We start from the raw sequence: 57,671 nt of genomic DNA, 5'->3' as shown, positions 1-57,671 counted from the left end.
GCGCCGCCGCTCGCGCGCACCGCGCCGAGCCCGACCCTGCTGGCGCGGGTCGCCCGCGCGCTCGGCCTGGAGGCGGCGCGCATCGTCGCTGCGCAGCAGCTCGACAACGGTCCGGTCTGGCTCGGCCTGCTGCTGGAGGACGCCGAGGCCGTGCTCGCGCTGCAGCCCGACCACCGCGCGCTCAAGGCGCTGGGCATGAAGGTCGGCGTGGCCGGCCTGCACGCGGCGGCCGAGGCGCCCGCGCTGCTGCGGCGCTCCAACCGCGAGGCGCGCGCCTTCGCCGGCGGCGCCGGCGTCGCCCGGTCGGTCCCCGACGCCGCGACCGGCGCGTCGGCCGACCGGCCGGCGCTGGAGGTGCGCGCCTTCGCCGCGCCGGTGGGCGTCGACGAGGACCCGGTCACCGGCAGCCTCAACGCCAGCCTCGCGCAGTGGCTCGTCGCCGACGGCCACCTGCCCGATCGCTACGTGGCCGGCCAGGGCCAATGCCTGGGGCGCGACGGCCGCGTGCACGTCGCGCGCGACGCCGACGGGCAGGTCTGGATCGGCGGCGACGCGGTCACCTGCATCGAGGGCCGCGTCCACCTCTGAGCCGCGCCATCACCATGCACACCGCCACGCCCGTTCCCGCGTCCGCGCGCGTCGACCACCTCGTCGTCGCCGCCCGCACGCTCGACGAGGGCGTGCGGTGGTGCGAGGCCACGCTGGGCGTCGTGCCCGGACCGGGCGGCGCGCACCCGCTCATGGGCACGCACAACCGGCTGCTGTCGATCGCGACCGAGGCCTTTCCCCGGGCCTACCTGGAGATCATCGCCATCGATCCGACGAAACGGCCCGCGCGCGAGCCCGGCCAGCACCGCTGGTTCGACCTCGACGACGCGACGCTGCGCGCCGGCCTGGCGCGGCACGGGCCGCGGCTGATCCACTTCGTCGCCCGCGTCCCCGACGCCCGCGCCGCGCTCGACGCGCTGGCCGCCGGCGCCACGCACATCGATCGCGGGCCGCTGGTCGAGGCGTCGCGCGACACGGCGGCCGGCCGGCTGACCTGGCGGATCAGCGTGCGCGACGACGGCCAGCGACTGTTCTACGGCGCGCTGCCCACGGTGATCGAGTGGGGGCCGGTGCATCCGACCGACACGATGGCCGCGTCGGGCGTCGCGCTGCGGACGCTGCACGCCCGCCATCCGCGCCCCGCCGTGCTGCGCGAGGCGCTCGACGCGATCGGCCTGGCGGGCGTCGCCGTGCAGGCCGGCACGCCCGACCTCGTGGCCGTGCTGCACACGCCGCGCGGGCTCGTCACGCTCGAATCCCAGGGCCTCTAGCCAGCGGCGCCGGTCGCCACCGGCACGCGCGGGACCCGCCGTCCGAAACGCGAGGACGGCGACCGGGCCCGCGCCCGACGCCGTCTTCCTTCGCCGTCCCGACCGGCGTCCGCCCGCGACCGCCCGTGCCATGCGGCGCGGCGCCGGTCCCGGGCGGCCCGGTGGCCCGACTCGGCCTTACCAGCGTGCCTTCACGCCGATCGAGCCCTGTACGCCGCTCCTGACGCGGGTGTCGCCGCCGGCCGAGAACAGCCGGCCGACCTCGCCGTAGACGCTCCAGGTGCGGCCGAGCGCCAACGTGCTGCCGACGGCCGCCTCGGCCCAGGTGCCGCCGGTGCGGGTGGCGATGTCGGTCGACGCGGCCGGGCCGACGAAGCGCGCGATGTCGGTGCCGTGGGTGGCGCCGTAGACGTTGACGCGGCCATAGGGCTGCAGCAGGCCGGCGGACGTCGTCATCTCGCCCTTCACGCGCACGCCGGCACGGGCGATCCAGCCGTTGCCGGCGTCGTGCTGCACGGTGGCGCCGGAGATGGCGGTGTCGTCGAGGTCGATGCGCTGGTGGATCAGCTGCACCTGCGGCTCGATGCGCCAGCCGCGGCCGAGGGCGAAGGAACGGCCCGCCTCGATCGAGGCCAGCAGGCTGTCGCCGCGCACCGGCGCCGTCGCGTTGCCCAGCGGCTCGGCGTTGACGCGGTGGTTGCCGGCCTGCAGCACGGCGTCGGCATAGAAGCCCGAGGCGTTCATGTAGGTGCCGTAGAGGCCGAGGTAGCGCGAGCGCAGGTCGTTGCTGCCGACGCCGCCCCAGGTGCCGCCGGCGAAGCCGCTGGTGGCCACGCGGCCGTCGAGCTGGCCGACGTAGATACCGGCGCGCCAGTCCTTGCCCGCGAGCAGGTCGGTGCCGACCTGGAAGCCGTCGACGCGGCCCCGGCTCGACGGGTCGACGGTGCCCTGCTGGCGCACGTCGATGCGGGTGGAGACGACGCGGCCCCAGGCGTTGCGGCGCTTGCCGTCGGCATCGGTGGCCGTGCCGGTGGCGGCGGCCATGCCGGCGGGCTCGTCGCCGATGCGCTGGTGCAGGTTGCCCAGCATCGCGAGGTCGGCCTGGCGCAGCTGCTGCGGCAGCGCGGCGAACAGCGGCACCTCGGCGCGGTAATTGGGCACCGTGGCGCCCGCCGCGGCCGCGAGTTCGGGCCGGACGGTGGCCGACAGCGTGCTGTCCTGCGACGCGCCGGTGGTGGGCGCGGCGGGCGTGACCGGGGGCGTCGGCGTGGTGACGGGCGTCGTGGGCGTGGTCGCCGGCGTCGTGGGCGTGGTGACCGGGGTCGTCGTCGGCGTCGCGGGCGTCGTCGGCGCGGTGACCGGCGTCGTGGGCGTGGTCACCGGCGTCGTCGGCGTGGTGACGGGGGTCGTCGGCGTCGTCACGGGCGTCGTCGGCGTGGTGACGGGCGGCGTCACGACGGCCGGCGCGCTGGAGCGCAGGTACCAGCTCTCGCCCGCGCCGCTGGCGTCGGCCGCGTGCAGGGTGTAGGCGTAGGCACCGGCGTCGACGTGGCCGCCGGCCAGCGCGAAGGCGCTGCGGGTGGTCTGGGCGGTGGTGGTGGCGCCGTTGCGGGCGGCGACGATCTCGATGCCGTTGCCGGTGGTCAGCGCGCCCAGGCCGCCGAGGTTGGTGACCTGCACGGTGGTGCGGCCGCTGGCGCTGGCGCCGGCGCCGTCGAGCACCAGGCGGTCGCTGACGCTGGCGCTGGTGCCTAGGGCCGTGCCCAGGCGCAGCGTGCCGCCGTTGCCGACGTAGGCGCCGGTCACGGTCAGGTCGGTGCCCGGCGTGGCGCCCAGGACCGAGACGGTGCCGCTGTTGGACAGCGAGGCGACGCGCTGGCTCAGGCCGGCGAGGTCGAGCGTGGCACCCACGGCCACCGCGTGGGCCGAGGCCGCGCTCAGCGTGTAGGCGGCGCCGGCCTTGAGCGTGCCGGCGTCGATGGCGGTGGCGCCGGTGTGGGTGTTGGCGCCCGAGAGCACCAGCGTGCCGGTGCCGGTCTTGACGAGGGCGCCGCCCGTGCCGCCGGCCGCGCCGCCGTCCTGGATCGCGCCGGCGATGGCGTCGTCCCGGTTCAGGCCGCCCAGGGTCAGGGTGCTGCCGCCCAGGCGCACGTCGCCCGCGCCGTCGAGCGAGCCGATGGCCGTGGCGGTGGTGCGCGAGACGTCGACGACGCCGGCGTTGGCGACCTTCAGGTCGGCCAGCGTGGTCGTGCCGCCGCCCACGCGCAGGCCGGCGCCCGTGGCGACGCGGACGTCGCCGGTGCCCAGCGCGCCGGTGGTCTGCATGTCGATCAGGCCGGCGCGCAGGTCGGTGCCGCCGGAGAAGCCGTTGGCCGCCGTCAGTTCGAGCGTGCCGGCGCCGGTCTTGACCAGGCCCTGGCTGCCGCCGCGCTCGCCGATGGCGCCGGACTGGCGCACGCTGCCGGCGTCGACGTTGAGCGTCGCGGTGCCGGTCAGCGTGATGGCGTTGGCGATCCGCGCGACGCGGGCGGCGTCGTAGTCGAGGGTGGTGCCGCCGGCCAGCGTCAGGCCGCCGGTGCCCAGCGCGCCGTCGTTCGCCACACGCAGCGTGCCGCCCTCGACCGTGGTGCCGCCCGCGTAACCGTTGGCGCCCGACAGCGTGAACACGCCCGGGCCGTACTTGACGATCCGGCCATCGGCCGCGACGCCCGGCACGCCGGCGTCGGAGATCGTGCCGGCGAAGTCGCCCACGCCGGTGCGCAGCGTGCTCGAACCCAGCACGATGGTGCCGTCGCCCAGCAGTGTGCCGACGGTCTCGGTCAGGTGGGGGCGCAGGAACACCATGCCCGGCAGATGCACCTGGGCGCCGGTGTCGGGGTGGATCAGGTCGAAGCCCTGGCTGCGGATGGTGACCGTCGAGGTGTCGGCGATCTGCTCGCTCTGCAGGAAGGCGACGCTGGAGGCGCCCTGCACCAGCAGGTCGCCGGCGATGGAGGTAGCGCCGCCGGTGCGCGCGAGGCCCAGCACGGTGCTGCCCTGCACGGTCGTCAGGCCGGTGTAGGTGTTGGACTTGCCGCCGACGAAGTCGAGGTCGCCCCAGTACCGGGCCGAGGCCGGGGCCTCGATGGTCAGACCCCGGGTGCCCGAGACCACGCCGCCCAGCTCCAGCAGGTAGGTCACCGACGAGGCCGGCGAGACGAAGCGGATGGTCGGCGTGCCCGCGCTGTCGAGCTTCACGTCGCCGTCCAGGCGCAGGCTGCGCTGGGCCGCCGCCGGGGTGCTGTCCAGGTCCAGCGGCGCGACGGTGAAGTCGCCCTTGACGACGACGTCGTTGGCCAGCGTCGCGCCACCGCGCAGGGTGCCGCCGTTGATCGTCAGCGTTCCGGTGCCCAGCGAGCCGGCGTGCGTCACGGCCAGGGTGCCCTCGTCGAGCACGGTGCCGCCGGTGTAGGTGTTGGCGCTCGTCGCGGCGGGGACGTCGCGGCCCAGGACCAGCGTGCCGGCGCCGGTCTTCACGATGCCGCCGCTGCCCGAGATGAGGCCGGTCTGGTTGGCTTCGGCGCCTGGCGTGGCGACGCGCAGGGTCCAGGTGGACGGGGCGGTCGTGACGATGGCGTCGGCGCGCATCTCACCGTTCGTGTACGGGATGTCGTGCGCGCCAGCGCTCGCCGCGACGGCCAGCGCGCCGGCGAGCACCAGCGCCGAACGCATGCCATGACCGTGACCGCATGCACGGTCGATCTCCGAAATCGCCACCCAAGCGCCGAGGGCCTGATTCCACACGCTACGATAAGACTTGTTCATTACATGCGCTCCTGAAGCTGTTGGGAAGTCACTCGGTTTGGCGCCGAACAACCAAACCTAAGGTGTTAATCTGAAAGTATTCATTGTTTCAGATTGAACACATTTGATTTACTTTGGTAACAACTTCAGGAGGCGAGCGTGATGTAAGCCACGACGGTGCGTGGGCCCGACCCGTCACTGCGGCGACCGACGCGCAACGACGGGGTCTTCAGAATCCCCGGCATGGGAACCCTCTATCTCGTGCGTCACGGACAGGCCAGCCTCGGCGCGGCCGATTACGACCAGCTAAGCGCGCTCGGCCATCGCCAGGCCGTGCGCCTGGGCGAGCATTGGAGGGAGCGGGGGATGCGCTTCGACGCCGTGATCACCGGCACCCTGCGGCGCCACGGCCAGACCTGGGACGGCATCGCCGAGGGGCTGGGGCTGTCGACGCGCGAGGCGACGCCCTGGCCGGGCCTGAACGAATACGACAGCGACGCCGTGATCGCCGCCCTGGAGGCCGGTCCGCTCCAGAAGCCCGACACGCCCGAGCTCTACCGGCGCCACTTCCGCCTGCTGCGCGACGGCCTGGGTCGTTGGATGGAGGGACGCATCGCTCCGGCGGGCATGCCCAGCCACGTGGACTTCCTCGCCGGCGTGACGGGCGCGCTCGACCACGTGCGCGAGCACCACCACGGCTCACGCGTGCTGGTGGTCTCCAGCGGCGGGCCGATCGGCATGGCGGTGGCCCACGTGCTGGGCGCCGGGGCGGCGGCCGCCATCGAACTCAACATGCGCATCCGCAACACCGCCGTGACGGAGTTCGTGGTCACGCCGCGCCGCCATGCGCTGCTGACCTTCAACACGCTGCCGCACCTCGACGCGGCCGCGTACGAGGACTGGGTGACCTACGCCTGAACGGGCGCGATGCGCGATGCGCGGAGCGGGACCCGGTTCAGCCGCGACCCTTGACCATGCCCCACAGCACCAGCAGGACGATCGCGCCGACCACCGAGGCGACGAAGCCCGCGCCCTGGGCCGCCGTGTACCAGCCCATCGCCTGGCCGACGTAGGTCGCGCCGACCGAGCCGAGCACGCCGATCACGGTGGTGACGATGAAGCCGGCGGCGTCGTTGCCCGGCTTGAGCGCGCGCGCGACGAGGCCGACGACGAAGCCGATCAGGATGGTCCAGACGATGTGCATGGTGGAAGGCTCCGGATGAGGGGTGGGTTGCCTGAAGAAGGAAAGTGGGACGGCCGGCTCGCGCCTCACAGCACCGCGGCCTGCTCGGGCAGGGCCTTGGCCACCGCGTCGGCCAGCGTGGAGATGTCGAAGGGCTTGACCAGGATCGACTGGGTGCCCAGCACCCGGCCGACCTGCGCCATGTCGGCATAGCCGGTGGCCAGGATCACCGGGATGTCGCCGACGAGTTCACGCGCCCGGGCGATGACCTCGGCGCCGTTGAGACCGGGCATGGCGTAGTCGACGACCAGCAGGTCGTGCTGCCCGGCGCCCAGCGCCTTCAGCCCGCTGGCGCCGTCGGCCGCCTCGGTGACGACGTAGCCCAGCAGGGACAGGCTCTCGACGATCGCGCGCCGCACCTCGGCGTCGTCCTCGATCACCAGCACCTTGCGGTGCCGGGCGTCGCTGGCGCCGGATTGCGGACGGCCGCCGTCGATCACGGCGTCGGCGCGCTCGTTCGAGGCCGGGAACAGCATCTCGACGGTGGTGCCGACGCGCTCCTCGCTGCGCAGGGCCGTCATGCCGCCGGACTGGTGCGCGAAGCCGTAGACCTGGCTCAGGCCCAGACCGGTACCGCTGCCCACCGGCTTGGTGGTGAAGAACGGATCGAACACCTTGCTCAGCAGGTGCGGCGCGATGCCCATGCCGGTGTCGGCGACCGACACCACGACGTGGTCGAGCGCCGGCCGCGCGCCGTCGCCGGCGGCCACCTGGCGCAGCTGCGTCGAGACGGTGAGCGTGCCCCCCGTGGGCATGGCGTCGCGCGCGTTGACCGCGAGGTTGAGCACCGCCATCTCCAGCTGGTTGGCATCGAGCAGGGCCCAGGCCGGCTCCTCGCACAGCCGCAGCTCGACGCGGATGGCCGGGCCGACGGACACCGCCACCAGCTCGCGCATGCCGTCGAGCAGCGCGTTGACGTCGGTCAGGCGCGGCAGCAGCGACTGGTTGCGCGCGAACGACAGCAGCTGGCCGGTGAGCTTGGCGCCGCGTCCGACCGCGCCCTTGGCGCGCGCCGCGATGCCCAGCACCTTCTCGTCGCGGGCGATGCGCGCGACCAGATCGAGGTTCATGTTGACGACGTGCAGCAGGTTGTTGAAGTCGTGCGCGATGCCGCCGGTGAGCCGGCCGATGGCCTCCATCTTCTGCACCTGGATCAGCGCCGCCTGCGCCCGCTCGCGCTCGGCGATCTCCGCCATCAGCCGATCGTTGGCGCCGGCGAGCTCGCGCGTGCGCGCGGCGATGCGCTCCTCGAGCTGGGCGTTGAGACGCTCGACCTCGGCGCGGGTGTCCTCCAGCTGGTGCAGGTTCATCCGCGTCGCGTACTGCCGCTTGCGGGCCCGCACGGCCGCGTCGACGGCGCGCGCGAGCGTCTCGGTGTGCACCGGCCGCTCCAGCACGAAGGCGTTGCCCAGCGTCTGCAGCAGGCGCAGCGCCTGGCGCGAGCGCGCGCCGGCCTCGCGCGAGGCCAGCACGATGAACGGGAAGTCCGACCAGCTCGGCTGCGCGGTGAGCCAGGTGCGCAGCGGCTCCTCGGGCAGCTTTAGCAGCGATTCCTCGGTGACGATGGCGGCGGCGGCGCCCTGGTCGAGCTGGGCGATCAGTTGCTCGGCCGAGGTGCAGATGACGGCCACGAGCTCGAGGCCGTGGAGCAGGCGCTGGATGACGTCGGCATCGCGCCCGCGCGGTGCGTGGATGAGGACCCGGCGCTCCACCTCAGGCTCCGGCGTCGTGCGGCGACGGATCGCCCAGCATCGCGATGCTGCCGCGGTAGGCCGGCACGCCGCTGAGGACCCCCTCGAAATCCGTCAGCGCCGGACCGACCTCGATGCCGCCCTGACCCAGGCGGAATTCGCGGATGGTCAGTTCGTGCCGGCTGACGCGGCTCTTGACCACGGAGACGGCCTTGAGCAACTGGCCGCGCGCCTCGAAGAAGCGGAACAGCACGATTGCGTCGGACAGGTAGCTCAGGTCGAGATCGCTGCGGATGTCGCCGATGACGCCGTGCTGGCCCAGGATCAGCAGGGTGGTGGCGCCCTGCTGGTTCAGGAAGCTCAGGAGCTCGTGCATCTGCAGCAGCAGGAACTTGGCGCCGGGCATGGCCTGGAGGTAGGCGTTGAGGCTGTCGATGACGACGGTGCGGGCGCCGCGCTCCTGCACGGCGTCGCGCACCATGTTGGAGAACTGGCCGGCCGACGTCTCGGCCGGGTCCAGCAGCAGCACCTCGAGCTGGCCGCTGGCGATGTACGCCTCGATGGGCAGGCCCAGCGCGGTGCAGCGCTGCATCAGGGTGCCCAGACCTTCGTCGAACAGGTAGTAGGACGCCTTCTCCCCGCGGTGCAGCGCCGCCACCACGGCCGACATGGCGGTGGTGGTCTTGCCCACGCCCGAAGGCCCCATGAACAGCGTGTTGCTGCCCCGCGCGAGTCCGCCGCCGAGCAGCAGGTCGAACGCCGACGTGCCCGTCGAGACCATGGAGGCGACGAATTCGCGGCGGTGCTCGGAGGCGACCAGCCGGGGGAACACCTGGATGCCGCCGGTGTCGAGCACGACGTCGTGCTCGCCGCCGCGATAGCGAACGCCGCGCATCTTGACGATGCGCAGGTGGCGGCGCACCGGGCCGTACTCGCCCGTCACCTGGTCGAGCCCCAGCACGCCGTGCGCGATGCTGTGGAGCTGCAGGTCGCCGCCCTGCGCGCTCTTGTCGTCGAGCAGCAACACCGTGCACTGGCGCGAGGCGAAGAAGTGCTTGAGCGCCAGGATCTGCCGGCGATAGCGCAGCGGGTCCTGGGCCAGCAGGCGCATCTCCGAGAGGCTGTCGAAGACCAGCCGCGTCGGCGAGAGCTTCTCCACCGCCGTCATGATGCCGCGCACGGTCTCGCCGAGCTCGACCTCCGAGGGGTAGAGGATCGATTGCTCCGCCGAGGCGCTCAGGCCCTCCTCGTTGACCAGCTCGAACAGGTCGATGCCGTCGAGCGACCAGCCGTGCGAACCGGCGACGATGCGCAGTTCGGCCGAGGTCTCCGACAGCGTGACGTACAGGCTGCGTTCACCCTGCGCCTGGCCTTCGAGCAGGAACTGCAGGCCCAGGGTCGTCTTGCCGGCGCCGGGCGTGCCTTCGACCAGGTAGAGGTGGCCGCGCGGAAAGCCGCCGCCGAGCACGTTGTCGAGTCCGTCGATGCCGGTGGCCGCCCGGGGTTGGGGTGGCGGGGTGACCTGGGAAGCGGCGGGATTGGGCATCGGGACGGATACTTTCGGATGGCGGAGGGAAACGGAATGATCCCGCGGTCACGCATTCTGCCGACGCGCCCGGCGATCGGCTGTCCTGCCGATTCCTACATACGGCAGGACAAAGGCGCGATATACCGCAGTAATGCTCGAAAAACTCCCTGACGTCATCGGCCACGCCCTCCACAACGTGCGCGCCGGGCTCGACGCGATCGTCTTCAACACGCTGGGGCTGCGCCAGGGAATGGCGTCCGTCGCCGTCACCAGCCTCGCCTTCGCCGACCATGCGCCGCTGCCGGCGCGCTACACCGCCGACGGCGCGGGCGTCTCGCCGCCGCTGCAGTGGAGCGGCCTGCCCGTGGGCACGGTGTCGGTGGTGCTGCTGGTCGAGGACGCCGACTCGCCCACGCCCAGCCCGCTGGTGCACGCCATCGTGGTGGGCCTGCCCGCGACCGACGGCGCCCTGGCCGAAGGGGCGCTGCCCAGCCCCGATCACGAGGAGACCGAACTGCGCGTCGGGCGCAACTCGTACCTGCAGGCCGGGTGGCTGCCGCCCGATCCGCCGCCGGGCCACGGCGTCCACCGCTACGCCTTCCAGGTCTACGCGCTCGACGTCGCGCCGCCGTTCACCGACACGCCCGGGCGCGACGAGGTGGTGGAGATGCTGCAGGCCCACGCCATCGCGAGCGGCCTGCTGATCGGCACCTGCGAACGCCCGGACGGCTCGATCAGGATCGGCGAAGAAACCCCGGCCGGGCCGCTCGCGGCGGCCTGATCCGTCGTCGCCTCGCCGGGCCCGGGATTCAGCCGGGTCGACCGGACGCCGATGCGCGCGGCGTCCCGATCATGTCCAGCGGCAGGCGCGAGACCTCGGCCAGCAGCAGGGCCAGCTGCGTCGCCGCGGCATCGACGACCGCGCGACCGAGATCGGGCCTCGCCGTCGCCGCGTCGCCGGCGGCACCGTCGGCGTTGTAGTCCTCCATCGCCCAGCCCAGCTTGGCGCTGCGACCGTCGCCCAGCAGCGGGTAGTGCGCGGCCCGGTCGCGCGAGGCCGACGGGAAATTCCGTGCCGCCGACATGTCCACCAGACCGGGCTGGAGCGCCAGCATCATCGAGGTCTCGATCCGGCCGGCGTGCACGCCGAAGCGATGCTCGTCGGCGCCGAACGCGGCGCCCGCCTCGCCCAGCGGCAGATTGAACCAGCTCGCGCCGTAAACGATCAGCCCGTGCGCGATGCGTAGCTCGCGCGCCACGACGTCCATGGCTCCGACGTGCCCGCCGTGCGCGTTGAACAGCACCAGCTTGCGCACGCCAGCGCGTGCCACGCCGGCGCCGATGTCCTTCCACAGCCGGATCAGCGTCTGCGAGGACAGCGTGAGCGTGCCGGGAAAGTTCGCGTGCTCCGGGCTCAGGCCGATCGCCTGCGTGGGCAGGAACAGCACCGGCAGGTCCGCCGGCAGCAGCGGCAGCGCGGCGGCGACGATGCCGTCGACCAGCATCGAATCCACCCCCAGCGGCAGGTGCGGCCCGTGCTGCTCGGTGGCACCCAGCGGCAGCACGGCGACGGTGGTCGCGGGGTCGAGCGCGGCGAAGTCGGGGCTGGCGAGCTGCGACCAGAAGCGGCGCGGCGAGGCGGGAGGCGCGGGAGCGGCGAGATCGGAAGCGGGAGCGGCGGTCATGCGCACGATGTTAGGCCGACCCCGCACCGACGTCGGTGCCCCGGCGTGGCGGATCCGCCGCCGCGAACCGCGCCGCCAGGAATTCGACCAGGGCGCGCACCCGCGCCGGCACGAAGCGGCCGCTGGGCAGCAATGCGTGCAGCGGATAGGGGTCCGTGTCCCAGTCGGGCAGCAGGCGCACCAGCGTGCCCGCCGCCTCGTCCTGGCGCACGTCGAGTTCGGACTTGAAGGTGATGCCGCGCCCGGCCAGCGCCCACTGACGCGCGAGCGACGCGTCGTCGGCGACGCGGTCGCCGTCGACCCGCACCGCCGTCCACTGGCCCTGCCTCAGGAAGCGCCAGGTGCGCTGGTGCCGGCCGTTGCGGTGGAACGTGAGGCAGTTGTGGCGCTGCAGGTCCTGCGGCGTGCGCGGAGCGCCGTGCGCGGCGAGGTAGGCGGGCGAGGCCCACAGCCGGGGCCGGCTCGTCGCCAGCGGCCGCGCCACCAGCCGTGAATCGGCCAGCGGCCCGTAGCGCACGGCGACGTCGACATCGTCGCGCAGCACGTCCAGCGGCCGGTCGCCCACCGACAGCGCGAGCCGCACGCCGGGATGGGCGTCGAGGAAGTCGTCGAACCACGGCAGCAGCGTGCCGCGCGTGAGGTCGGAGGGCGAGGCCACGCGCACCGTGCCGACCAGGGCTCCGCCCTCGGCCGCGACCTGCGACTCGCCCTCGGCGAGCAGGTCGAGCGCGCGGGTGGCGTAGTCCAGCAGGGTCTGGCCCTGCGGTGTCAGGCGCATGGCGCGCGTGGAGCGCTCGAACAGGCGGGCACCGAGCCGGGTCTCCAGCCGCTTGAGCGCCGCGCTCGCGGCGGCGGGCGTGAGGCCGAGCGCGCGGCCGGCGGCGCTCAGGGTGCCGCCGCGCGCCGTGAGCACCAGCACCCGCAGGTCCGCGAGATTGTCAATCTTCATTTGAAACTGATGCCTTTCGGGGCCAGCTTATCAAGCCGTGCCAGGGCGTCTAGAGTGACGGCATCCTCTTCGTCCGTTTCCTTCCTCCTTCAAGGATCACCCCATGAAAGCCATCGGCTACCACCAGTCCCTGCCCATCGACGACCCGATGTCGCTCCAGGACCTGACCCTGCCCGACCCCGTTCCCGGTCCGCGCGACCTGCTCGTGCGCGTGGCCGCCGTGTCGGTCAATCCGGTCGACACCAAGGTGCGCCGCAATGCCGCGCCGGAAGCCGGCCAGGCCAAGGTGCTGGGCTGGGACGCCGTCGGCACCGTGGAGGCCGTCGGCGCGCAGGTGACCGGCTTCCGGGTCGGCGACCGCGTCTACTACGCCGGCTCGATCGTGCGCCCCGGCGCAAACTCGGAGCTGCATTTGGTGGACGAACGCATCGCGGCGCGCGCCCCGGCGAGCCTCGACGACGCGCAGGCCGCCGCCCTGCCGCTGACCAGCATCACCGCCTGGGAGCTGCTGTTCGACCGCCTGGGCGTGCCGCAGGGCGGCGGCGCCGGCCGGACGCTGCTGGTCGTCGGCGGCGCGGGCGGCGTGGGCTCGATCCTGATTCAGCTCGCGCGCCAGCTGACGCAGTTGCGCGTGGTCGCCACCGCCTCGCGGTCGGAGACGCGCCAGTGGTGCCTGGATCTGGGCGCGCACGCCGTGATCGACCATTCGAAGCCACTGGCAGAGGAGCTGAAAACGGCGGACATCGGCGAGGTCGACCTGGTCGCCAGCCTGACGCAGACGCTGCAGCACTACGCGCAGATCATCGAGAGCCTGAAGCCGCAGGGCAGGATCGGCGTCATCGACGACATGCCCTTGCTCGACGTCATGCCGCTCAAGACCAAGTGTCTGTCGCTGCACTGGGAGATGATGTTCACGCGCTCGCGCTTCGAGACGCCCGACATGGCCGAGCAGGGCCAACTGCTGGCCGAGGTCGCTTCGCTGGTCGACACCGGCCGCGTCCGCACCACCGTCGGCGAGCACTTCGGGACCATCGACGCGGCCAACCTGCGGCGCGCCCACGCCTTCGTCGAAAGCGGCAAGGCGCGCGGCAAGGTGGTGCTGGCGGGCTTCTGACGGCCCGTCCGCCCGACCGGTCCCCGTCGACTTACTGCTTCGACACGCGCCAGACGGCGTTGCCGACGTCGTCGGCCACCAGCAGGGCGCCGGACTTGTCCAGCGTCACGCCCACCGGCCGGCCCTGGGCCTTGCCGTCGGCGCTGAGGAAGCCGGTCAGCACCTCGACCGGCTTGCCCGCCGGCTTGCCGCCGATGAAGGGCACGAACACCACGTTGTAGCCCGACATCGGCTTGCGGTTCCACGAACCGTGCTGTCCGATGAAGGCGCCGTTGGCGAACTCCGGCGGCATGCCGCGCGGATTGGAGAAGGTCAGGCCCAGCGCGGCGACGTGGGTGCCCAGCGCATAGTCGGGCGCGATGGCCTTGGCGACCATGTCCGGACGCTGCGGCTGCACGCGGGCGTCGACCGTGCCGCCGTAGTAGCTCCACGGCCAGCCGTAGAAGCCGCCGTCCTTGACCGAGGTCAGGTAGTCGGGCACCAGGTCGCTGCCGATCTCGTCGCGCTCGTTGGCCACGGTCCACAGCACGTTGCTGTCGGGCTCCCAGGCCATGCCGTTGGGGTTGCGCAGGCCGCTGGCGAACAGGCGCTTCTGGCCGCTCTTCGTATCCACCTCCCAGATCGCGGCGCGGCCTTCCTCGGCCTGCATGCCGTTCTCGCCGATGTTGCTGTTGGAGCCGACGGTGACGTAGAGCTTGGCGCCGTCGCGGCTGGCGATGACGTTCTTCGTCCAGTGGTGGTTGATGCCCGCGGGCAGGTCGGTCACCTTGACCGGCGCGGCGGTGCTGGTGGTCTGGCCGTCGGCGTAGGGCACCTTCACCAGCGCGTCGGCGTTGGCGATGAAGAGTTCGCCGTTCACCAGCGCGACGCCGAAGGGCGAATTCAGCCCCTGGATGAAGACGCTGCGCGTCTCGGCCACGCCGTCGTTGTTGGCGTCGCGCAGCAGGGTGATGCGGTTGGCGCTGGGCACCTCGGCGCCGGCCCGCTTCATGACGAGACCCTGCACCACGCCCTTGGCCTTGTCGAACAGGCCCTTCTCGGCCTGCGGCGCGCCCGGCTCCTTGGGCGGCTTGTTGCTCTCGACGACCAGCACGTCGCCGTTGGGCAGGGTGTAGACCCAGCGCGGGTGGTCGAGGCCACGGGCCAGCGCCACCACCTTGAAGCCGGAGGCCGCCGTCGGGCCGGCGGTGTCGGTCCAGCCGCTGGCCTCGGCGATCTTCAGCGTCGGGATCAAGGTCTTGTTGGGCGCGGGCAGTTGCGGGTTGGGGCCGACGCCGGCCTCGAAGGGCAGCTTGGCGGTCTCGCCGCAGGCGACCATCATCAGGGCGGCGAGCGGGATCAGGCAGAGGCGGGGGAGATTCATGACGGATGTCCTTTCAGGCAGGGCGGCCCGGGCAGGCGCGCGACAACGATTGGAGAAAAGCATGGTCGAGCCGGCGCCGGCGCCCTGTCGGCTGCCGGCGCATCGTGGCGTGGGCGATCCGGGAGGGGTGCGGGAAGGCGAGGGAGCGCCGCGGATGCGCGTCGGCGCGCACGGCCCTTACCATCGACCTCGCGGTCCGGCGGCGCGTTCAGGAGTCCCGGAACCCTCCGGCCGCCCAGATGCTCCGAATGCCGGCATGCCACGCTACCGCCTTCCCCACGCCCTCGCGGGCTTCCTGCTCCTGCTGACGCTCGCCCTGAGCGGCATCGCGTCGCCGGCCATGGCCCAGGCGTTGTCGACGACGCGCGCCGCGCCGGCCTCGTCGGTCGTCACGACGCCGCATGTGCGCGCCGAGCTGGTCGCCCTGGCGCCCGACGGCGTCTCGCCCGGAGCGCCGGTGCAGGTCGGCCTGCGCATCACGCACCAGCCCCACTGGCACACCTACTGGAAGAACGCCGGCGATTCCGGCCTCCCGACGGAGCTGGCCTGGACCCTGCCGCCGGGCCTCTCGGCGGGCGAGGTCGCCTGGCCGGTGCCGAGGAAGATCCCGATCGGCACGCTGGCCAACTACGGCTACGAGGGCACGGTGCTGCTGCCGGTGCCGCTGACCGTGGCGCCGGACTTCGCGCCGCCGGCCGCGCTGGCCGGCGCGCCGTCGGTCGACATCCGCCTGAAGGCGGCGTGGCTGGTGTGCCGCCAGGAATGCATTCCCGAGGAAGGCGAGTTCGTGCTGCGGCTGCCGGTGCGAGGTTCGACGGCGCTGGACGCGGGCGCCTTCGACGCCGCGCGGGCCGCGCAGCCGGTGGCGCTGGCCGCGCCGGGCCGCGTCGAGATCGACGGCGCCACGCTGCGCATCCGGCTCGACGGCCTGCCGCCGGAGGCGCGTGGCCGGTCGCTCGAACTCTTCCCCGAGACCGCCGACGTGATCCGCACCGCCGCGACGCCGCAGCAGTCGTGGGATGGCGAGCGCTGGAGCGCGACCGTGCCGCTGGCCGACCACCGCAGCGCCAGCCCCGCCGAGATGCCGGTCGTGGTGGCGCTGGCCGAGACCGACCGCCGCGACGGCGCGCCCATCGCCTGGCGCGCCGTCGCCCCGGTCGCAGGCGCCTGGCCGGCCACGGCGACGCCGGCCGCGGTCCCGCCCGCGCTGCAGGCGGCGCTCGCGGCCAACGCCGCCGCGCCATCGGCGCCGGCCCCCGCCCCCGTTCCCGCCGGCGGCTTCGTCGTCGCGCTGCTCGGCGCCCTGCTCGGCGGCCTGCTGCTCAACCTGATGCCCTGCGTGTTCCCGGTGCTGGCGATCAAGGTGCTGGGCTTCGCGCGCCATGGCGGCGACCGCGCCGGCCACCGCCGCGCCGGTCTGGCCTACACCGCCGGCGTGCTGCTCTCGTTCCTGGCGCTGGGCGCAGCCATGCTGGCCCTGCGCGCGGCCGGCGCGCAGCTCGGCTGGGGCTTCCAGCTGCAGTCGCCGGCGGTGGTGGCGGCGCTGGCGGCGCTGTTCACGCTGATCGGGCTGAACCTGGCGGGATTGTTCGAGGTGCGCGTGCCCGGCGTCGCCTCGCTCGGCGGCGTGCGCTCGGCGCATCCGCGCGTCGACGACTTCCTCTCGGGCGTGCTGGCGGTGGTGGTCGCCTCGCCCTGCACCGCGCCGTTCATGGGCGCTTCGCTCGGGCTGGCGATCGGCCTGCCGCCGGCGCAGGCGCTGATGCTGTTCGCGGCGCTGGGCCTCGGGCTCGCGCTGCCCTACCTGGTGGCGAGCTTCGTGCCCGCCGTCGCGCGGCGGCTGCCCCGGCCGGGCGCCTGGATGGACACCCTGCGCCGGCTGCTGTCGTTCCCGATGTTCGCCACCGTCGCCTGGCTGGTCTGGGTGCTGGGCCAGCAGAGCGGCATCGACGGCGCCGGCGCGCTGCTGGCGCTGCTGGTGTGCCTGGCCGCGGTGGCCTGGGCCTTCACGCTGCGCGGGCGCGCCCGCCTGGGACTGGCCGGCGCCCTGCTGGCCGTCACGGCGCTGACCGTGGCCACGATCGGCGGCAACGTGGTGCGTCCGGCCGAAGCGCCCGTGGGGACGACCGGCGTCGCCGGCGCGCGCTGGCAGCCCTGGTCGGCGCAGCGCGTGGCCGAGCTGCACGCGCAGGGCCGTCCGGTGTTCGTCGACTTCACCGCCGCCTGGTGCGTCACCTGCCAGTACAACAAGCAGACGACGTTGGCCGACGCCGGACTGCTGGCCGAGTTCGACGCCCGTCGCGTCGCCCTGCTGCGCGCCGACTGGACGCGCCGGGACCCCGCCATCACCGCCGCCCTGGCCGCCCTGGGCCGCAGCGGCGTGCCGGTCTACGTGCTGCAGGCGCCGGGACGCGCGCCGGTGGTGCTGACCGAGATCCTGGGCCGCGACGAGGTGCGCGCGGCATTGGGGGCGCTGTGAAGGCTACCCTCCGTGGCGGACGACCGCGAGAGCCCGCCCATGACCGCGCAGGCCGGCGCGTCGCCCCGACCCGTCGTCCGCGCCATGACCCCATGTCCATGTCCGCCGGGCGGCTTGCCGGGCACGCGCGAGCAAAGCGTTCTAAGCTGCGGCCGTCACTCGATTTATCGACTTTCTGGAGTCTTCAAGTCATGCCCTCCCTGTCCTCGTCCGCCGCCCGCTCGGCGCAGATCGCCCGCAACGCTCAGGCCGCGCTCACCCGGGCCTCGCGCCGCGCCGTCATGGCCGCCGCCGTCGCCCTGGGCGCGACGCTGCTGGCCGCTTCGCCGGCGCACGCGCTGCCCTCGGTCGGCGAGAAGGCGCCCGATTTCGTCGCCACCGACACGCGCGGCGTCGAGCGCAAGCTCTCGGATTTCACCGGCAAGTACGTGGTCCTCGAATGGACCAACCCCGGCTGCCCCTTCGTGCGCAAGCACTACGACAGCGGCAACATGCCCGCCACGCAGAAGGCCGCCACCGCGCGCGGCGCCGTCTGGCTGGCGATCAACTCGACCGAGCGCGCCGCCAGCGACCACCTGCTGCCCGCCGCCCTCGACGAGTGGATGCGCCAGCGCGCCGCCGCGCCGACGGCCGTGCTGCTCGACGAGGACGGCACCATCGGCCAGGCCTACGGCGCGCGCACCACGCCGCACCTGTTCATCATCGACCCCAAGGGCGTGCTGGTCTACGTGGGCGGCATCGACAGCGTGCCCTCGGCGCGCGCGAGCGACATCGCGACCGCCACCAACTACGTCAACCAGGCGCTGGCCGAGGCCTATGGCGGCCGGCCGGTCACGGCGGCGATCACCAAGCCCTACGGCTGCAGCATCAAGTACAAGAGCTGACGCCGGGGTGCCCGCACGGCCGGCGGGCGCGAAAGTCGCCTGCGACAATTCGCCGATGCCCTTCGCCCCCCTGCAAAACGACACCTTCCTGCGCGCCTGCTGGCGCCAGGCCACCGATCACACGCCGGTCTGGCTGATGCGCCAGGCCGGGCGCTACCTGCCGGAATACGTCGCCACGCGCGCCCGCGCCGGCAGCTTCATGGGCCTGGCGACCAACGTCGACTACGCCACCGAGGTCACATTGCAGCCGCTGGAGCGCTTCCCGCTCGACGCCTCGATCCTTTTCTCCGACATCCTGACGGTGCCCGACGCCATGGGTCTGGGCCTGTCGTTCGAGGCCGGCGAGGGCCCGCGCTTCGCCCGTCCGCTGCGCGACGAGGCCGCCGTGATGGCGCTGGAGGTGCCCGACATGGCGCGCCTGCGCTACGTGTTCGACGCCGTGGCGTCGATCCGCCGCGCGCTCGACGGCCGGGTGCCGCTAATCGGCTTCTCGGGCAGCCCGTGGACGTTGGCCTGCTACATGGTCGAGGGCGCCGGCTCCAGCGACTACCGCAAGGTCAAGACGATGCTCTACGGCCGCCCGGACCTGATGCACCGCATCCTGGCGATCAACGCCGACGCCGTGGCCGACTACCTCAACGCCCAGATCGACGCCGGCGCGCAGGCCGTGATGGTGTTCGACAGCTGGGGCGGCGTGCTGGCCGACGGCGCGTTCCAGGAATTCAGCCTGGCCTACACCGCCCGCGTGCTGGCGCGCCTGAAGCGCACCGGCGCCGACGGCACGCCGGTGCCGCGCATCGTCTTCACCAAGGGCGGCGGCCTGTGGCTCGACGCCATGCGCGAACTCGACTGCGAGGTGCTGGGCCTGGACTGGACCGTCGACCTCGGCGCCGCGCGCGCCCGGGTCGGCGAAGGCGCCGGGGCCAAGGCGCTGCAGGGCAACATCGACCCCAACGTGCTGTTCGCGCCGCCGGCGCGCATCGAGGCCGAGGTGGCCAAGGTGCTGGAGCGCTTCGGCCGGCCGCACGCGGACCGCACCACGACCGGGCCGACGCACATTTTCAACCTCGGCCACGGCATCAGCCAGTTCACGCCGCCGGAGCACGTCGCGGTGCTGGTCGACGCCGTCCACACGCAGTCGCGCGCCCTGCGCGGGTGAGGCGGAGCGGGCCGCGCGGACGCCCGAGGCACAGCGCGCCGGCCCTTGCAGGAGACCGGTGAAAAAACCCCCGATTCCGGTTTGTCAAGCGTGAAATCATCTTCGGCTTTCGACTTATGCACAAAAGATGTGGTACAGGTTTCGGGCCGGAGGCACCCCCTCGACCCCTCGCTCCTAAAGCGATAGCAACGCTAAGTCGTTGATTCGTATGGATTTCGGTTTTTCGACGTTTTCTGGAGGGAGCCGCCAAGCCCTTGATTCGCAGGGCTTTTCGGGGGCTCCGGGGCATCTATCAACAAAGTTATCCACAGCGGCGGTGGATGATCGACAAAGCCTTGGAAAATCAACGACTTGAAGCCTTTTTGCTACCTTCGGCCGCGACGTCCGCCGCACGCGACTCGCCCATGACCCGGCGCCTCGACATCGCCGTCCACACCCCGGCCCACGCCGCGCTGGGCGACCTGCTGAGCTATTCGGCCACCGCCGACCTGCCCGCCGGCACCCTGGTGCGCGTGCCGCTGGGCAAGCGCGAGGTGCTGGGCGTGGTCTGGTCGAGCGACGCACTGGCCGAAGGCGAGGAAGAAGCGCTCAAGCCCGTGGGCGCGGCGCTCGACGCCCTGGCGCCGCTGGACGCGGCCTGGCGCGATCTGGTGGCCTTCGCGGCGCGCTACTACCAGCGCTCTCTCGGCGAGATCGCGCTCGCGGCCCTGCCGCCGCAGCTGCGCGACCTCAGCGGCGTGCAGCTGGCGCGGCGGCTCAAGCGGCGCGAGGCGGCAGCGGGCGGCGGCTCGAAGAAGCCGGCGGCGTCGACGCCGGCTTCGGCCGACGCGCCATCGACCGCCTCCCCCGTCGACGCCCCGGCCGTCGCCGCGACGCCCGAGCAGGCCGAGGCCTTGCGCCGCATCGACGCCGAGTCCGGTCCGTTCCTGCTCTTCGGCAGCACCGGCAGCGGCAAGACCGAGGTCTACCTGCGCGCCGTCGGCGACCTGCTCGCGCGCGACGCCACGGCGCAGGCGCTGGTGATGGTGCCGGAGATCAACCTCACGCCGCAGTTGGAGGCGCGCTTCCGGGAACGCTTCGAGCCGCGCTTCGGCGCCGACGCGGTGGTGTCGATGCACAGCGGCATGACGAACCCGCAGCGCCTGGCGAGCTGGCTGGCCGCGCACGCCGGCGTGGCGCGCATCGTGCTGGGCACGCGCATGGCGGTGTTCGCCTCGATGCCGGGACTGCGGCTGATCGTGGTCGACGAGGAGCACGACCCCAGCTACAAGCAGCAGGAGGGTGCGCGCTATTCGGCGCGCGACCTCGCGGTCTGGCGCGGTCGGCGCGAGGACGCGAAGGTGATCCTCGGCTCGGCGACGCCGTCGCTGGAGAGCTGGCACCGCAGCCGCCCGGCCGAAGGCGACGAGGCCGCCGGCCCCTACGTGCGGCTGACCATGCCCAGCCGCATCGGCGCCGGCGCCCTGCCGACCGTGCGGCTGGTCGACATGACCCTGCAGCCGCCCCGGACGGTGCTCTCCGGCGCGCTGCTGGAGGCCATCGGACAGCGCATCGCGCGCGGCGAGCAGAGCATGGTGTTCCTCAACCGGCGCGGCTACGCGCCGGTGCTGGCGTGCGCCGACTGCGGCTGGAAGAGCGAATGCCCGCACTGCAGCGCCTACCGCGTGTTCCACAAGATCGACCGCACGCTGCGCTGCCACCACTGCGGCTTCACCGAGCGCGTACCGCGCGCCTGCCCGTCGTGCGGCAACCCGGACATCGCGCCGGTCGGCCGCGGCACCGAGCGGCTGGAGGAGCACCTGGGCGAGCTGTTCGCGTCGATCGCGCGACCCGGCGGCGGCGCCGTGCGCATCGCCCGCATCGACGCCGACAGCACGCGGGCGCAGGGCGCGCTGGCATCGCAGCTGGCCGCCGTGCACGCGGGCGAGGTCGACGTGCTGGTGGGCACGCAGATGATCGCCAAGGGCCACGACTTCCGGCGCATCACGCTGGTGGCGGCGGTCAATCCCGACGGCGCGCTGTTCTCCAGCGACTTCCGCGCGCCCGAGCGCCTGTTCGGCCTGCTGATGCAGTCGGCCGGCCGCGCCGGGCGCGACGCCGCCTACCTGGCGGCGCAGGGCGCGACGGCCGAGATGTGGATCCAGACGCACCACCCGGGTCACGGGCTGTTCCAGGCACTGCGGCATCACGACTACCCGGCCTTCGCGACGCAGGAGCTCGCCGACCGCCGCGCCGCCGGCATGCCGCCCTTCGCCTTCCAGGCGCTGCTGCGCGCCGACGCCCGCACCCAGGAAGCGGCGCAGGCCTTCCTGGAGGCCGCCGCCGGCGCCGCCGACGCCCTCGACGCCGGCACGCCCGACGCCCCCGAGGTGGCGCGCTACCCGGCCGTGCCGCTGGCGATCCAGCGCGTGGCGAACGTCGAACGCGCCCAGATGCTGGTCGAGAGCCGTTCGCGCGTCGCCCTGCAGCGCCTGCTGGCGGGCTGGCAGCCGCTGCTGCACGCGCTGCGCCGAACGCCGGAAGGCAAGGGCGTGATCCGGTGGCTGATCGACGTCGATCCCGGGCAGATCTAGCTCGCCCCCAGGCTTGCCCACTTCGTGTGGCCGCCACCCCCTACCGGGGGCGACACCGGCGGCCGGGCGAAGCCCGTTCCGCGGTGTCCTGGCCTCGGGGCATGACGGGTGTCGACGGCCATGGCAAACCGAGGGGGTCGTGCCGGGGCGCCGTCCTGCAACCGGCGCGCCGCCCGCGTGCCACGCTGCGCGCACCATGAACACCTACCTCCCGCGCGCGTCCGCCCCCTCCCGTCCGGCCTGGCGGCCCGTGGCCCTGGCGGCCCTGCTGTTCGTCGCGCCGCTGGCCGCGCTGGCGCAGGCGACGTCGTCGTCCGGCGAGGGCGGCCAGGCCTCGGCGCTGCAGGCCAAGTACCGCAGCCTGCAGCCGCAGCTCCAGCGCAACGCCTTCGACCGGCCGCTGGCGTTGACCTCCAACGAGGCCTCCGGCGGCCTGAGCGGCGACATCTACGCGGTGGTCGATCACCCGATCGCCGAGGTGCGGCAGGCGATGGCCTCGCCCGCGGTCTGGTGCGAGGTGTTGATGCTGCACCTCAACACCAAGTACTGCGCGGTGAGCGACGCCGAGGCCGGCGCCGCCGACGGCCGCACCGCCGCGCTCAACGTGGCGGTCGGGCGCAAGTTCGACCAGCCGCTCAAGGACGCCCAGCGCCTGGACTTCGGCTACCGCGTGGCCGCCACGCGCGCCGACTACCTCGACGTGCGCCTGAGCGCGGCGAGCGGGCCGATGTCCACCCGCGACTACCGCATCGCGCTGGAGGCCGTGCCCGTCGACGGCGGCAAGACCTTCATCCACCTGGGCTACGCCTACGGCTACGGCACGGCGGCGCGGCTGGCGATGAAGAGCTACCTGGCGACGATCGGCAGCGGCAAGGTCGGCTTCACCTCCACCGGCGCCGACGAGTACATCGGCGGCGTGCGCGGCGTGGTCGAGCGCAACACCATGCGCTACTACCTGGCCATCGACGCCTACCTCGACGCGCCGGGTCCGCAGGGCCGCGAGAAGCGCCTGGGCGAGTGGTTCGACGACACCGAGCGCTACGCCCGCCAGCTCCACGAGATGGACCGCGACGATTACCTGGCGATGAAGCGCAGCGAGTTCCAGCGCCTGCAGGCGAGCGCCAAGCCCTGAGCGGCCGCGGCGCCGCTGGCGGCTTCAGTGCAGCCAGCGCGTGATCAGCGCGAAGGTGACGAACGACCCGACCGTCGTCCACAGGATGATCCGCGCGATGCGGCCGTTGTCGGCGCCGAAGCGCTCGGCCAGCATCGACACGTTGCTCGCGCTCGGCAGCGCCGCGACCAGCACCATCACGACCATCGCCTCGCGGCTCACGGCCAGGCCGACGACCGACGCCAGCCGCGCCAGTCCCCAGATCAGCAGCGGATGCGCCACCAGCTTGAGGAGCACCACCGGCAGCACGTCGCCCACCGGCGCGCGGCGCGCCGCCAGCCCCTGGCGCGCGGCCAGCACCGCCGGGCGCGCGAGCACGGCGCCGATGGTGAAGAGCGCGGCCGGCGAGGCGGCCTCGGCCAGCATGGCGATGGCGCGGTCGATCGGCTCGGGCAGCGCGAAGCCCGTCGCCGAGGCCAGCCCGCCCAGCAGGATCGACCACGGCAGCGGATTCACGACCACGCCCCGGAAGACCTGGCGCAGGGCCGTCGCCACGTCGGTGCGACCGTCGCCTTCGCCGTCCCCGTCGGCGGCGCGCGCGGTGCCCGGCACCGGACGGCGCCCCACGCCGTCGAGCCGCGACAGCGCGATGCACAGCGACGAGGTCAGCACCATGTCGAGCGTGATGGCGATGATCGCCGGCCCGAGCATCCCCGCCCCCAGCAGCGCGGCGAGCAGCGGCACGCCCATGAAGCCCGTGTTGGGAAAGGCCGCCACCAGCGCGCCGAAGGAGGCGTCGTTCCAGTTCCTGCGACCGCGCCGCGTGAGCGCGACCGTCGCGCCCACCATCGTCAGCGCGCCGAGCCCCCAGACCAGTGCCACCGGGCCGTCGAGCAGCTGCGCGATCGGCGTGCGGGCGCCGAAGCGGTAGAGCATGCACGGCAGCGCGAAGAACAGCACGAAGACGTTGAGACCGGGGATGGCGTCGATCGGCAGCATCCGCCGGCGCGCGGCGAGGTAGCCGGCCGCGACCAGGGCGAAGAACGGCAGCGTGACGGCGAGGATCTGCAGCATGGGCGGGAAAGACGGGTCCGGCGAGGGGGATGGATCGTACGGCCGGACGGCCGGGCAGCCTGATCAGAGTTGCCAGGACAGCAGCGACGCCAGATGCTCCAGCGCCTTCTCGCGCAGCGGCCGGTCGAGCCAGGCCTGGTGGGTGACGCGCTTCGACCGCGCCAGGTCGGCCTCGAAGACGGCGGTCTCGCGCGCGGCGAAGGCGGCGTCGTAGATGTTGAGGTTGGCCTCGTCGTTGAGGCGGAAGGAGCGGTTGTCGAAGTTGGTCGATCCCACCGACACCAGCAGGCCGTCGACCGTGAAGACCTTGCAGTGGAACATCGTCGGCTGGTATTCGCTGATCTCGGCCCCGGCCTCCAGCAGCGGGCCCCAGCTCGCGCGCGAGGCGCGGCGCACGACGCTGGCGTCGATGGTCGGGCCGGGCGTGATGATGCGCAGGCGCACGCCGCGCCGCATGGCCGCCACCAGGGCGCGGACGGTCAGCTCGTCGGGCACGAAGTAGGCGCTCGACAGGTCGATCGTCCGGGTGGCCGCCGCGATCGCCATCAGGTACATGATGTGCATGCTCTCGCCACCGCCCGAAGGCGAGCTGGCGAAGACCTGGGCCCGCCCGCCGGCGGCGCCGCCGGTCTCGGGGATCGCGCTCTCGGCCTTGGTCGCCGCCGTCGAGCCGCCCTGGGTCGGCACGACCGGGCCGATGGCCGGGAAATAGCGCTCGTCGTGCAGCACCTCGCCCGAGGCCTTGATCCAGTTGTCCATGAACACGGCCTGCATCTGCGCCACCACCGGGCCCTCGACGCGGTAGTGCGAGTCGCGCCAGTGGTCGGGGTCCTGGGCGTTCCCGGTCCACGACGGCGCGATGCCCACGCCGCCGGTGAAGCCGATGCGCCCGTCGGCGATCAGCAGCTTGCGGTGGGTGCGGTTGTTCAGGCGCGAGAGGCCCCACCAGTCGGGCTTGTGGAACTTGCGGATCTGCACGCCGGACTTCTCCATCTCGCGCAGGAAGTCCTCGTCGATCTTGGCGCTGCCGACCCAGTCGAGCAGCACGTGCACCTTCACGCCGGCGCGGGCGCGCTCGGACAGCGCCTCGGCGAACATGCGGCCGATGTCGCCCGACCAGTAGATGTAGGTCTCGAAGGTGATGCTGCGCTGCGCGCCGCGGATGGCCGCGAGCATGGGCGGGAAGATCTCGTCGCCGTTGTGCAGCGCCTCGAAGCGGTTGCCGGCCGTGATGGGCGGACCCAGCAGCACGCCCAGCGCGCGCTGGAACTGGTCGTCCTGCAGGGCGTAGGCGCGGCCGACCTGCTCGTCGATGCGTTTCTCGCCGCCGGTGAGGTTGACCACCGCGAGCGTCGCGGCGACCGTGAGGACGAAGGTGGCGAGGATCGCGACGAGGCGACCCTTGCGCGGCTTGTTGTTCTTGTTGTCTCGGATCATCGGAAGGCGGAACGGGAGCCATGGGAAGGTCGACGGGGAGTCGACGGGGAACCCGCCCGTACCGCGCGTCGGCGGCCCCGGCGGGCGGCGCAACGTAGCATCCCTGCGCCACCGGCGATGTAGGCCCAGCCGGTATCATGCCGAGCGCTCCGCGCGTTCCTCGCGTTCCCCGGCATTCCGTCACGCTCGCCGCACCGGCTCCCTCCGTGCGGGCCGTCGCCGCCGCTCCCGTCGCCCGCCGGCGTCCGCTTCGCCACCGACGTTTCCGGTGCCGTCCGTCCCGCCCGTCCCGCTCCATCGATCCATCCTCCGCGCATGTCCTCCGGTCTCAATCTCGCCCAGCAGGAAGCCGTCAACTACCTGCACGGCCCGTGCCTCGTGCTCGCGGGCGCGGGCTCGGGCAAGACGCGCGTGATCACGCACAAGATCGCGCGGCTGATCCAGTCGGGCATGCCGCCCAGGAAGATCGCCGCCATCACCTTCACCAACAAGGCCGCCGCCGAGATGCGCGAGCGCGCCAAGGGCCTGATCGGGCGCGACGCCAAGCACGTGGTGATCTGCACCTTCCACGCCCTGGGCGTGCGCATGATGCGCGAGGACGGCGCCGTGCTGGGCCTGAAGCCGGCCTTCAGCATCCTCGACAGCGACGACGTCACCAAGATCCTGAAGGACGCCGGCGGCTCGGTCGACACCGCCACGGCGCGCCTGTGGCAGTGGACCATCAGCCGCTGGAAGAACATGGGCCTGAACGCCGCGCAGGCCGCCGCCTGCGCCGCCGACGACTCCGAGCGCATCACGGCGCAGATCATGGCGCGCTACGAGGAGCGCCTGGCGGCCTACCAGAGCGTCGACTTCGACGACCTCATCGGCCTGCCGCTGAAGCTGCTGCAGGAGCACGACGCGGTGCGCGCCAAGTGGCAGGAGGCGCTCGGCCACGTGCTGGTCGACGAGTACCAGGACACCAACGCCACGCAGTACGAGGTGCTCAAGGCGCTGGTGGGCGAACGCGGGCGCTTTACCGCCGTGGGCGACGACGACCAGTCGATCTACGGCTGGCGCGGCGCCACGCTGGACAACCTGAGGAAGCTGCCGATCGACTATCCGGCGCTCAAGGTGGTCAAGCTGGAGCAGAACTACCGCTCCACCAGCGCCATCCTGCGCGCGGCCAACAACGTCATCGGGCCGAATCCCAAGCTGTTCCCGAAGACGCTGTTCAGCGAGTTGGGCGAGGGCGAGCCGGTGCGCATCGTCGACGCCGACAACGAGGCCCACGAGGCCGAGCGCGCGGTGGCGCGCATCCAGAGCCTGCGCGGCGGCGCCACCGTGACGCAGGGCGAGCAGCACAAGGCGTTCCGCGACTTCGCCATCCTCTACCGCGCCAACCACATGGCGCGGGTCTTCGAGCAGGCGTTGCGCAAGGCGCAGATCCCCTACAAGGTCTCCGGCGGCCAGAGCTTCTTCGACCGCGCCGAGATCAAGGACCTGTGCGGCTGGTTCCGCCTGTGGGTCAACAGCGACGACGATCCGGCCTTCCTGCGCGCGGTGACCACGCCCAAGCGCGGCATCGGCCACACCACGCTCGCCGCGCTGGGCGGCTTCGCCAGCCAGTACAAGCTCAGCCTCTTCGGCGCCCTGTTCAGCGCCTCGCTGCCCAGCGTGATCCCGGCGCGCGCGATCGGCGGGCTGCACGAGTTCGGCCGCTACGTGAACGACCTGGAGTACAAGGCCCGCCAGACCGTCGGTGCCGAGAGCGCGCGCGCCTTCCTGGCCGAGTGGCTCAAGGAGATCGACTACGAGCGCCACCTCTACGACGGCGAGGACAGCGAGCAGGCCGCCGCCACGCGCTGGACCAACGTGCTGGAGTTCTGCGACTGGATGGCCGCGCGCTGCGGCGGCGAGGTCGACGACGCCTCCGGCGCCACGGCGCAGGTCGGCGAGCGCAAGAGCCTGCTGGAGGTGGCGCAGACCATCTCGCTGCTGTCCACCATCAGCGACCGCGGCGACCAGGACCAGGACGTGGTCACGCTCTCCACCCTGCACGCCGCCAAGGGCCTGGAGTGGCCGCACGTGATGCTCATCGGCGTCAACGAGGGCCTGCTGCCCTTCAAGCTCGACGACGACGACGGCCGCCAGCAGATGGTCAGCGAGGACACGCTCACGCGCCTGCAGGAGGAGCGCCGGCTGATGTACGTGGGCATCACGCGCGCCCAGCGCACGCTGGCCGTGAGCTGGACCAAGCGGCGCAAGAAGGGCCGCGAGACCGTCGCCGCCCAGCCCAGCCGCTTCATCGCCGAGATGGCGCTCGACCAGTCCACCGCCAAGGAGGACCCGCGCGAGAAGATCCGCGCGCTGCGCGCCGAGTTCGCGCGCCGGGCGCAGGAGAGCGCGGCGGCCGCGGCGGCCTCCGCGGCGGCGCCCTGACCCCGGACCCTTTCGGATGCGATCCATGACGACTTCCCGCGCTTCGATTTCCATCGCCTGTTCCACCGCCATCACCACCATCGCCACCTCCACCGCCACGCCCGTCGCCATCGCCCGCCGCGCCGCCGCGGGCCGCCCGGCCCGGCCCGCCGCCCGGACCGGGGCCGCCACGCTGCTGGCGCTGTCGGCCCTGCTGGCGGCCCCGGACTTCGCCCGTGCCCAGTCCGCCGGCGCCGCGCCGTCGCCGGCCGTCGTCGTCGCGGCCGACTGCCCGCGCAGCGCCGACGAGCTGGCGCCCGAGACGCTGTACGGCCGCTGGGAGGCCCGCTTCGACGACGGCGTCGCCCCGGCGCTGGCCGTGCTGCGGCTCGCGCGCCATCCCGAATACGCCGGCAGCGTGCGCGGCACGCTGACGCGTCCGGCGGGTTCGACCGCCCCCGGCGCCGACGCGCAGGTCGCCGGCGACGTCGACGACGCCGGCGTGCTGACGCTGGACGAATCGGCCGACGGCCGCGCCATCGACGCGGTCTGGTCGGCCGACCTGGAGCCGGGCTCGTGCGGTCGGTCCTTCCGCGGCACCCGGCGCGACGCGCGCGACGACGCCACCCGCACCTTCACGCTCCACAAGACCGGCGAACTTCCATGACGACGATGCCCTCCCTCCCCTTCGCAGGCCCATCGAATCCGCGCCTGCGCCGCACGCGTGCGGCCGGTTCGATGCTCGCCGGGCTCGGTCTGGCGATGGCCGCGCAGGCCCAGACGCAGCCTCCCGCCGATCGCGCCGCGCCGGCGCCGATCGCCTCGCCCGGTCTCACCTGGCAGCAGTGCCAGCGCCTCGACGACAGCAAGGAAGCGCGCCTGGCCTGCTTCGACCGCTGGGCGCAGGAGCAGCAGCAGCTGCCGGCGACGGCGTCGACGGCGCCCTCGCCCTCGCAGCCGCTGGCCGCGACCGGCGTCCGCCCCGCCGCGCCGACCCCGGCCACGGCCACCGCGCCGGTCGCGCCCGGCAACGCCGCGCTCGCCAGCGCGCAGCCCGTCGCCGATGCGGCCGTGCCGGTCAAGCCGGTGATCGTGGTGGCGGCCACCGAAGGCTGCCGCGACCGGCAGTACTCGGCCTTCTCGCGCTTCTGGGAGCTGGAGGAAGGCAGCGACTGCGGCACCTTCGGCTTCCGCGGCTACCGGCCGCTGAGCGTGTCGGCCACCGCCGCCACGAACCGGCCCGACACGCCCACCTCGCCCGCGGCCGGCCACACCGGCACGCCCACCGCCTACCAGGCCAACGAGATGCGCATCGGCCTGTCGGTGCGCACCAAGCTCGCCCAGGGCCTGCTCACGGGGGACGATCCGCAGCGCAAGGACTCGCTGTGGTTCGCCTACACCCAGCAGTCGAGCTGGCAGCTGTTCAACGGCGCGCTCTCGCGGCCGTTCCGCGCCACCGACCACGAGCCGGAGATGATGTACGTCTATCCGACCAACCTGACCCTGCCCGGCGGCTGGCGCTGGCGCTACCTGGGCGCGGGCATCGCCCACCAGTCCAACGGTCAGGCCCTGCCGCTGTCGCGCAGCTGGAACCGCACCTACCTCATGACCGGCGTCGAGCTCGACAGCCGCTTCCAGATCGCCGCGCGCTTCTGGAACCGCATCGCCGAGGACCCGGCCAAGGACGACAACCCCGACATCGCCGACTACATCGGCCGCGCCGAGTTCATCGGCCGCTGGAACTTCGACCGCGACAACACCTTCGGGCTCACGCTGCGCAACAACCTGCGCAGCAGCGGCCACGGGTCGCTGCGCCTCGAATGGCTCAAGGCCCTGGGCGACCCGGTCACCAGCAACCTGCGCCTGCACACCCAGCTCTTCCACGGCTACGGCGACACCCTGGTCGACTACAACCGCAAGCGCACGGTGCTGAGCATCGGGTTGAGTCTGGTGGATTTCTAGGTCGGACGCCCGGGTCGGCGGCACGTTCCTACAGGCGCGATCGGCGATCTGCGGAACACTCCTCGGGTGGCCGCCAGGACGGTCGCGCGACGGTGGCCCACCACGGCCGGTCCGAGCGCGCGACCCGTCCGATGCACCCGCGGCCCCGCACGCTCCCACCGCTCACGCGGCTTCCTTTTTTCCCGGATCGCCTCCGACATGTCCATGCCGCCGCCGCAGTCCGCCGTTTCGCCTGCCTGACCGATGCCTTGGCTCAAGCTGTTCCACGTGAGCGCGGTCATCGCCTGGGCCGGATCGCTGTTCTACCTGACCATCGCGCTGGCGCTGGCCAGCCGTGAGACCAGCCCGGCGGTGTTCTCCAACGCCCACCGGCGCACCCTGCTGCGCGGCCTGTTCGTCGGCGTCGCGACCCCGGCGGCGCTGCTGGCCATCGCCTCCGGCACGGCCATCTTCATGCTGCACGGCCCGCTCGCGCCGTGGCTGATCGCCAAGCTCGGCGTCGTCGGCCTGCTGGTGCTGGGCCACGCCTCGTGCGGCATGCTGGTGCTGCGCGTCGAGCGCCAGGACAGCCCCTGGACGAAGCTCGCCTACCTCGTCTGCGCCCTGTCGCTCCTGTGGTTCGCCACCATCGCCTGGCTGGCGCTGCGCAAGCCGTTCTGATCCAACCCATTCATGAATTTGCTCCACTCAAGGCCAGAAACACCGCGGAACCGGCTTCGCCGGGCCGCTGGTGTTGCCCCCTGGAAGGGGGTTGGCGAAGCGACACGAAGTGCGCGAAGACTGGGGGTGGGCCGCTCAATCCGACGTATCGACCGCCACCGCGTGCTCGTAGACCAGCCGCCCGCCCAGGTAGGCCGCCAGGGCGATGAAGGCCGCCGTCACGCCCGTGATGCCGGCGCCCCAGGGCCAGACGTGGGCGCCGGGGTCGCCGCCCAGGCGGATCATCCAGTTCATCGAGGCCATCGACAGCATCATCACGGCGATGATCGCGTGGCCCCAGGCCGTGACCAGGCGCCGGATGCGCCCGACAGTGATCAGGTCGACCAGTCCCGCCACGCTGGCGCCCCAGCCGCCCAGCGCACCGACGCCCGCCAGCCACAGCCCGGCGCGGGCCCAGAACGGATCGCCGTTCCAGACGTAGGCCGCGTCGGTGCCCACCAGGCCGACCAGCGCCGCCACGGGAAAGTGGATCAGCATCGGATGCAGCGGATGGCCGGCGATGGCGGCGCGGCTGAGGATCGGCTCGTCGGTCGGTCCGCCGGCCGACAGGGTGGAGGACATCACGGGGGAATGATCGGAAGGGCTCGTGCTCGGGGTGCTCATGCGGGCATTCTGACGCGCGCCGGCGCGCTGGCCGCCCTGTGCGGACTTGCCGCCTGCGCCGGGCCGCAGTCGGTGCTGGACCCGGCCGGGCCGTCGGCGGCGGCGATCGCCACGGTGTGGTGGTGGATGTTCGGCGTCGCCGTCGCGGTGCTCGCGGGCATCTGCGCGATCTGGTTCCTGGCGATGCGCCCGCGCGCCGAGGCGCTCGGCGAGGACGCGGCGCGGCGCGTGCAGCGCCGCTGGCTGGTCGGCGGCGGACTGGTGCTGCCGGGCGCGAGCATCGTCGCGCTGCTGGTCTTCGGCTCGCCCTCGGGCTTCCACCAGCTGCCGCTGCCCGGCGCCGGGCCGGCGCCGTTGCGCGTGGACGCCATCGGCCACCAGTGGTGGTGGGAGATGCACTACCCGGCCAACGGCGCGCGCCTGCGCAACGAGATGCGCGTGCCGGTCGGCCGCCCGGTCGACGTGCACACGCAGAGCGCCGACGTGATCCATTCCTTCTGGGTGCCGCGCCTGGGCGGCAAGCTCGACGCCGTGCCCGGGCGCACCCTGGTCGTGCGCCTGCAGGCCGACCGCGCCGGCACCTACCGGGGCCAGTGCGCCGAGTTCTGCGGCACCGGCCACGCCCACATGACCATGACCGTGATCGCGATGGAGCCGGCCGATTTCGACGCCTGGCTGCAGGGCCGCCCCGCCGGCGACATTCCCCGAGAGACCGCCGGCGACGGCAGCGAAGGCACGAAGCGATGAACAGCAGCGGCGGCGACGCCACCCTTTCCTCCGCTTCCCCCACCTCCCCCGGGCGCGACGCGCTGCACGACCAACTCGAGAAGGTCTGGGGCAACCCGCGCGGCTGGCGCGCGTTCTCGGTCGTCAACCACTCCACCGTCGCGCTGCGCTTCATGGTCACGGGCGGCGTGTTCTTCGTACTGGCCGGACTGCTGTCGATGCTCATGCGCGCGCAGCTGGCATTGCCCAACCACGACTTCATGGGCGCGGAGGCCTACAACCAGGCCTTCACCATGCACGGGACCATCATGATGTTCCTGTTCGCGGTGCCGATCCTGCAGGGGCTGGCGGCCTACCTGCTGCCCAAGATGCTGGGCGCGCGCGACCTGGTGTTCCCGCGCCTGTCGGCCTTCGGCTACTGGTGCTACCTCTTCGGCGGCATCATCTTCTGCAGCAGCCTGCTGTTCGGCCTGGCGCCCGACGCCGGCTGGTTCATGTACACGCCGCTGTCGAGCGACGTCTACACGCCGGGGCTGAATTCGGACTTCTGGCTGCTGGGCATCACCTTCGTCGAGATCGCGACCATGGCCGCGGGCATCGAGATCGCGGTGTCGATCCTGCGCACGCGCGCGGCGGGCATGTCGCTCGAACGCATGCCGGTGTTCGCGTGGTCGATGCTGGTGACCTCGCTGATGATCGTGGTGGGCTTCCCACCGCTGATCCTGGGTTCGATCCTGCTGGAGCTGGAGCGCGCCGCCGGCTGGGCCTTCTTCGACACCCTGCGCGGCGGCGATCCGCTGCTGTGGGCGCACCTGTTCTGGCTGTTCGGCCACCCGGAGGTCTACATCGTCTTCCTGCCGGCCGCGGGCGTCATCTCGACCATCGTGCCGGTGTTCGCGCGCCGGCCGTTGGTGGGCTACCGCTGGGTGGTGGTCTCGCTCATCGCCATCGGCTTCATCAGCTTCGGGCTGTGGGTGCACCACATGTTCACGCTCGGCATCCCGGCGCTGGGGCAGGCCTTCTTCTCGGCCGCCAGCATGCTGGTGGGCATCCCGACGGGCGTGCAGCTGTTCGCCTGGATCGCCACGCTGTGGACCGGGCGGCCGGTGTGGCGCGCGCCGATGCTGTGGGTCGGTGCCTTCCTGACGGTGTTCGTCGCCGGCGGCCTCACGGGCGTGATGCTGGCGCTGGTGCCCTTCAACTGGCAGGTGCACGACACGCACTTCGTGGTGGCGCACTTCCACTACGTGCTGGTGGGCGGCATGCTGTTCCCGCTGCTCGCGGGGGTGTACTACTGGCTGCCGCACTTCAGCGGGCGCATGCCCTCGGAGCGGCTGTCGAAGATCGGCTTCTGGGTTACCTTCGTCGGCTTCAACGGCACCTTCCTGGTCATGCACTGGACCGGCCTGCTGGGCATGCCGCGCCGCGTCTACACCTACGACACCGGCCTGGGCTGGGACGTGCCCAACCTGATCTCCTCGGTCTTCAGCTTCCTGATGGCCTTCGGCGTGGCGACGGTGCTGCTCGACATCGCCCTGCACTTCCGCTTCGGCCGCAAGGCGCCGCCCAACCCGTGGGGCGCCGACACCATGGAGTGGGCCATGCCGATGCCGCCGCCCTCGTACAACTTCGCCAGCCAGCCGGCGCTGCCGCTGCGCCATCCGCTGTGGGACGCGCCGGAGCTGCCCGAGACCATCGCCGCGGGCCGCCACGCGCTGGCCGACGCTGTACACGGCCGGCGCGAGACGCTGGGCACCGACCCCGTCAGCGGCCGGCCGCGCGAGGTGTTCCACCTGCCGGGCAGCTCGTGGCTGCCCCTGGTGGCGAGCCTGCTGCTGGCGGTGCTGTGCATCCTGCTGCTGCTCAAGCTCTACGTCGCCGCGCTGGCGGTGGGCCTGGCGGTGGCGGCGGTGCTGCTGCGCTGGTCGTGGTTGAACGGCGGCCACCCCTGCATGAGCGGCACCGAGGCCGCCGACCTGCCGGGCGGCCTGAAGCTGCACACCCACACCTTCGACGGCCCCGGCCTGTGGGGCATGGGCCTGACGATGCTGGCCGACGCCTCGCTCTACGGCTCGCTGGTCTTCGGCTGGCTGTTCCTGTGGACCGTGGCGCCGTCGTGGCAGCCGCCGGCCGTCTCGCCGATCGGCACCTGGCCGCTGCTGGGCGTGGCGGCGCTGCTGGGCGCGGGACGCTGGTCGATGGGCGGGGTGGTGAAACGGTTGCGCGGCTGCCGTGACGCGGGCGACGGCCGGGGCGGGGGCGCGGACGCGTCGAAGGTCGAGCGCGAGGCGCCGGCGCTGGTCGGCAGCCTGTGGACGGCCGCCGGCTGCGGACTGGCCGCGGCCCTCGGCCTCGTCGCGCTGCTGGTGCTGGCGCCGCTCGCGCCCACGCGCAGCGCACACGACGCCATGCTCGCCTTCCTGCTGTCGTTCCTGCTGCTGCACACGGCGCTGGCCCTGGTGCTGTCGGTGCTGCAGGCGCTGCGGGTGCGGCGCGGCTACGTCGGCACGGCCGCGCCCTACGAGCCGGTGGTGGTGGCCTCGTTCTGGAGCTTCACGGCCGGCGCGGCGGCCGTCGCCTGGCTGGCCTTCGCCCTGCTGCCGCTGGCCTTCGCACGCTGACCATGACGCCCACCCCTTCCGCATCCGCCTCCTCCGATTCCTCGCGCGTCGCCGGGCTGGCGCCCGGACATCCGTGGCAGCTGGGCCTGGGACTGGTCGCGTGGTCGGTGTGGTTCGTGGTCGTCTACGGCGGCCTGTCGGTGGGCTGCGCCGTCGCCGAGCCGATGCCGGAGCGCCGACAGTTCAACGCCATCAACGGCACCTTGCTGCTGGTCTCTCTGGCGCTGGTGCTGTGGCTGGCGCACGCGTCGCGGACCTGCGCGCGCGCGGCACGGCGCATGCCCGGGGACGAGACCGCGCAATTCATCGCCCACGCCGCCGCCTGGCTCTACGCCGTCGCCGCCGTCGCCACCGTCTTCGTCGGCGCGCCGATGCTGGCGCTGTGGCCTTGCGTGTGACGCCGACGCGCGCGGGGCTGGGCGCGGCGCTGGCGCTGCTGCCGTCGGCGGCCCTGGCGCACGGCAACGCCTTCACCGGCGAGGGCGCGCACGCGCCCATCTGGCTGTCGCAGGGGCTGTTCGCCGCGGCCTGGCTGGGCTACGGCTTCGGCGCCATGCGCCGGCGGCCGACCTTCGCCGGCCGGGCGCTGTTCCACACGGCGATGCTGGTCGCGGGGCTGGCGCTGTTCGGCCCCTTCGACGACTGGGCCGAATCCAGCACCGCCCTGCACATGGTCCAGCACATGCTGCTGATCCTGGTGGTGGCGCCGCTGGCGGTGCTGGCGCGGCCGCTCGCGCAGTGGCGTGCCGCCTTCGGTCCGGCGGCCGACGCGGTGTGGCGCCCGCTGCTGCGCCTGACGCGCCATCCCGGCGCCTGCGCATTGCTGCACGCGGCGGCGATCTGGATCTGGCACGCGCCGGGGCCGTACATGGCGGCGGTGTTCGACAACTGGCTGCACGTGGCCGAGCACCTGTCGTTCCTGCTCACGGGCTGGCTGTTCTGGTGGTCGGTGCTGCGCGGCGGGCGCCAGGGCACGCTGGCCGCCGCCTCGGCCCTACTGTTCACGGCCATGCACACGGGCGCGCTGGGGGCGCTGCTGACCTTCTCCGGCCGGCCGCTCTACTGGCGCGAGTCGCGCGAGCTCTGGGACCAGCAGCTCGCCGGACTGGTCATGTGGGTGCCCGGGGGTTTCGCCTACCTGCTCGCGGCCGCATGGGCGGCTCACCGGTGGCTGGCGGCGCGTCAGCATGAGGACGACGCGGCATCGCGCGGCCTGCCCGACGCCCCCCTTCCACCCCGCCAGGAGACCCACCCATGACCCCCGAAATCGACCACGAGAGCGGCACCGCCATCAAGATCGAAGCCTACGACGGACCGGTCGGCGGCTGGGGCTCGGCCAGCTCGATCGCGCACCACGTCAAGCACCACGCGGCCTTCGGCGCCCTGCCCGAGCTGGTGCGGCAGAACAAGGTCGACGGCTTCGCCTGCACCAGCTGCGCCTGGGCCAAGCCGGCCAAGGCGAGCACGGCGGAGTTCTGCGAGAACGGCGCCAAGGCGACCTTCGCCGAACTCACCAGCCTGCGCGCCGGCGTCGACTTCTTCGAGCGCCACACCGTCACCGAGTTGCTCGCCTGGCCCGACCACGACCTGGAGCACGAGGGCCGCCTGACCGACCCGCTGCGCTACGACGCCGCGCGCGACCGCTACGTGCCGGTGGCCTGGCACGAGGCCTTCGCCGACATCGGCGCCCGGTTGCGCGCCCTGGCCGGGAACGGCGGGCCGGACCAGACGGTGTTCTACGCCTCGGGCCGGGCCTCGCTGGAGACCTCGTACATGTACCAGCTCTTCGCCCGGCTCTACGGCACCAACAACCTGCCCGACAGCTCCAACATGTGCCACGAGAGCACCTCGGTGGCGCTCAAGGAGGCCATCGGCGTGCCGGTGGGCACGGTGCGGCTGGAGGACTTCGAGCACACCGACTGCCTGCTGTTCTTCGGCCAGAACGTGGGCACCAACAGCCCGCGCATGCTCCATCCGCTGCAGGAGGCCCGCAAGCGCGACGTGCCGGTGATCGTCTTCAACCCGCTGCGCGAGCGCGGCCTGGAGGCCTTCACCAACCCGCAGAGCCCCATCGAGATGGCCACGCGCTCGGAGACGCGCATCGCCACCCAGTACCTGCAGGTGCGCGCGGCCGGCGACATCGCCGCCATCACCGGCATGTGCAAGGCGCTGCTCGACCTCGACGACACGGCCATCGCCGAGGGTCGTCCGCGCGTGATCGACGCCGCCTTCATCACCCGGCACACCCACGGCTTCGAGGCGTTCGCGACCTTCGTGCGCGCGCAGGACTGGACGCGGCTGGAGACCGAGTCGGGCCTCTCGCGCGTGGCGCTGACCGAGGCGGCGCGTACCTACGCCAAGGCCAAGGCCGTCATCGGCGTCTACGGCATGGGCCTCACGCAGCACAAGCTGGGCGTGGACAACGTGCGCATGCTGGTCAACCTGCTGCTCATGGGCGGCCACATCGGCAAGCCCGGCGCGGGCGTGTGCCCGGTGCGCGGGCACTCCAACGTGCAGGGCCAGCGCACGGTGGGCATCTCGGAGAAGCCCGAGCTGGTGCCGCTGGACCGGCTGGCCGATCAGTACGGCTTCGAGCCGCCGCGCCACAAGGGCCTCAACACGGTCGAGGCCTGCGAGGGCATGCTCGACGGCCGCGTCAAGGCCTTCGTCGCGCTGGGCGGCAACTTCATCCGCGCGGTGCCCGACCACCACCGCATGGAGCCGGCCTGGCAGGCGCTGGAGCTCACCGTGCAGGTGGCGACCAAGCTCAACCGCAGCCATCTGCTGCACGGCAAGGTGGCCTACCTGCTGCCCTGCCTGGGCCGCATCGAGCGCGACACGCAGCTCGGCGGCGTGCAGACCCTGACCATCGAGGACAGCACCGCGCGCATCCACGCCTCGCGCGGCCACCACGCGCCGGCGAGCGCGCGGCTGCTGTCGGAGGCGCGCATCGTCGCCGGCCTCGCCAAGGCGACGCTCGACCCCAATCCGAAGGTCGACTGGGACGCCTGGTGCGCCGACTACGCGACGGTGCGCGACGCCATCGAGACCACCTACCCGAAGGAGTTCAAGGACTTCAACACCCGCATGCACCAGCCCGGCGGCTTCCCGCGCCCGCTGGCCGCGGCCAAGCGCCGCTGGGAGACGAAGAGCGGCAAGGCCGAGTTCAAAGTGCCCGCCGCCCTGCACGCCGCCTTCGAGGGCGACGGCGGCGCCGACGTGCTGCGCCTGGTCACGCTGCGCAGCAACGACCAGTTCAACACCACCATCTACGGCTACGACGACCGCCTGCGCGGCATCGACGGCACGCGCGAGGTGCTGCTGCTGAGCGCCCTGGACATCGACCGGCTGGGCCTGGAAAACGGCCAGCGCATCACGCTGGCGAGCGCCGCGGGCGACGGCGTCGAGCGCGAGGTGAAGAACCTGCGCGTGACGGTGTACGACCTGCCCCCGGGCACCTGCGCGGCGTACTTCCCGGAATGCAACCCGGTGATCCCGCTGTTCCATTACGCCGAGGAGAGCAAGGTGCCGGCGGCCAAGTCGGTGCCGGTGCGGATCCGGGTGCCCGCGACGACGGCCTGAGCGCCGCTGCCGCGCTCGCCGCCCCTCGTGCGAGCGGCCAAAGGAAAAGGCCCCGAAACGGGGCCTTTCCTTCGTGGCTCGCCGGGCCGTCGCCCGGTCCGGACTCAGAGGCCGGCGACCTTCTCCGCGCCGCCCACCATGCTGGCCGCGAGCGGGCCGTACTGGACGACCACCGCCTTGACGGCCTGCACCGTGATGCCGAAACGGTCCTTGGCGGTGGCCAGCGCGTAGGCGGTCAGCGTCTCGGCGTTCAGCACGGCGCTCGCATCGGGCACCTGCACGGTCAGCGTGCCGTCGGCCAACAGCGTGACGCGCAGCGCCAGGGCGCCGCCGTCGGCCTGCAGCACCGCCGTCTCGGTCGTGCGGGCACCGGAGGATGCCGCGACCGCCAGCGGGGACACCGACGCGGCATTGCCCACCAGCGCCAGCGAGACGTCGGTGCCGCGGTCGACCACCGTGTAGCGGCCTTCCGACTTCGGCGCGCCCTGGCTGGCGCGTTCGCTGTAGATCGGCACCGAGCTTTCCAGCGGCACCGCCGCCGGCACGCCGTTCTCCAGCGCCAGGCTCAGGCGGCCCTGGCTGGTGAGCACGGCGTCCGTCAGCACCAGGGGCGCCTGGACCTGCGCCGGGGCGTTGCCCGCGTTGACGGCCGCCGGCGTCGCCAGCGGCGTCGTCGGGGCGGTCGCGCGGCCTGTCACCAGCACGGCGAGCGACGCCTGCGCGGTCGTGTCCGTCGGCGCCGGGGCCGGCTCCAGCGTGCGCGTCGCGATCACCGCCGTGCCGTTGGCACCGACCGGCGTGGCGACGAGCGCGGTCGCGGCGCCGGTGTCGTTGCGCAGCGGCACGATGCTCGCGCTGCCGCTGGCCTCCGCGCGGTCGAGGGCGTAGTTGCCCGCGTCGCGCCCGGCCAGCGACAGGGCGCCGACCGTCACGGCCTTGTCCGTGCCCACGTCCGCCGAGGCGAAGCGGCCGGTGCCGCCGGTGCCCGCGACGTCGTCGCCGGCCACCACGCCGCCCAGGACCAGGCCGGTGACGTTGGCGACCGCCGTGCCGTCGTAGACCTTGTCGAGGACGTTCGCGCCGCTGGCCGTGAGCGTCTTGGGCGTGATCCGGCCGGAGCCGACCACCGCGGCCGTGTCGAGGGCGTAGTTGCCGGCCTCGCTGCCCGAGAGCCCCAGGCCGCTGCCCGTGACCGCCTTGCCGGTGCCCACGTTCTTGTCGCCGTAGCGGCCGGTGGCGCCGGATGCCGTCACCCGGCCGACGTCGCCGGCCACCACGCCCGCGAGCGTCACGCCGGTGATCTGCGCCGTCGTCGTGCCGTCGTAGACCTTGTCGCCGATGGTGCCGCTGGCCGCGATCAGCTTGGGCGAGATCGTCGCCGTGCCGATGGCGCGGGTGGCGTCGACCGCGTAGTTGCCCGCGTCCGCGCCGGTCAGCACGATGGCGCCGCCCGTCACGTTCTTGCCCGCGCCGGCGTTCTTGTCGGCGAAGGTGCCGATGCTGCCCGCGCCGCTGGCGAGCGCGTCGCCGGCGACGACGCCCGTGAACGCCACGTTGCGGATCGCCGCCGCGACGGTGCCGTCGTAGACCTTGTCGGCCACGCTGGCCGTCGCCGTGATCGTCTTGGGCGTGATGGCGCCCGTGCCGATGGCGCGGCCGGCGTCGACCCGGTAGTTGCCCGCGTCCGCGCCGGCCAGCATGATGCCGCCGCCCGTCACGTTCTTGCCCGTGCCGGCGTTCTTGGAGTCGAACGCGCCGACGCTGCCCGCGCCGCTGGCGAGCGTGTCGCCGGCGACGACGCCGTCGAACGCCACGTTGCCGATCGCCGCCGTGGCGGTGCCGTCGTAGACCTTGTCCGCGACGGCGGCCGTGGCCGCGATCGTCTTGGGCGTGATCGTCGCCGTACCGATGGCGCGGGTGGCGTCGACCGCGTAGTTGCCCGCGTCCGTGCCCGTCAGCACGATGCCGCCGCCGGTGACGGCCTTGCCGGTGCCGGCGTTCTTGTCGGCGAACGCGCCGACGCTGCCCGTGCCGCTGGCGAGCGTGTCGCCGGCGACGACGCCGTCGAACGCCACGTTGCCGATCGCCGCCGCCGTGCCGCCGTCGTAGACCTTGTCCGCGACGGCGGCCGTGGCCGCGATCGTCTTGGGCGTGATCGTCGCCGTGCCGATGGTCGAGCCGGCGTTGACGACGTAGTTGCCCGCGTCCGCGCCGGTCAGCACGATGCCGCCGCCCGTCACGGTCTTGCCCGTGCCGGCGTTCCTGTCGGCGAACAGGCCGACGCTGGTCGCGCCGCTGGCGAGCGCGTCGCCGGCGACGACGCCGTTGAACGCCACGTTGCCGAGGGTCGCCGTGCGGCTGCCGTCGTAGACCTTGTCGACCACGGTGGCCGTCGCCGTCAGGATCTTGGGCGTGATCGTCGCCGTGCCGATGGTCGAGCCGGCATCGACGACGTAGTTGCCCGCGTCCGCGCCGGTCAGCACGATGGCGCCGCCCGTCACGTTCTTGCCCGCGCCGGCGTTCTTGTCGGCGAAGGTGCCGACGCTGCCCGCGCCGCTGGCGAGCGCGTCGCCGGCGACGACGCCGGTGAAGGCGATGTTGCCGATCGCGGCGTTGCGGTTGCCGTCGTAGACCTTGTCGGCGACGTTGGCCGTCGCGGTGAGGGTCTTGGGCGTGATGGATGCCGTGCCGATGGTCGAGCCGGCGCTGACCGTGTAGTTGCCCGCGTCCGCGCCGGTCAGCACGATGCCGCCACCTGTCACGTTCTTGCCCGTGCCGGCGTTCTTGTCGGCGAAGGTGCCGACGCTGCCCGCGCCGCTCGTGAGCGCATCGCCGGCGACGACGCCGTCGAACGCGACGTTGCCGATCGCCGCCGCCGTGCCGCCGTCGTAGACCTTGTCCGCGACGGCGGCCGTGGCCGTGATCGTCTTGGGCGTGATCGCCGCCGTGCCGATGGCCGAGCCGGCGTTGACGACGTAGTTGCCCGCGTCCGCGCCGGTCAGCACGATGCCGCCACCCGTCACGTTCTTGCCCGCGCCGGCGTTCTTGTCGGCGAAGGTGCCGACGCTGCCCGCGCCGCTGGCGAGCGTGTCGCCGGCGACGACGCCCGTGAAGGCGACGCCGCTGATCGCCGCCGCCGTGCTGCCGTCGTAGACCTTGTCGGCCACGCTGGCCGTCGCCGTGATCGTCTTGGGCGTGATGGCCGCCGTGCCGATGCGCGCGGCGGTGTCGAAGCTGTAGTTGCCCGCGCCGCTGCCCGTCAGGGCGATGCCGCTGCCGGTCACGGCCTTGCCCGTGCCGGCGTTCTTGTCGGCGAAGCTGCCGGCGGTGCCGGTGGTGCCGACCACGTTCTGGTCGCCCGCGACGACGCCGACGAGCGTCACGTTGCCGAGCGTCGCCGTGCGGCCGCCGTCGTAGACCTTGTCGGCCACGCTGGCCGTCGCCGTCAGCGTCTTGGGCGTGATGGATGCCGTGCCGATGGTCGAGCCGGCGTTGACGACGTAGTTGCCCGCGTCCGCGCCGGTCAGCACGATGGCGCCGCCCGTCACGTTCTTGCCCGCGCCGACGTTCTTGTCGGCGAAGGTGCCGACGCTGCCCGCGCCGCTGGCGAGCGCGTCGCCGGCGACGACGCCCGTGAACGCCACGTTGCGGATCGCCGCCGCGACGGTGCCGTCGTAGACCTTGTCGGCCACGCTGGCCGTCGCCGTGATCGTCTTTGGCGTGATCGCCGCCGTGCCGATGCGCGCGGCGGTGTCGAAGCTGTAGTTGCCCGCGCCGCTGCCCGTCAGGGCGATGCCGCTGCCGGTCACGGCCTTGCCCGTGCCGGCGTTCTTGTCGGCGAAGCTGCCGGCGGTGCCGGTCGTGCCGACCACGTTCTGGTCGCCCGCCACGACGCCGACGAGCGCCACGTTGCCGAGCGTCGCCGTGCGGCCGCCGTCGTAGACCTTGTCGGCCACGCTGGCCGTCGCTGTCAGCGTCTTGGGCGTGATCGCCGCCGTGCCGATGGCCGAGCCGGCGTTGACGACGTAGTTGCCCGCGTCCGCGCCGGTCAGCACGATGCCGCCGCCCGTCACGTTCTTGCCCGCGCCGACGTTCTTGTTGGCGAAGGTGCCGACGCTGCCCGCGCCGCTGGCGAGCGTGTCGCCGGCGACGACGCCCGTGAAGGCGACGCCGCTGATCGCCGCCGACGTGCCGCCGTCGTAGACCTTGTCGGCGACGCTGGCCGTGGCCGTGATCGTCTTGGGCGTGATCGCCGCCGTCGTGGTCGTCGAGGTCGTCGTCAGGTCGTAGTTGCCGGCGTCGACGCCGCCGTACTGGATGCCCGATACCGTCACCGTCTTGCCGGTGCCGGCGTTCTTGGTGTCGAAGGTGGCGGAGGAGGCCGTGGCCGTCAGGTCGTCGCCGGCGATCTTGTTGGCCAGCGTGATGCCGGTCACCGAGGCGGCGGTGGTGCCGTCGTAGACCTTGCCCGCGACCGCGGCCTGCACCCCGACGCCGCCGTTGGACGTCGTCGCCAGCACGCGCTTGTCGACCTCGCCGACCGTGGCGCTGGCGGTGGGACTGAACTGGTAGCCGTAGACCCGCACGCCGGCGTTGGTGGCCGAACCGATGGTGATGCCCGAGACGCTGACCTGCTTGGTCGTGCCGGCGTTCTTGGTGTCGTAGATCGCCGAGCCGTTCGGGCCGACCGTGAAGGTGACCGCGTCGCCGTCGAGCGCGCCGCCGGTGTTGGTGAGGTTGGCGGTGGTGACGGTGGCGGCGCTGGTGCCGTCGTAGGCCTTGCGCACCGTGCCGGTGAGCGCCACGCCCACGACCGGCGCGACGCGGTAGAGGAAGCCGTTGCCGGTGCCCAGCACCGTGTCGGTCGCCGCCGTGCCGCCGTAGTTGATGTTGTATTGCTTGAAGCCGTTGACCAGGCTGCCGCGGGTGTCGCTGTCCGGCGTGGTGGAGTAGACCAGCCAGCGGCCGTTGGCCGCCGAGATCGCCGAGGCGCTCGGGTTGTTGTCGATGAAGTTGCGCGCGGCCACGAGCACCACGGCGTTGCCGGTGCCCGAGGCGGTGACCTTGCCGGCGGCGGCGAGCGTCACGTCGCCCTGCCCGGCCTGCGCCACGAGATGGCCGCTGGCGTTCGTGTTGGTCAGCGCGCCGTTGACGGCGATGCTGCCGTTGATCAGCTTGAGGGTGTCGCTGGCACTGAAGCCGAAGCCGCCGGTCGGCACCGTGGTGATGCCGGTGCCGTCCACCCGGCCGATGGTGAGGTTCTTGATGCCCGTGAGCTGGTTGAAGGTGCTGGCGCGCGCGATGCCGGTGGCCGCGCCGTTGAGGTCGATGTTGGTGGCGACGTCGTAGGGCTGCAGGACGATGCTGGCCGTCGAGACGTTGTTCACCGTCGCGCGGCTGAAGTCGATGTCGCTCGCCCGCAGGGTCAGCACGCCGGCACCGGTGTTGAGGTTGACCGAACTGGTGAAGGCGATGGCGCCGTCGGTGTAGATGCCCGAGCCGGCGTTCATCGTGAAGGGCGTGTCGACGGTGACGGGACCGTTCGAGTAGATCGAGCCGCCCAGGGTCTTGTCGCCCAGGGTGTGCGAGCCGTCGGCCCGGAACACCAGGCGCCCGGTGCCCAGCGTCATGTTCGAGTTCAGCTCGATCGGGTCGTCGCCGGCCGAGACGTAGAAGTTGCCGTTGCGGGTGACGACCGGCGCGTTCAGGGTGAAGCCGCCGCCGCCCATGTCGTCCGAGTCGGCCCAGATCCGCACGTAGCCGCCGTTGGTGGTGATGGAGCCGCCCACCGTCACGCCGTCGGCGCCGTAGATCGTGATGGTGCCGGCGCCCGGCGTGCCGCTGCCCACGGAACTCACGTTGTGCGACGGCAGCGTCGAGGGATTGACGCCGGGGCCGTTGGCGATCAGGTTGGGGACGTTGTTGATGTATCCCGTGCCGGTCTGGCCCGCCACCAGCATCAGGCTGCCGGTGCCGGAGACTTCCAGCGTGTTGTTGGCGTTGGCGAAGGTGATGCTGCCGTTGCCGGTGGTGCCGCCTTCGATGCGCAGGCTCACGTTGTTGCGCATCGAGATCCTGCCGTCGCCGCCGTTCTGGGTCAGGTCGCGCACGTTCACCTCGCCGGTGGCCTGCAGCAGCACGTTGGCGTTCTGCGCTTCCAGGTCGCGTTCGTAGACGACGCTGCCGGTCATCGCGCCGGTGCCGGTGCCGCCGCCCTGGATGTCGAGCGTGGCCGGGTCGAGCAGCAGGTTGCCGGTGCGGCCGTGGGGGGCCAGCGCGTCGGCGCGGCCGCTGTAGTGGAGTTCGCCCTTGCCGGAGACCTCGATGTCGCCGCCGTCGCCGCCCTGCGCGCCGCCGCGCGCGGAGGTGCGGCCGGCGAAGGTGGTGGCGCCGTCGCTCCAGGCCACGACCTTGCCGCCGTCGCCGTTGCCCGTCGCGTCGGCGCGCAGGGTCACGCTGGCGTCGGCCGCGACGGTGGTGGCGTTGGCGATGGCCGCGTCCTTGCCCTGCCAGCCGCCGCCCACGTTGACGGTGCCGCCGCCGGTGGCGCCGCTGGCGTCGAGCGATGCGCCGCCGTCGAGCGCGATGGTCTGGCCGGTCACCACGATGGCGCCGCCGCGGCCGCTGGCCGAGGTGGCGTCGAGCGTGCCGGCGACGTGCGTCGTGCCGCCGTTCGCGGTGTCGCCGTCGAGCAGGATGCGGCCGTCGCGTGCGACCAGGCCGTGCGCCTCGATCACGCCGGTGTTGTTGACCACGCTGCCGAGCACCGCGTCGGCGCCGCGCGCGCTCAGCGTCACCAGGCCGCCCTCGGCGGCGATGCGGCCGCTGTTCTCGACGGCGGCATCGGCCACGCCGCGTTCCACGCGCACGCTGACCAGGCCGTCGCCCTGGAAGTCCAGGCTCACCGTCTCGCCGGCCGCCAGCGCGGTGCTGCCGCCCGGCGTGGCGATGCTGCCGGTGTTGGTCACGCGCGGCGCCACCAGCGCCACCACGCCGCCCGAGGCGGTGCGGATGGTGCCGTGGTTGACCACCGCGCCCGCGCCGGCGCCGCCGGTGAAGCGGGTCTTGCCGACGAGGAAGTCGGCGTCGGACAGGCCGAGCGACGAGGCCACCAGGCCGCCGACGTTGACCTGCGCGCCGCTGCCGAAGACCACGCCGTTCGGGTTGAGCAGCCAGACGTTGCCGTTGGCCGACAGGCCGCCGTCGATGGCGCTGGCCGCGCCGCCGCCGGTGACGCGGTTGAGCGCGATGGCGCTGGCGTTGGGCTGCGCGAAGCGCACCGAGGCGCCGGCGCCGACGTCGAAGCTGTTCCAGTTCGTCACCAGGCGCTGCGTGGCCTGCGTGACGGTCATCTGGCCGCCGCTCTGCGAGATCGTGGCCGCACCGGCGGCGATGGCCGCTCCGGTGGGCAGGGCCTGCGCCCGGGCGGCACCGCCCGCGAGCAGCACCAGCGAGGCGGCGACGAGCACGCCGGCCACGCCCGAGGTGCGCTTGCCGCGCCCGGCGATGTGCTCGGCGACGGCGACGTAGGTGTTCGTGGCTTCGTTCCAGACGAGGCGGTAGATGTGGTTGAGCGATGCGCTTTTCATGATGAAAAGTCCTTCAGACGGAGGGAAATGGGAGGATTTCGCGGGCCGTGGCCCGAGGACGTCCCGCCGACACGGCGCGCGCGGCGCCGGTCGGAGGGTTCATCGGGTCGTGGAGGGGGCGGTCGGTCGGTCGGCCGGTCAGAAGGCGTAGGCGGCCTGGACCCAGCCGCGCCACTTGCTGCCGCGGCCGTCGGCGTCGAGGCCCGCGAGGCTGCGCCCCGGGTTGCTGCCGACCGTGCGGGCCACGGCCGCGCGCAGCGTCCAGCGCCCGACCCAGAGGTTGGCGCCGACGCCGGCGCCGGCCAGGCTGTATTCGTTGGTGCCGTCGGCGTTGTTGAACGAACCCGGCCACGGGCTCTTGTGCAGGCGCACCCGGCCGGCGTCCACGAAGGCCAGGCCCTGCAGCTTGCGATCGCCGCCGATGTCGATGTTGCGGCGCAGCTCGACCGTGCCGAGCACGCCCTGGTCGCCCGCGGCCTCGCCCACCGGGTAGGCGCGCACGCCCGAGGGGCCGCCCAGGATGAACTTCTCCGACGAATCGAGGTTGCCGCTGGCGAGCTGGCCGGTGGCGCCGGCGAACAGCGTCCACTCCGAGCCCGGCGCGCCGCCGAGGTTCTGCAGCCGGTTGGCGCGCAGCACCACCTTCTGGAAGCTGCCGTCGGTGCGCGAGGTCAGGCTGTCGACGATGCGGTCGACGGCGTTGCCGCCCAGGTCGGTGCGCCCGGCCGTCAGCGAGGCCGCGCCGTCCCACAGGCCGCCGCCGGCGAACGAATCGATGCGGTTGCCCGCGAGCGAGACGACCAGGTTGTCGACCTGGCGCGCGCGCACGCGGGTGCCCAGGGCGTCGTCGTCGAGCCGGCGCTGCTCGTAGCCAGCCGTCGCGGTGAGGTTGGCGTTGCGGGTGCGCAGGACCGGGTAGCTCAGGCCGATCTGGCCGGAGCGCGCCGTGCCGCGCAGGTCGAGCGGCGCGAAGGCTTCCTGGTCGACGTGGTAGCGCAGGTAGGACGCGCCGGCGTTGAGCCGCAGGCCCGACGGCGTCAGCGGCACGCTGTAGTTCAACAGCGCGACCGTGCTGCCCGAGGACTTCGACACGCCCAGCGAGGCCGCGTCGCCCAGGCGCAGCGGATCGTTCACCACCACCTGCGCGCCGACGCGGGCGCTGCCGGTGCTGCGGTTGCCGTAGTTGTCGGTCCAGGCGCTGCCCTGTGCCAGCGGGCCTTCGACGGCGTCCACCACCAGGCGGCTGGTGCCGGGCTCGCCGCCGCGCTCGAGCGTCGAGCGCGCCGTGATGCCGGGCACGTCGTTGACCAGCAGCACGGCGCGCTCGAGGTCGTCGCCGCGCAGCGGCCGGCCCTCGGGCAGCGCGGACTCGGCGATGGCCTTCAGGCGGGCCGGGTCGATGCGCGTCTGGCCGGTCACCGCGATGCGGTCGGCGCCCGACTGCAGGCGGCCGGCGACCAGCGCGATCTCCAGGTTGCCGTCGGTCAGGTCCTGGCGCGGCAGGTAGGCGCGGGCGAGCACGTAGCCCCGGCTGCGCAGCTGGCGCGTGACCGCCTCGGCGATCTGCTGCAGCTCGCCATGGCCGAGCGTGCGGCCGATGGACGGGGCGGCCAGCGCGGCCAGGTTCTCGGACGCGGCGAGTTCGGTGGCGCCGGAGAAGCGCACCGAGCGCAACTGCACGGCGAGGCCGGCGGCCAGGGATGCGTCGCCGGCGGGCGCGGCGGGCGCGGTGCCGGTGGTGGGCGGCGCCAGGCCGGCCGGCGGCGCCGGCGGCAGCGTGCGCTGTTGCTCGTTGAGCAGCTGGCCCGCGCTCGGGGGCACTTGCGCGATCGCGTCGGTCATGCCGACCACCAGGCAACCCAGGATCGCGATCGCCCGGCAGATGTCACTTCGTCGGTTGGCGAAAACCGTGCCTGGGGCATGGACTGTGGTCGACATAGAAAGCGGATCTCCGTAGGAAAGTGTCCGGCGATGCGCTTTCACGACAAACGAAAACTCCTTTGTCCTACAAGCCCGTCACCGGATCAGTGATGGGAATGTAAATATATCTTTCGTTACACACTGTTAACTAGTGATAACTCACAAACAAGTCGAATTGAGACAATTTGCATTCAGGATTGACTCTTTAAAGCCACACTTAAAACTTTCAACTTATCCAATTCACCGAAAAACAAAGTTTTAGATAAAACTTTCTATCTATTTCTATAAAAACCTTTTTGCCTGCTCGGAGATCAGCGCATCCGATCGAAGGGCGACAGTCAGGCGCAGTCACTGCCGCGCTTCTCTTTGGCCGGACGTGAGCACCACGCTCGCGCAATCACAAGCAAATTAATTCTTTTTATTTAATTGAACAGGCGTTTGAATTCGCGCTTGGCGTGCGAATGCATCGTTGATCCAAACATCGATCTTTTTTTTTGCAAGCGGTGTTCTCGGGCGATCTCGATCGTCGGCTCCGACGCGCCCCGGCCCAAAAAGCCGGGGCGCGTTGCGCGTCAATCGGCGGGCCGCAGGCGACCGGTTTCGTCGATCAATGCGCCGGCGGCGGCGCTGGCATCGATGGCCAGGTCCACGCGGGCTTCGGCTTCTTCGGTGACATGCGCCGTGCCGATCAGGCGGCACACCGATCGCGCCACGTCCGGCCGCGTCGCCGCGCCGACCTCGCGCAGCACGTGGTTGACGAGGTTCGACAGTTCCTCGACGCAGACGTCCTCGACCGCGCGGCACGATGACGCCACCCCGGCGTCGGCCACGCGGGCCACGTCCGACGCGCCGGGATCGGCACCCGCCGGCCAGTAGAAACGCGTGCCGGGACCTTGCGTCATCGACGGCTCGGTCGTGCGCGGCACGTCGTCGGGGACGAGCGCGCGCAGCCGGTCGGCCAGACGCGGGCTGACCCGCTCCAGCCCCCAGGCCCGCGCCACGCGGGCGAACAGCACGGCCTCGGGCAGCGGCCCCTCGACGTCGGCGACCTCGCGCAACTGCGCGGCCAGCACCGGCTCGGACTCCTCGTCGAAGAACGACGCCGGATCGCTCGCCGGCAGCACGGCCGGCGCATGGATCGCCAGGGATGCCGGCGGGGACGCATCCGACGCGTCCTGGAGGTCGTCCGCAGCGGCCGGAGCCGGCGTCGATTCCGGCTCCGGCTCGGCCGTCGGATCGGCGGGCAGCGCCGGTGCCGACGACGTCGTCTCCAATACCGGCTCGGGCTCGGGCTCGGGCCCCGGCTCCGGTGTCGCCACCAGCGTCGCCAGCAGCCGCGCGATCTTGTCGATCTCGCCTTCGGGGTCGAGCCACCAGTCGGTCGACCAGATGCGGTGGATCGTCCAGCCCAGGCTCTCCAGCACGTGCTGGCGCAGCCGGTCGCGGTCGCGCGCGGTGGCGCCGGAGTGGTAGGTGCGGCCGTCGCATTCGATGCCCACCAGGTAGCGCCCCGGCGCGCGCGGATCGACCACCGCCAGGTCGATGCGGTAGCCCGAGCAGCCGACCTGCGGATGCACCACCCAGCCGCGCGCGCGCAGCATGCCGATCACGGCGACCTCGAACGGGCTGTCCGGATCGAGCCCGGTGGCCATGCTCTGCGCGGCCAGCGCGCGCGCGCCGCCGATGGCGAACTCCAGGTAGTGCTTCAGGTCGCGCACGCCGGCCGCGCGCACGCGGGCCAGGTCGATCTGCTCGGGCAGCAGGGTGCTGAAGATCACCACCGCCTCGCGCGCCCGCGAGATCGCCACGTTCAGCCGGCGGTGGCCGCCCTCGCCGTTGAGCGGGCCGAAGTTCATCGTCATCTTGCCGGCGGCGTCGGGGCCGTAGGTGATGGAGAAGAAGATCACGTCGCGCTCGTCGCCCTGCACGTTCTCCAGGTTCTTGATGAAGAGCTTCTCCTGGGTGCCCTGCGAGCGCGCGGCGATGGCGCGGTCGAGCGCGGGCTCGGCGCGGCGCCGGGCGTCGAGCAGGGTCTCGATGAGCGCCTGCTGCGGCTGGTTGAAGGTCACGACGCCGAGCGTGAGGTGCGCGCGCTTCTCGTCGAGGTGGTGCGCCTCGATGGCGGCCACGATGGCGTCGGCCTCGGCCCGGTTGGTGCGCGAGCCGCCGCGGTCGTAGACGCCGGCCACGCGCTCGAAGCGCACCGCCACGTCGTCGGTCACGGGCGACGGGAAGGTCACCAGCCGCGAGTCGTAGTAGGTCACGTTGCTGAAGGTGATCAGGCTCTCGTGGCGGCTGCGGTAGTGCCACTGCAGGCTCAGGCGGTTCATGCCGGCGCCCAGGCACTCGTCGAGGATGCTCTCCAGGTCCTGCACCTGCTCCTCGACGGCGACGCCCTCCTCCGGCTCGGCGGACTTGCCGAAGAAGTTCGTCGGCGGCAGCTGCTTGGGGTCGCCCACCACCGCCAGCTGGCGGCCGCGCGCGATCACGCCGACCGCGTCCCACACCGGGATCTGCGAGGCCTCGTCGAACACCACCAGGTCGAACTGCGCATAGCCGGCGTCAAGGTACTGCGACACCGACAGCGGCGACATCAGCAGGCAGGGCTTGAGGCGCGGCAGCAGCGTCGGCAGGGCCCGCACCAGCTGACGCACCGGCATGTGGCCGCGCTGCTTCTGGCGCTCGCGGCGCAGCCGGCCGAGTTCGCCGTCGGCGTTCGCCGCCGCGCCGCCGGCCGCCGGGATGCGGCCGGCGAGCGTGGCGGCGATGTAGCGCTCGGTGAGCTTCTGGAAGCGGGCGTCGGCGGCGCGGAACTCGCGGATCTTGCGTTCGTGGTCGGCGCTGGAGAAGCCGCGCAGGACCGGGTCGCGGTCGATGGTGCGCTTGAGCCACCAGCTGCGGTAGCCGACCTCGAAGTGCGACTCGACCTCGCCCAATGCGATGGCGCCCGATTCCAGGTCGCCGACCACGCCCTGCAGGCCGCGCGCGATGGCGGCCTCGCGGGCGCTGCGCCACAGGCACCAGGGCTGCAGCAGGCGCCGCGCGCCCTGCCAGGCCTGCATCAGGGCGCGCAGGCGTTCGAGCGCGCCGTCGGCGTCCTCGTCGCCCGCGAGCGGCGCCACCGGCCGGGCCAGCGCCTCGACGGCCGCCAGGCGCTGGCGCAGGTCCAGCCAGGCCTCGCGGTAGCCGGTCAGCGCGCGGCCGGCGGGGCCGCCCGCGGCCAGGCTGGCGCGCCGGTCGGTCACCAGGGGCTGCAGGGCGGCGCGGATCGCCTCGGCGCGCGCGACGTCGCCGTCGGCCAGGCGCGCCACGGCCTCGGCGAAGCGCGCCGCCCAGGCCTCGTGCGCGGCGAGCGCGTTCCAGTCGGTCTCGGCGCCGGCATAGGCGTCGTCGAGCAGCGACTGCGCGTCGGGCTGCGCGGCGCGCAGGAAGGCGTCCTCGTCGTTGACCTCGCCGAGCGGGCCGAGCATGGCGCGCACCTGCTCGGGCGTCGGGCGCCGGCCGTCGGCGCGGAAGCCTGAGAGCCGGCCCGTGACGGCGCGCTGGGCGAACACGGACTTCGGCCACCAGGCCGAGGTGGCGAGCGACCATTCGCCCAGCAGCTCGACCGCGTTCAGCTTGGCCAGCGTCGCGCTCCAGCCGTCGCCCAGCCGCAGCCAGGCGGCATTGCGCGCCGCGCCGTGGCGCGCGAGCGCCTGCAGCCGCGCGCGCGTGGGCGCGTCGTGCGCCTGGCGCGCCAGGCCCGCCGGCACGCCGGGCGCGGCCAGCAGCAGGTCGGCGAGTTCGTCGAGCAGGCCGTGCGCGCGCAGGCTCATGCCGCTGGCGCCGATGCCGATCTGCGCGGCCAGCGTGGCGCTGCGCTCGCGCAGGGCCGTCGCGGCGCCTTCCAGGGCCTGCGCCGCCGCCATCAGGTCGTCGCCCCAGCCCGGCGACCAGTCGGGCCGCCCGACGAGCGCCAGCGGATGGCTGCGCAGGTCGCCGATGGCGCCGGCGAGCGCCTGGATGCGGCGCGCCGCCTCGCGCAGACCGTCGAGCGCGGCGCGGTCGTGCGTGAGCGGATCGCTCCAGGGCATCGGCGCGGTGCGCTCGCCCGTGTGCGCGATGGACGTGCCCATGGCCTCGTAGACCGTCAGGCCGTTCGGATGCTCGCGGTGCAGGGCGTCGACCAGGCCGTTGAGGTCCTGGCGCAGCACGGCCAGGCGCTCGGCCTCGCGCGCCCAGTCGTCGGCGGTGCGCTGGCCGGCCAGGTCGAGCGAGCTGGCGAGCTGCTGCAGCACCTCAGACTTCTTCGACTTCGACGAATGCAGCTCCAGGCAGAACGGCCCCAGGCCGATGTCGTTCAGGCGCCGGTGGACGACCGACAGCGCGGCCATCTTCTCCGAGACGAACAGCACCGTCTTGCCCCGGGCCAGCGAGTGCGCGATGAGGTTGGTGATGGTCTGCGACTTGCCGGTGCCGGGCGGGCCCTCGAGCACCAGGTCGCGCCCGGCGTCGATGGCGCAGATGGCCTTGAGCTGCGACGAATCGGCCAGCAGCGGCGCGAGGATGTCCTGCGGGCGGTGGGTCTCGTCGAGGTGCTCGAACTCGGCCGGATCGTGATGGTCCTGCGCGAAGGCCTCGCCCGGGTGGTCGATCAGGTGGCGCACCACGCGGTTGGCCTTGAGCTGCTCGGTGCGGTCCTGCAGGTCGCGCCACATCAGGTACTTGGTGAAGGAGAAGATGCCCAGGTGGGCCTGCTCCAGCACCTCCCACTTCGGGATCTCCGCCACGGCCAGCCGGAAGGCCTGCAGCACGCGCGCGACGTCGACGCCCTTCTCGTCCACGGGAATGGCGTCGAGCCCCGTCACGCGCAGTTCGAAGTTCGTGCGCAGCAGCTGCAGCAGCGTCGGGTTGACGATGGCCTCGTCGTCGTGGCGCGCCAGCCGGAAGCCCGCGCGCACCGACTGGCGCTGCAACGTCACCGGGATCAGCAGGATCGGCGCGCTGTGCACGGTCTCGGCCTTCTCGTCCTCGGTCCACTGCAGCAGGCCCAGCGCCAGGTAGAGCGTGTTGGCGCCGCCCTCCTCCAGCCCGATGCGGGCGGCGGCGTGGACGGCCAGCAGGTGGCCGTCGAGCGCGTCGGGCTGCACGCGCGCGATCAGCTCGCGCTGGCTCAGGGCGTCGAGCGCCATGTCGTCGAGCGGCGCGCGGCCGGTGCCCCGGCTGGCGTGCACCTGCGCCACGCGCGGGTCCAGCCCCTCCATCAGCGCCGGCAGTGCCCGCAGGTGGAAGTCGCGGCCCTCGGCCAGGGCGTCCTCCAGCCGCGCCAGGTCGGGCGCGACCAGGTGCAGCGTGGCCTTGGTCGGCTTGAAGTTGAGCAGCCTGTTGCGCAGCGTCAGGTCCAGCAGCTTCGACTTCCACTTGGCCAGCCGGCCCTCGGGCGTGTCGTCGGCCGGGCCGTCGAGCGCGACCAGCGTGTCGGCGTCGAGCGCGGGCAGCGGCGGCATCGGCTCGATCGCCGCCGGCGGCTCCTCGAGCGTGTCGCCGGCCCCGGCCGCGCCCGGCGCGCGCGCGCGCGAGGGCAGCGGCTTGATCTGCAGTTCGCGCGCGCGATGGACGTCCACGGCATAGCGGAAGCCGTCGTCGTCGCGCAGGTGCGCCAGGCCCTGCTCCATGGCCACGCGCAGCGACGGCCGGATGCTGTGGTGGTGCGCCACGCCGGTGGTCTCGAAGACCAGCAGCTCGCCGCTGTCCACGCGCTTGCGCACCGCCTGCACGTCGTCGGTCAACGGATCGGCGAAGCTCGCCGGATGCAGCCAGACGCCGATCCAGGCGTGGCCTTCCTTGATCAGCACCACCGGCCGCAACCCGGCCTGCTCGAAGGCCGAGGCGAACAGCATCGTCAGGTCCAGGCAGGTGGCGACGCGGTGCTCGAGGATGCGGTCGGGCGTGCGGATCTTCTGGCCGTCGCTGCCGAACGAGGCGGGCGGCTCGGCGTACTGCAGGCCCTCGGCGCCGAGGGTGCTGTAGATCGCCGAGACCTGCTTCCAGACCTCGTCGCGGCGCTTGGACTGGTAGCCGTTCATCGACAGCTCGCCGTGCGTCTCGCGCAGCAGCCGCGAGGCCTTGCCCATCAGCGTGTCGACGGCCGGGTTGTTGGGCATGCAGAAGGCCGCCAGCAGTTCGGGCAGCGCGCGCGTGCCGGCCCACTGGTCGTAGGCCAGCACCTCGACGGCGCGGGACTGCCGGGCGATCTCCAGGCCCTCGGCGCGCACCGTGACCTCGATGGCGGCGCGCACCGATTCCTGCAGGTCGCCGAGCCAAGCGTGGTCGGGCCGCAGGTCCACCGGCGCGATGCGGCGCGACTCGCCCGGCGCGAGGCGGTCGAAGCGCAGGCGCACGCCCTCGGCGAAGGGCGGGTTGCAGGCGATGCGCACCTCGACGTCGGCCAGCGCCCGCTCGCCCCGGTGCGTCAGCCGCAGGGAGCGCAGCACGGGCACGGCGTTCTGGATGGAGGCGTAGCCGAGCGTGGCGTCGGCCTCGATGTCGATGGTCATCGCGCCGTCGCCGTCGGGATCGATGCCGTGGGGGAGATGCTCGGGGGCGTTCGGGGCGTGGAGGATCGGGATCACGCCGGAGGCCGTCGCAGGGACCGTGGCGGCCGCGCCGCCGATGGACGCGGCGCGCTCGCCTGCCGTCGGAACCGGGCCTCGACCCGGTTCGTCTTCTTGTTTGTTCATCTATCTGCTTCGGGGATCATTCAGGCGGGCCGACCCGGGAGAAAAGCGGTCGTGACCATCGGCGCGCGAACATCGCTTATACCGTCGCCAACGCGCGAAAACGGTGCGTCTTCGCATCGACCCCGCGTTTTTGCCGGTCTCCCCGCCATCCACCCATCGAGACCCCTCGAAAACCCATGTCCATCGCCGCATTGCAATCGAATCCCTGGGCCTATCCGGCGCTCGAGACGCTCCACATCCTGGGCATCGCCCTGCTGCTGGGCAACCTGGTGGCGCTGGAGGTGCGCGTCTGGGGCGGCGCCGCCATGCTTCCGGTGGCGCCGCTCGCGCGGCTGTCGCTCGGCCTGGCGGCGATCGGCTTCGCGCTCGTCGCGGTCAGCGGCCTGCTTATGTTCGCCACGCAGGCGGCCGACCTGCTCGCGCATCGCACCTTCCTCGTCAAGATGGGCCTGCTGGCGCTGGCCGGCTGCAACGCCGCGTGGTTCCACGGACGCGGGTCGCTGCGCAAACTCGACCTGACGGCACGGCTACAGATGCTGGTGTCCACTGCGCTCTGGCTCGGCGTCCTGGTCTGCGGACGCTGGCTGGCCTACTGAGTCGAGCCTTCCGCCGATCGAACGATCGCCCCATTCCACGGACACAAGGAATCCCGCCATGACGACCTCGCCGATCGCCTCGCTGCATCTCCCGCGCCTTTCGCCGTCGCGCCGCCGCTTCATGCTCGCCGCCGCCACGGTGGTGGCCACGCCCCTGACCAGTTCGCTCGCACGGGCGCACCACGGCTGGAGCGGCTTCGACCAGGACCGGCCGCTCTACCTCGAAGGCCGCGTCGTCGCCAGCCGCTGGCAGAACCCGCATGCCGAACTGACGCTGGAGACCGCGCCCGGCCTGGCCGTGCCCGCCGACCTGGCCCGGCGACCGGTGCCGGCGCAGAGCGCCAACGTCGACGGGCCGGCGCTGCTGGCCAAGGCGACGGTGCCCCGGCGCGCCGACCGGCGCTGGACGATCGAGCTGGCGCCGCTCACGCGCATGTCGGCCTGGAAGGTGGCGGAGATCAAGCCCGGCGACCGCGTCGCCGTCGTCGGCTTCACGACCCAGGACGAGAAGGGCGAGAGCGCCGTGCTGCGCGTCGAGTATCTGTTCGCGGGCGACAAGGTCTACGGGCTGCGGTCGAGTCCGGCCTGAGGGCTCGGATCGATCCGTCGCGCGTTCCGTTTCTGCATCCGCGGCCCTGCGTCATACCGGCATACGCTTCAGGTCCTTGGGGTGACCCTCGGACCCGCTTGACGGCGATGGCTTCGCGCCTTGCTGGAAGCCGTCTTGCCTGTCATGCGTCACGGGTCGAGCGCGGATGTCGAGCCTCGGGCGTCGTCGAACTTCGTGGAGACATGTTCGTCGATGGCGCGCACCACGAACAGCTTCCGCATGCAGGCAGACCGGAGCAACAAGCCTCTCGCGCTCGCCTGCGGCCAGCAGGCGTCGTGCCGCCATGCCTGGCTCTTTTCAATGCAGTTTCACGCGCGGTCCGGTGCCCCGCGTCAGGGCGCGTGAGGCCGTTCCCAGCGCGGTCTTCCAGATGCCGTGGATGGCCACTTCGTGCATCTTGAAGAGCGACTGGTACATCGCACGCGCGAACAGCCCCTCGACCCACAGGTTGCCACCGATGAGGCCGCCCATGAGGTTGCCCACGGGCGAGCTGTCGCCCAGCGAGACCAACGAGCCGAAGTCGCGGTACTGCCATTCGCGCATCGACTGGCCGCGCAGGCGTCGCGCCAGTTCGCGTGCCAGGTGCGAGGCCTGTTGATGGGCTGCCTGGGCGCGGGGCGGTACGTTGCCACCGCGCTTGAGCCAGGGTGCGGCGGCGCAGTCGCCGATGGCGAAGATCGCTTCGTCGCGGGTGGTCTGCAGGGTCGGCCCGACGACCAGCTGGTTGAGGTGGTTGGTTTCCAGACCGCCCAGGTCCTTGAGCCAGTTCGCGGCCTTCACGCCCGCCGCCCATACGACCAGTTGGGCCCGCAGGAACCGGTCGCCCGCCAGATGCACGCCATCCTCCGTCACCGCCGTGACGCGCGTGCCGACCATCACCTGGATGTTCATGCCCTTGAGCAGGTCGGTGGCGGCCTGCGCGATGCGCTCGGACAGGGCCGGCAGGATGCGCGGGCCGGCTTCGATCAGGTGGATGCGGATGTCCGTCTCGGGATCGATGCGGTCGAGGCCGTACGACACCAGCGTGCGCATCGACCGATGCAGTTCCGCCGCCAGTTCCACGCCCGTGGCGCCGGCGCCGATGATGGCGACCTCCACCAGCCGAGACTCGTTCTGGGTGCCGCGCACGTGAGCGCTCATGCAGGCGTTGACCAGGCGGCTGTGGAAGCGCTCCGCCTCCTTCGGCGTTTCCAATGCGATGGCATGTTCGGCGACGCCCGGCGTGCCGAAGTCGTTGGTCTGGCTGCCCGCGGCCAGCACCAGCGTGTCGTAGCCGCGCTCGTAGGCCGGCGTGATGGGAAGACCTTCGTCGTCGTGCGCGGAGGCCACCAGCACCTTGCGGCGCGCACGGTCGAGGCCCGTGACCTCGCCGATGCGATAGCGGAAGCCATGCCAGTGCGACTGCGCGAGATAGTTGGTGGCGTGATCGTTGATGTCGACACTGCCTGCGGCGATCTCGTGCAGATGCGGCTTCCAGAAATGGGTACGCGCCTTGTCGATCAGCGTGATGTGGGCCTTGCCCGGCTTGCCGAGCTTGTTGCCCAACCGGGTGGCCAGCTCCAAACCACCGGCGCCCCCGCCTACGATCACGATACGGTGCGGTTGCTCGACTTTCAAGAGCGGCCTTTCAAAGCGGAAAAAAATGATTTGTCGTTCGCTGCACGTCGATTGGGACTCGGCGTGCGGCCTTGCAGGGTAGCGCGACCCACAAACCGCGTCCAGAGAACTTCACAGAATCCCGACCCTCGAAACACCTTCAAAGTTTTGCCCGGGAACCGTGGATAACTTTGTGTACAACCTTGTGGGCTTTGGTGGAAACCGTTGCCTGGCGCGGCCTGCGACGCGATGCCCATGAAATCAGCATGTGGATTGTGTTTGCATGCCACTACCTGAAAGAAGCGCACGGCAAAGCGCGCCTGCCTCTCGGAAGCGCTTGGAAAAACATCGGTGACAAGGAAAAATTCCAATCGAATGGCACAGGTCTGACGCTGAACCAGCGCGTGATTACGCACCAGCTTTCGCATGTCATAACCGTGTCCATCTTTCACTTCGGCCTGTTAGGCAGACGGGATCTGCAACGAGACGATGGCCGGATCGGAATCGAAAAACATTCGACCGATGTCGATCGAATTCCATTTCCCCAATGAAGAAAGCCCAGATGCTTACGCATCTGGGCTTTCTAGGCTGTAAGAGCCTGACGATGACCTACTTTCACACGGGAACCCGCACTA

36 protein-coding genes (1 of these 36 running past the window's edge) are annotated in these 57,671 nt (G+C 72.4%); 22 read left to right on the top strand and 14 right to left on the bottom strand.

Annotated features, from left to right (window positions below; all coding sequences use genetic code 11):
• Together ABID77_RS21210 and ABID77_RS21205 are read left to right on the top strand one after the other, a co-directional pair.
• Positions 1 to 588, top strand: partial view of a PhzF family phenazine biosynthesis protein gene (locus tag ABID77_RS21210; RefSeq protein ID WP_429600261.1) — the 3' portion only. 393 nt of this gene lie to the left of the window's left edge; the window shows 588 of its 981 coding nt (coding positions 394-981); its start codon lies beyond the left edge, outside the window; its stop codon occupies positions 586 to 588.
• Between the two features lie 14 nt (positions 589 to 602).
• On the top strand, positions 603 to 1,319 hold the full coding sequence (locus ABID77_RS21205; protein WP_429600258.1) for a VOC family protein: 717 nt from the start codon (positions 603 to 605) through the stop codon (positions 1,317 to 1,319).
• Between the two features lie 177 nt (positions 1,320 to 1,496).
• Here ABID77_RS21205 and ABID77_RS21200 read toward each other — a convergent pair whose 3' ends face one another.
• Positions 1,497 to 5,123 carry an autotransporter outer membrane beta-barrel domain-containing protein gene (locus ABID77_RS21200; protein WP_429600255.1) on the bottom strand — a complete coding sequence of 1,209 codons (3,627 nt, stop codon included), beginning with the start codon at positions 5,121 to 5,123 and terminating at the stop codon, positions 1,497 to 1,499.
• A gap of 222 nt (positions 5,124 to 5,345) precedes the next feature.
• Here ABID77_RS21200 and ABID77_RS21195 point away from each other — a divergent pair, with 222 nt between their 5' ends.
• Complete coding sequence (locus tag ABID77_RS21195; RefSeq protein ID WP_429600252.1) at positions 5,346 to 6,020, top strand: histidine phosphatase family protein; 675 nt, start codon at positions 5,346 to 5,348, stop codon at positions 6,018 to 6,020.
• Between the two features lie 37 nt (positions 6,021 to 6,057).
• Here the strand turns inward: ABID77_RS21195 and ABID77_RS21190 are convergent, their stop codons facing one another.
• The 3 genes from ABID77_RS21190 to ABID77_RS21180 form a co-directional block, all read right to left on the bottom strand.
• Complete coding sequence (locus ABID77_RS21190; protein WP_429600249.1) at positions 6,058 to 6,306, bottom strand: GlsB/YeaQ/YmgE family stress response membrane protein; 249 nt, start codon at positions 6,304 to 6,306, stop codon at positions 6,058 to 6,060.
• A gap of 65 nt (positions 6,307 to 6,371) precedes the next feature.
• Positions 6,372 to 8,057 carry a response regulator gene (locus ABID77_RS21185; RefSeq protein ID WP_429600246.1) on the bottom strand — a complete coding sequence of 562 codons (1,686 nt, stop codon included), beginning with the start codon at positions 8,055 to 8,057 and terminating at the stop codon, positions 6,372 to 6,374.
• A 1-nt stretch (position 8,058) separates the two neighbouring features.
• A complete protein-coding gene (locus ABID77_RS21180; protein WP_429600244.1) occupies positions 8,059 to 9,582 on the bottom strand; it encodes an ATPase domain-containing protein in 1,524 nt (507 codons plus the stop codon).
• 133 nt (positions 9,583 to 9,715) lie between these two features.
• On the opposite strand from ABID77_RS21180, the gene ABID77_RS21175 reads away from it, so the two are divergent.
• The gene (locus ABID77_RS21175; RefSeq protein ID WP_429600241.1) at positions 9,716 to 10,345 is read left to right on the top strand and encodes a YbhB/YbcL family Raf kinase inhibitor-like protein; all 630 of its coding nucleotides are present in this window, start codon (positions 9,716 to 9,718) and stop codon (positions 10,343 to 10,345) included.
• Between the two features lie 28 nt (positions 10,346 to 10,373).
• Here ABID77_RS21175 and ABID77_RS21170 read toward each other — a convergent pair whose 3' ends face one another.
• Both ABID77_RS21170 and ABID77_RS21165 read right to left on the bottom strand, forming a co-directional pair.
• A complete protein-coding gene (locus ABID77_RS21170) occupies positions 10,374 to 11,249 on the bottom strand; it encodes a creatininase family protein (RefSeq protein WP_429600238.1) in 876 nt (291 codons plus the stop codon).
• 10 nt (positions 11,250 to 11,259) lie between these two features.
• Positions 11,260 to 12,198 (bottom strand): LysR family transcriptional regulator, encoded by a 939-nt coding sequence (locus ABID77_RS21165; protein ID WP_429600235.1) that lies wholly within the window; start codon positions 12,196 to 12,198, stop codon positions 11,260 to 11,262.
• 103 nt (positions 12,199 to 12,301) lie between these two features.
• Between ABID77_RS21165 and ABID77_RS21160 the strand changes: the two genes are divergently transcribed.
• Entirely contained in the window at positions 12,302 to 13,312 is a 1,011-nt protein-coding gene (locus ABID77_RS21160) for a zinc-binding alcohol dehydrogenase family protein (protein WP_429600232.1), read from the top strand.
• Between the two features lie 31 nt (positions 13,313 to 13,343).
• Here ABID77_RS21160 and ABID77_RS21155 read toward each other — a convergent pair whose 3' ends face one another.
• Entirely contained in the window at positions 13,344 to 14,675 is a 1,332-nt protein-coding gene (locus tag ABID77_RS21155; RefSeq protein WP_429600229.1) for a PQQ-dependent sugar dehydrogenase, read from the bottom strand.
• A 256-nt stretch (positions 14,676 to 14,931) separates the two neighbouring features.
• On the opposite strand from ABID77_RS21155, the gene ABID77_RS21150 reads away from it, so the two are divergent.
• From ABID77_RS21150 to ABID77_RS21130, 5 genes are all read left to right on the top strand, one after another.
• Positions 14,932 to 17,154 (top strand): protein-disulfide reductase DsbD family protein, encoded by a 2,223-nt coding sequence (locus ABID77_RS21150; protein WP_429600226.1) that lies wholly within the window; start codon positions 14,932 to 14,934, stop codon positions 17,152 to 17,154.
• A 191-nt stretch (positions 17,155 to 17,345) separates the two neighbouring features.
• Complete coding sequence (locus ABID77_RS21145) at positions 17,346 to 18,038, top strand: redoxin domain-containing protein (protein WP_429600223.1); 693 nt, start codon at positions 17,346 to 17,348, stop codon at positions 18,036 to 18,038.
• Between the two features lie 55 nt (positions 18,039 to 18,093).
• On the top strand, positions 18,094 to 19,197 hold the full coding sequence (hemE, locus tag ABID77_RS21140) for a uroporphyrinogen decarboxylase (RefSeq protein WP_429600220.1): 1,104 nt from the start codon (positions 18,094 to 18,096) through the stop codon (positions 19,195 to 19,197).
• 404 nt (positions 19,198 to 19,601) lie between these two features.
• Positions 19,602 to 21,770: a replication restart helicase PriA gene (priA, locus tag ABID77_RS21135; RefSeq protein ID WP_429600218.1), complete on the top strand. Its 2,169-nt coding sequence runs from the start codon at positions 19,602 to 19,604 to the stop codon at positions 21,768 to 21,770.
• A 196-nt stretch (positions 21,771 to 21,966) separates the two neighbouring features.
• Positions 21,967 to 22,902: a hypothetical protein gene (locus ABID77_RS21130; protein ID WP_429600215.1), complete on the top strand. Its 936-nt coding sequence runs from the start codon at positions 21,967 to 21,969 to the stop codon at positions 22,900 to 22,902.
• 24 nt (positions 22,903 to 22,926) lie between these two features.
• On the opposite strand, the gene ABID77_RS21125 is transcribed toward ABID77_RS21130, so the two are convergent.
• Both ABID77_RS21125 and ABID77_RS21120 read right to left on the bottom strand, forming a co-directional pair.
• Positions 22,927 to 23,955 carry an AEC family transporter gene (locus tag ABID77_RS21125; protein WP_429600212.1) on the bottom strand — a complete coding sequence of 343 codons (1,029 nt, stop codon included), beginning with the start codon at positions 23,953 to 23,955 and terminating at the stop codon, positions 22,927 to 22,929.
• A gap of 63 nt (positions 23,956 to 24,018) precedes the next feature.
• Positions 24,019 to 25,392, bottom strand: coding sequence for a phospholipase D-like domain-containing protein (locus ABID77_RS21120; RefSeq protein ID WP_429600210.1), 1,374 nt, complete (start codon positions 25,390 to 25,392; stop codon positions 24,019 to 24,021).
• A 315-nt stretch (positions 25,393 to 25,707) separates the two neighbouring features.
• On the opposite strand from ABID77_RS21120, the gene ABID77_RS21115 reads away from it, so the two are divergent.
• The 4 genes from ABID77_RS21115 (at position 25,708) to ABID77_RS21100 (ending at position 30,414) form a co-directional block, all read left to right on the top strand.
• Positions 25,708 to 27,813: an ATP-dependent helicase gene (locus ABID77_RS21115; RefSeq protein WP_429600207.1), complete on the top strand. Its 2,106-nt coding sequence runs from the start codon at positions 25,708 to 25,710 to the stop codon at positions 27,811 to 27,813.
• A gap of 25 nt (positions 27,814 to 27,838) precedes the next feature.
• Positions 27,839 to 28,459: a hypothetical protein gene (locus ABID77_RS21110; protein ID WP_429600205.1), complete on the top strand. Its 621-nt coding sequence runs from the start codon at positions 27,839 to 27,841 to the stop codon at positions 28,457 to 28,459.
• Positions 28,460 to 28,464: 5 nt separating this feature from the next.
• Positions 28,465 to 29,754, top strand: coding sequence for a phospholipase A (locus ABID77_RS21105; protein ID WP_429600202.1), 1,290 nt, complete (start codon positions 28,465 to 28,467; stop codon positions 29,752 to 29,754).
• A gap of 243 nt (positions 29,755 to 29,997) precedes the next feature.
• Positions 29,998 to 30,414, top strand: coding sequence for a CopD family protein (locus tag ABID77_RS21100; RefSeq protein WP_429600200.1), 417 nt, complete (start codon positions 29,998 to 30,000; stop codon positions 30,412 to 30,414).
• A 135-nt stretch (positions 30,415 to 30,549) separates the two neighbouring features.
• Here ABID77_RS21100 and ABID77_RS21095 read toward each other — a convergent pair whose 3' ends face one another.
• Positions 30,550 to 31,035: a DUF2231 domain-containing protein gene (locus ABID77_RS21095; RefSeq protein ID WP_429600197.1), complete on the bottom strand. Its 486-nt coding sequence runs from the start codon at positions 31,033 to 31,035 to the stop codon at positions 30,550 to 30,552.
• A 9-nt stretch (positions 31,036 to 31,044) separates the two neighbouring features.
• Here ABID77_RS21095 and coxB point away from each other — a divergent pair, with 9 nt between their 5' ends.
• From coxB to ABID77_RS21070, 5 genes are read left to right on the top strand one after another with little or no spacing between them, the layout of a single operon-like run.
• Positions 31,045 to 31,824: a cytochrome c oxidase subunit II gene (gene coxB / locus ABID77_RS21090; RefSeq protein WP_429600194.1), complete on the top strand. Its 780-nt coding sequence runs from the start codon at positions 31,045 to 31,047 to the stop codon at positions 31,822 to 31,824.
• On the top strand, positions 31,821 to 34,424 hold the full coding sequence (gene ctaD, locus ABID77_RS21085) for a cytochrome c oxidase subunit I (RefSeq protein WP_429600191.1): 2,604 nt from the start codon (positions 31,821 to 31,823) through the stop codon (positions 34,422 to 34,424). Before coxB ends, ctaD begins: the two co-directional genes overlap by 4 nt.
• Before the next feature lie 2 nt (positions 34,425 to 34,426).
• Positions 34,427 to 34,822 (top strand): hypothetical protein, encoded by a 396-nt coding sequence (locus ABID77_RS21080; protein ID WP_429600189.1) that lies wholly within the window; start codon positions 34,427 to 34,429, stop codon positions 34,820 to 34,822.
• Positions 34,807 to 35,682, top strand: coding sequence for a cytochrome c oxidase assembly protein (locus ABID77_RS21075; RefSeq protein ID WP_429600186.1), 876 nt, complete (start codon positions 34,807 to 34,809; stop codon positions 35,680 to 35,682). The genes ABID77_RS21080 and ABID77_RS21075 overlap by 16 nt, the downstream gene beginning before the upstream one ends.
• On the top strand, positions 35,679 to 38,006 hold the full coding sequence (locus tag ABID77_RS21070; protein ID WP_429600184.1) for an FdhF/YdeP family oxidoreductase: 2,328 nt from the start codon (positions 35,679 to 35,681) through the stop codon (positions 38,004 to 38,006). The genes ABID77_RS21075 and ABID77_RS21070 overlap by 4 nt, the downstream gene beginning before the upstream one ends.
• Positions 38,007 to 38,110: 104 nt before the next feature.
• On the opposite strand, the gene ABID77_RS21065 is transcribed toward ABID77_RS21070, so the two are convergent.
• The 3 genes from ABID77_RS21065 to ABID77_RS21055 all read right to left on the bottom strand — a co-directional run bounded on the left by ABID77_RS21065 (position 38,111) and on the right by ABID77_RS21055 (position 54,234).
• On the bottom strand, positions 38,111 to 45,595 hold the full coding sequence (locus tag ABID77_RS21065) for a YDG domain-containing protein (protein ID WP_429600181.1): 7,485 nt from the start codon (positions 45,593 to 45,595) through the stop codon (positions 38,111 to 38,113).
• A gap of 138 nt (positions 45,596 to 45,733) precedes the next feature.
• On the bottom strand, positions 45,734 to 47,437 hold the full coding sequence (locus ABID77_RS21060) for a ShlB/FhaC/HecB family hemolysin secretion/activation protein (RefSeq protein WP_429600178.1): 1,704 nt from the start codon (positions 47,435 to 47,437) through the stop codon (positions 45,734 to 45,736).
• Between the two features lie 650 nt (positions 47,438 to 48,087).
• Complete coding sequence (locus ABID77_RS21055) at positions 48,088 to 54,234, bottom strand: DUF3320 domain-containing protein (RefSeq protein WP_429600176.1); 6,147 nt, start codon at positions 54,232 to 54,234, stop codon at positions 48,088 to 48,090.
• A gap of 176 nt (positions 54,235 to 54,410) precedes the next feature.
• Here ABID77_RS21055 and ABID77_RS21050 point away from each other — a divergent pair, with 176 nt between their 5' ends.
• Together ABID77_RS21050 and ABID77_RS21045 are read left to right on the top strand one after the other, a co-directional pair.
• A complete protein-coding gene (locus ABID77_RS21050; RefSeq protein ID WP_429600173.1) occupies positions 54,411 to 54,830 on the top strand; it encodes a hypothetical protein in 420 nt (139 codons plus the stop codon).
• 58 nt (positions 54,831 to 54,888) lie between these two features.
• Positions 54,889 to 55,419, top strand: coding sequence for a DUF6152 family protein (locus ABID77_RS21045; RefSeq protein WP_429600171.1), 531 nt, complete (start codon positions 54,889 to 54,891; stop codon positions 55,417 to 55,419).
• Between the two features lie 318 nt (positions 55,420 to 55,737).
• On the opposite strand, the gene ABID77_RS21040 is transcribed toward ABID77_RS21045, so the two are convergent.
• The gene (locus tag ABID77_RS21040) at positions 55,738 to 57,030 is read right to left on the bottom strand and encodes an NAD(P)/FAD-dependent oxidoreductase (protein ID WP_429600169.1); all 1,293 of its coding nucleotides are present in this window, start codon (positions 57,028 to 57,030) and stop codon (positions 55,738 to 55,740) included.
• A 221-nt stretch (positions 57,031 to 57,251) separates the two neighbouring features.
• Between ABID77_RS21040 and ABID77_RS21035 the strand changes: the two genes are divergently transcribed.
• Complete coding sequence (locus ABID77_RS21035) at positions 57,252 to 57,587, top strand: hypothetical protein (protein WP_429600166.1); 336 nt, start codon at positions 57,252 to 57,254, stop codon at positions 57,585 to 57,587.
• The last annotated feature ends 84 nt before the right edge of the window (positions 57,588 to 57,671 follow it).

The organism is Variovorax sp. PvP013 (genome assembly GCF_050435945.1).
Taxonomy (GTDB): Bacteria; Pseudomonadota; Gammaproteobacteria; order Burkholderiales; family Burkholderiaceae_C; genus Variovorax.
Note: the sequence above shows the minus strand (reverse complement) of the source record. Positions and strands in the feature narration are given on the sequence as shown.

What these genes read in the sequence shown, in the direction of transcription:
- ABID77_RS21205 (WP_429600258.1), top strand. Translation starts at nt 603, where the DNA reads ATGCACACCGCCACGCCCGTTCCCGCGTCCGCGCGCGTCGACCACCTC.
- ABID77_RS21200 (WP_429600255.1), bottom strand. Translation starts at nt 5,123, where the DNA reads ATGAACAAGTCTTATCGTAGCGTGTGGAATCAGGCCCTCGGCGCTTGG.
- ABID77_RS21195 (WP_429600252.1), top strand. Translation starts at nt 5,346, where the DNA reads ATGGGAACCCTCTATCTCGTGCGTCACGGACAGGCCAGCCTCGGCGCG.
- ABID77_RS21190 (WP_429600249.1), bottom strand. Translation starts at nt 6,306, where the DNA reads ATGCACATCGTCTGGACCATCCTGATCGGCTTCGTCGTCGGCCTCGTC.
- ABID77_RS21180 (WP_429600244.1), bottom strand. Translation starts at nt 9,582, where the DNA reads ATGCCCAATCCCGCCGCTTCCCAGGTCACCCCGCCACCCCAACCCCGG.
- ABID77_RS21175 (WP_429600241.1), top strand. Translation starts at nt 9,716, where the DNA reads ATGCTCGAAAAACTCCCTGACGTCATCGGCCACGCCCTCCACAACGTG.
- ABID77_RS21170 (WP_429600238.1), bottom strand. Translation starts at nt 11,249, where the DNA reads ATGACCGCCGCTCCCGCTTCCGATCTCGCCGCTCCCGCGCCTCCCGCC.
- ABID77_RS21165 (WP_429600235.1), bottom strand. Translation starts at nt 12,198, where the DNA reads ATGAAGATTGACAATCTCGCGGACCTGCGGGTGCTGGTGCTCACGGCG.
- ABID77_RS21160 (WP_429600232.1), top strand. Translation starts at nt 12,302, where the DNA reads ATGAAAGCCATCGGCTACCACCAGTCCCTGCCCATCGACGACCCGATG.
- ABID77_RS21155 (WP_429600229.1), bottom strand. Translation starts at nt 14,675, where the DNA reads ATGAATCTCCCCCGCCTCTGCCTGATCCCGCTCGCCGCCCTGATGATG.
- ABID77_RS21150 (WP_429600226.1), top strand. Translation starts at nt 14,932, where the DNA reads ATGCCACGCTACCGCCTTCCCCACGCCCTCGCGGGCTTCCTGCTCCTG.
- ABID77_RS21145 (WP_429600223.1), top strand. Translation starts at nt 17,346, where the DNA reads ATGCCCTCCCTGTCCTCGTCCGCCGCCCGCTCGGCGCAGATCGCCCGC.
- hemE (WP_429600220.1), top strand. Translation starts at nt 18,094, where the DNA reads ATGCCCTTCGCCCCCCTGCAAAACGACACCTTCCTGCGCGCCTGCTGG.
- priA (WP_429600218.1), top strand. Translation starts at nt 19,602, where the DNA reads ATGACCCGGCGCCTCGACATCGCCGTCCACACCCCGGCCCACGCCGCG.
- ABID77_RS21130 (WP_429600215.1), top strand. Translation starts at nt 21,967, where the DNA reads ATGAACACCTACCTCCCGCGCGCGTCCGCCCCCTCCCGTCCGGCCTGG.
- ABID77_RS21125 (WP_429600212.1), bottom strand. Translation starts at nt 23,955, where the DNA reads ATGCTGCAGATCCTCGCCGTCACGCTGCCGTTCTTCGCCCTGGTCGCG.
- ABID77_RS21120 (WP_429600210.1), bottom strand. Translation starts at nt 25,392, where the DNA reads ATGATCCGAGACAACAAGAACAACAAGCCGCGCAAGGGTCGCCTCGTC.
- ABID77_RS21115 (WP_429600207.1), top strand. Translation starts at nt 25,708, where the DNA reads ATGTCCTCCGGTCTCAATCTCGCCCAGCAGGAAGCCGTCAACTACCTG.
- ABID77_RS21110 (WP_429600205.1), top strand. Translation starts at nt 27,839, where the DNA reads ATGACGACTTCCCGCGCTTCGATTTCCATCGCCTGTTCCACCGCCATC.
- ABID77_RS21105 (WP_429600202.1), top strand. Translation starts at nt 28,465, where the DNA reads ATGCCCTCCCTCCCCTTCGCAGGCCCATCGAATCCGCGCCTGCGCCGC.
- ABID77_RS21100 (WP_429600200.1), top strand. Translation starts at nt 29,998, where the DNA reads ATGCCTTGGCTCAAGCTGTTCCACGTGAGCGCGGTCATCGCCTGGGCC.
- ABID77_RS21095 (WP_429600197.1), bottom strand. Translation starts at nt 31,035, where the DNA reads ATGTCCTCCACCCTGTCGGCCGGCGGACCGACCGACGAGCCGATCCTC.
- coxB (WP_429600194.1), top strand. Translation starts at nt 31,045, where the DNA reads ATGATCGGAAGGGCTCGTGCTCGGGGTGCTCATGCGGGCATTCTGACG.
- ctaD (WP_429600191.1), top strand. Translation starts at nt 31,821, where the DNA reads ATGAACAGCAGCGGCGGCGACGCCACCCTTTCCTCCGCTTCCCCCACC.
- ABID77_RS21080 (WP_429600189.1), top strand. Translation starts at nt 34,427, where the DNA reads ATGACGCCCACCCCTTCCGCATCCGCCTCCTCCGATTCCTCGCGCGTC.
- ABID77_RS21070 (WP_429600184.1), top strand. Translation starts at nt 35,679, where the DNA reads ATGACCCCCGAAATCGACCACGAGAGCGGCACCGCCATCAAGATCGAA.
- ABID77_RS21065 (WP_429600181.1), bottom strand. Translation starts at nt 45,595, where the DNA reads ATGAAAAGCGCATCGCTCAACCACATCTACCGCCTCGTCTGGAACGAA.
- ABID77_RS21060 (WP_429600178.1), bottom strand. Translation starts at nt 47,437, where the DNA reads ATGACCGACGCGATCGCGCAAGTGCCCCCGAGCGCGGGCCAGCTGCTC.
- ABID77_RS21055 (WP_429600176.1), bottom strand. Translation starts at nt 54,234, where the DNA reads ATGAACAAACAAGAAGACGAACCGGGTCGAGGCCCGGTTCCGACGGCA.
- ABID77_RS21050 (WP_429600173.1), top strand. Translation starts at nt 54,411, where the DNA reads ATGTCCATCGCCGCATTGCAATCGAATCCCTGGGCCTATCCGGCGCTC.
- ABID77_RS21045 (WP_429600171.1), top strand. Translation starts at nt 54,889, where the DNA reads ATGACGACCTCGCCGATCGCCTCGCTGCATCTCCCGCGCCTTTCGCCG.